This window comes from Reyranella sp. (assembly GCF_036558665.1).
Taxonomy (GTDB): Bacteria; Pseudomonadota; Alphaproteobacteria; order Reyranellales; family Reyranellaceae; genus Reyranella.
Genome location: NZ_DATBFE010000153.1, coordinates 56,754 through 112,344, shown reverse-complemented (window position 1 = coordinate 112,344; position 55,591 = coordinate 56,754). Strand labels below are relative to the sequence as shown.

Sequence of the window (55,591 nt, the reverse complement as noted above, 5' to 3'; positions counted from 1 at the left end):
GGCGCGTTCGGCCGGGTCGGGACAGGGCATCGGATCGTTGAAGAACACCATCAGGCCGTCGCCGACGAAGCGGTCGAGCGTGCCCTCGAACGACTGCACCAGCGGCACCAGCGTCGCGTGGTAGTCGTGCAGCAGTTCGCTCACCTCCTCCGGCTCGGCGCTCTCGGAGAAGGCGGTGAAGCCGCGCAGGTCGCAGAACAGCACGGCGATGTCGCGGCGGTGGCGCCTCAGGATGCTGTCGTCGCCCGACGACACGAGCAGCTCGGCGATCGAGGGCGCGAGGAAGCGCTTCAGCCGGTTCACCCGCTCGAGCTCGGCGACCTGCGCCGCCACCCGCTCCTCGAGCGTCCGGTTCCAGCGCGCGAGCTCGTCGCGCGAGGCTTCGAGCTCGCGCTGGGTCGCCAGCAGCGCGGCGTTGGCCGTCTCGAGCTGCCGGTTGAGGGCCGCCTCGCGCTCCTGCAACAGCGTCATGTCGTAGGCTTTCTGCTGAAGGCGCCGCGCCATGTCGCGCTCGGTCGTGACCTCGACGAGCGCCACCCAGGTCGCGCCCCCGCCATCGGGTTCGTCCTGCCAGAAATGCAGGTCGGCGACGCGGCCCTTGGCGACCTCGACCGACGGCACGAGGTAGGGCTGCTCGACGGGCGGCAGCAGCCCCTCGAGAAGCGGCACCTGCTCGACCGCGGGCGCGCCGAGGCGGAGCGCGCCGAGCCCGTAGGCCTCGAGGTTCCCGCCGACGTCGACGAGCGCGAGCGAGTCGTCGATCCGGAGCCAGGCGACCGCGCGGTCGGCGAAGGTCAGCGCCTGCAACCGGGCGGCCAGCGGCGCCGGAATCTGCGCGGGCAGATCTTCCATGGCTCAGCGCACGACGCGGCTGGCGAGGTCCGTGAATGCGTCCTCGACGCCTTCGCCCGTTCTGGCGCTGCTCGACCGCACCCACCAGCCGTCGCGGCGCAGCCCCTCGATATCGTCGTCCGAGACCGCCCATTGATCGCTGAGATCGTTCTTGTTGATCAAGAGCGCAAAGGGCAGCGGCCCGTAATCCGCCTCGACGCGCTTGCGCAGCGCCAGCGCCGTCTCGAGCGTCGCCGGCCGCGTGCCGTCGGCCACCAGCACGTAGCCGGCCGAGCCGCGCATGTAGCTCAGCCGGAGCGACGACATGTCGTCCTCGCCCGCGAGATCCCACAGGATCAGGTGCACCGCCTTGTCGCCCATCGTCACGGTCTTCTTGTCGATCTTGACCCCGACCGTCGTCAGGTAGGTCTCGGAGAAGACGCTCTCGACATAGCGCTTGACCAGGCTCGTCTTGCCGACCGAGAAACCGCCGACCATGCAGATCTTCTTCTGAACGGTCGCCGTCATGGCTCTTCCTCGAGCCGGACCGCGACCGAGACGCGGCGGTTCATCGAGCGGGCATTGTCGGTGTTGCCGAGGTTGAGCGGATCGAGCTGCCCCGCGCCGCCGATCGTGATCAGGTCGGCGGCGACGCCGCGCTTCTTCAACAGCGCCAGGACGGCGCCCGCGCGCGCGATGCTGAGCGACAGGTTGTACGTGCCGGGGCCGGTGTCGTCGGAGTGACCGGTGAGCCTGATGCGCGCCATCATGTGCAGGCTCGCCGCGAGCCCTGTCAGCTCGTTGATCCCGGCGGCGAGCTGGTCGAGTTCCTCGTCCTGCCCGGGCGCCGGCAGCGACTCGTTGGTATTGAAGCGGATTTCGTGCGCCTGGATGGAGTCACGCAGCTTGCCCAGCAGCCCCTCGGCGATGTCCTCCACCCGGGAAATGTCGAGTTGCGGCCCCCCGGCCGGCATCGCGCGGGCCGCCCGGCGCGCGCGCCCGAGCCAGACCGGTGTCGCCGACCCCTGCGCGACGATGTGATCGCCGGAGATCGAGAGCTTCACGCTCGGCGGCGGCGCGAGCGAGGCCTCGAGCCGCTGCAGCACGAAGGCCGGCTCCAGCGCCTGGTAGGGCTGCCAGCGGCTGGTGACGCGCGCCGGATCGATGCCCGACTGGCGCAGGATCGCCATCGGATCGGCGGCCAGCGGATCACGCAGGCCGCCGACCACGAACTTGCCGTCGCGCTCGGCCGACTCGGTGACGACGATGCCGGGCTGGGCGCGCAGCTGGTCGACATAATCCGACCAGCGCCGCAGCTCGGCGGCGCGGCGCTCGGCCTCGGCGGCGCGGATGCGCGCCTGCTCCTCGGCGATCCGCGCCTGCTCCTGCGCCGCTTTCTGCGCGAGGTCCCAGCGCCACAGTCCGGCGCCGCCGGCAATTCCCACGATCAGGGCGGCGAGCAGGAAGACGTACCACGGGAAGCCGGCCCTGATGGCGCGCTTGCCCTCCTGCCTGAGCGCCGCGCATTGCGCGAGATGCGCCTCGATATCGGGCAGGCCGGAGCTGTCGCCGTCGAAGGTCTCGAGCGTGTGCCGGCGCTCCTCGTGGATGCGCGCCAGCACGTCGCGCAGCTTGCCGCGCAGCTCCTCGGGCGGGTTGCCGCGGATCACAGCGACCAGCATCGCGAACGTCCCGGCCTCGCACCACAGCCTCAGGTCGCCGAGCCGCAGGGTGTCGACCCCCTGCTGTCCGGCGCCCTGGAAGGAGTCTTTCACGAAATCCTGGATCGCCGTCAGCATCGAGGACACGAGCTGCGGATCCTGGCTCGCCGCGTCCTCGGCGGCGACGTGGGAGATCAGCAGGCCGGTGTGACTGTGGATGAGGAAGACGTGCTCGACCTGGTAAACGAGCGTGTGGTTCAGCACGACCTCGGCGAACGGCTTGCCGGTGCGCCAGGCCTCGAAGCGCCAGCGCAGGCCGCGCCACGACAGGCTCTGCCGCAGCGACTCGTTCAAGGACTGGAAGGTGTTGTCGATGGTCTCTCCGACCGACTTGCGGATCGCCGGGACGATCACCGGGTGGAGGATATCGACCAGCGCCCGCGGATCGTTGCGGATCGAGCTCGCCGTCGCCTTCTCGAGCGCCGGCGCCAGCACGTCGCCCAGCCGCTCGTCGCTCGACGCGACCGCCGTCGGCAGGACCCGACCCACCGCCGCGCCGAGCTGCTCGGGATCCTCGACCACCTCGCGCAGCCGGCGCAGCACCTCGATCTCGTGCCCGACCAGCAAACGGCGCAGCTCCTCGAGCCGCGGATCGAGCGGCGATACGCCGGCGGGCTGCGCATATTTCGGTTCGACGCTTCGGGCAAGCTCGACGAGCAGACCGGCCAGCGCCTTGCGATCGATTCCGCTGCCGGGCCCGCTGTTGGGCCCGCTATCGGGCGAGGCAGGATGGAACAGCCACTCGAGCGTCTCGGCGGCGGACGTGCTCATCGCGCAAATCGGTCAGCCGGCCGGCCAACCCCGCGACGCCTCGCCCGCCCCCTTGGCCGCGCTCTTCGCGCCATTGTCCTGGTTCAGGCACTTGGCCACTTCGACGAACAGGCCGGCCAGCAGGCTGCGGTCGGTTTTGACGTGCGACAGCTCCGCGAACATCTTCTCGATCGTGTGATGGATGTCCTCGTTGCGGCGCTTGATCTCATCGTGCAGCGCCTGCGCCTCGCGCGACACGCGATCGGCGAAGTCGCGCTCGAGCTGGCCGAGCTGGTCCGACATCGTGCGCAGCCGCTTCTCCAGCGCCTGGTTCTGCTCGCGCAGCGAGCGTTCGATCTCCTTGTCGGCGTCAGCGCGCAGGTCCTTCTCCTCGCGCAGCTGGCTGGCCAGCGAATCGACCTGCTTCTTCGAATTGGAATCGTGCGCGCTGAGATTGCGCGCCGTCTCCGATTCGATGTCCTTGAAGCGCTGCAGGAACCGCTCCTCGAGCTTGGAGAAACGGCGGTCATAGTCCTGCATCTGATTGCCGAACAGGAGGTCGCGGATCTTGTCCACGCCTACCACGTCGGGACCCGTCGTCTGGCCATTGCCGCCCGGCGCGACGATGATGCCGGCGGTTTCGGATGGTCCGACTTCCGATTTCTGCTTGTCTGCCATGCGCCCCTCCCTACCCAAGGCCGGGCAGTCTAGGCCCCCGAAACCGCCTTTGGCGAGTCGCCGTTGGCCATTCCGGCGGCCCTGCACGAGGACGTGACCGGGGCGCGCCGGGGTCCCCGCCGCGGCGGCGGCCCCCCGGGACCTTTTCGTGGCCGGGGCTCTTTTGCCTGCGATGGCGCGTTACACGCCGCAGGAGGCTGCCATGGAAGTGTATGCAGAGCCGCAACGAACGGCGGACGGCGCGGTCGGCGCCGAGCGCGCGCGATACATCATGGAACTGGCCGACACCTTCGAGGCACACGGCCGCGAGATCCTGAAGAAGGTCCGGGAGGACGAGCCCGAGAAGTTCTGGCTGTTCGTCTCGGGCGTGATGCGCTCGGACGAGGCGCTGCGGCTGGCGCTCGATCCGTCGGACGAGGACCTCGATATCGTCGTCGATCGCGTGGTCGCCGGCCTGCGCCGGGGAACGTCGGACGAGGGCAAGGTCGCTTCGCACGCCACCTTGTGAACTGGCTGCAGGGGCGCTGAAGGGCGTGTTCGCGATTGTCCGCGCCTGCAAGCGAAGGTAGCATCGCGCCGACCCAACTCGCGATGGGGGATCGCATGGCGGGGGAATCAGCAAACGACGTCGTCATCGTCGGTGGCGGGATTGCCGGCAGTGCGCTCGCCATCGTGCTGGCGCGTGCCGGGCGTGCGGTCACGGTGCTAGAGCGTGATCGCGAACCGGTCGACCGGGTGCGCGGCGAGTTCATGGCGCCGTGGGGCGTCGTCGAGCTCAGGCGGCTCGGCCTGCTCGATCTGCTGGTCGGCGCAGGCGGCGTCTTCGCCCGGCTCAACATCCCCTACGACGAGAACATGCCCGGCGAGAAGGCCCTGCCCTTCACGTTCGACCTGTCGAAGGTGATTCCGGACATCGATGGCGCCTTCTGCATGGGCCATCCGGCGATGTGCCGGACGCTGGCCGCCGAGGCCGGGCGGCTCGGGGTCGCATTCCGGCGCGGCGTCGAGCAGGTCCAGGTCACGGCCGGCGCGCCGCCCATGGTCGGCTTCACGCACGACGGCGTCCGCACCGAATGGCGGCCGCGGTTGGTCGTCGGCGCCGACGGACGCAATTCGGCAGTGCGCCACCAGCTCGCGATGAAGACCCTGGCCGATCCGCCGCACAACCTGCTGGGCGGCATGCTGGTCGAGGGCGTGCCGGACTGGCCGCAGGATATCGAGGTTATCGGCACGGAGGATCGGACGCATTTCCTGGTCTTCCCGCAGGGCGGCGACCGCGTCCGGCTCTACCTCTGCTACGACTTCGCCGACAAGGCGCTCTACGCCGGCGCCGACCGCCGGCAGAAGCTGATCGACACCTTCGCCGGCCTGCGCTGCCTGCCGCAGGCCGGCATGATCGCCGCGAGCCGGCCGATCGGGCCGTTCAATTCCTACTCCAACGAGGATCACTGGGTAGAGGACCCGACCGCGCCGGGCGTGGTGCTGATCGGCGATGCGGCCGGCCACAACGATCCGATCACCGGCCAGGGCCTCTCCATCGCGTTGCGCGACGTGCGGCTGGTGAGCGAGATCATCCTTGCCGGGAAGTACGACCGTTCCTCCTTCCGCCCCTATGTCGAGGAGCGGCTGGAGAGGATGCGCCGCCTGCGCATCACCGCCCGCTACGTCGCGACGCTGCGCGCGGAATTCGGCGAGGAGGCACGGCGGCGGCGGGGGCGCGCCCTGCGCCGGGTCTTCGTCGACAAGATGCCCTCGCCCATGCCGGCCGCCTTGATCGGACCCGAGAAGCTTCCGGCCGCCTGTTTCGAGCCGTCGACGGTCGAGGCGCTTCTCGCGCCCTAAGGGCTATGGCGCGATCCGTGCTGATGGATTCATTATGACCCCGCCGTCGGCGTAAGATGCCGACACCTCCCCTTCGCTTCGCGACGAGGAGGAAGTGCTTCAGTCAGTCCGGATATCAGCTAGACCCTCTCGACCCGCGGCTGACCGAACAGGCCGTACGGACGCAGCATGAGCGTCGCCAGCAGGACCAGAAACGGGGCGATGCCGCCGAACCCGCTCCCGAGCGGCCCGTCCAAGTATCCGGCGGCCAGATACTCGAGTATTCCGATGGCAATCGCGGCAACGATCGTGCCGGCGATACTGTCGAGGCCACCCAGTATGACGATGGGAAAGACCTTCAGCCCGATCAGGGCGACGCCAAATCCTCCGCCGGTGATGAAGGTCCACAATATGCCGGCCACGACCGAAGTCACGCCGGTCATTGCCCATACGATCAGCAGGTGACGGTCGACGTCGATGCCCGCCGACATTGCGGCCTGCGGATCGTCGGCAATGGCCCTCAAGGCGATGCCGGTCCGGCTGAAGCGGTAGAAGCCCGCGATGAGGGCCGTGCACAATGCAGCGACTCCCGCGGCGGCGAGCCTGTCGGCGGCAATCACGAGTCCTCCGACATCTATTGGATCGATGACCATCGAAGGCGGAAGGAGCCCTTGAGTTCCGGAAGACAGGAGCGGACCGCTGCCCGTCATCAGCATGCCGAGCCCCAGGGTCGCCATGGTGGCCGATAGTGCCGGTCGGGCGACCAGACGGCGCACCACAAGACGATAGAAGCCGGCGGCAAGGGCAATCATCGCCACGCCGGCGAAGACCATGGCTGCCACCGCTCCCAGATGCAGCACATGCAGCCCCGTCCCCGCGAGCAGGGCACCGAACTTGATCCATTCGCCGAGCGCGAAATTCATGATGGACGACGCCCGGTAGACCAGCACGAAGGCGAGTGCGATCAGCGCATAGATGGCTCCGGCCAATGCGCCATCGATCACCAGAGCGAGGAAATACGACATGGCCCAACAGTCGTGCCCATCCGGCGGCCTCCATCGACCGTCGCATACAACCAGTTGTCTCCGCTGAAAACACTTCGACCGGCCGACGGTCGACGCGCTTCCCGCGCCCTGGTCCGATCGGGCACCCGTGATCGGACAATACGTCACATCTGACGGTTGAGTGTTTGCAATCGCAGCCTGTCTGCGATTTATATGCAGCGCGACTGCAAGAGGCTGGCGCGCGCGGGAAAGCGCGAGACCAATGAAGCAAGTGCGGGAGGCCCCCCAATGTCCGAAGATCCGCCGCGTTCCACGGCCGACCCGCCGCGTGGGACGGAGTCGACCCGGGGCACCGGAAAGAAGCCCTACAGCGCGCCTGTCCTGATGGAGTGGGGCAGCCTCCAGGAGCTGACGCAAGCCGCCGGCAATCATGGCAACCGTGACGGCGGACGCCGCCCCTTCAACAAGACGCGCTGACCAGCCCGAGTCACGATCGCCGGCCGCGCCGTGACCGGCGTGGAACAAATGCGTCCCATCGGCAGTTGAGTCTTTACAATTGCAGCATATCTGCGATTCGTAGCCAGCGCGATTGCAGGGGCGGGAGTTCCATGTCCAGTGACGAGTCGAGTTCGAGAGAGCCTTCGGCTGAGGCCAAGCCGTCCCCGGTCAGTAACGAGAAGAAGCCGTACAGCCCTCCTGTCCTGACCGATTGGGGCAGCCTCGGGGAACTGACGCAGAAGGTCGGCTTCTTCGGCAAGACCGACGGCGGACATCTGCCCTTCAACCGCACGCGCTGAGCATGTCCGCGCGCGTCACGATCGCCGGCCGTGCCCTGTTCGGCGAGGAAAGGCTGAGGATCCTGAGCGCCTTCGACGCCTATGCGCGGGCGGCGCGCGCACAGGGCGTCGAACCGTCGGTGACGCAGTTCCATTCCCTGAAGGGGGCCGAGCTCGGCTTCTCCGCCCGGTCGCTGCGCCGATGGGTGGCGCTGCGCCGGCAGTACACCGACAGCAACGGAACCGGCCCGCGCTTCGGCTGAGGCAGAGTTCATCGAAGTCGACATTGCCGTGCCTTCCCATCGCGGAGCCCGCGATGGGAAGGTGCGCAACTCCCCTCGCCGTCCGCTCGTTGCCTAGGAATCCTTCCCTCGGAGAAAGGAGCGGCTCATGACATCAAGGTTCCTCGTCGTCACCACGCTCACCGCCTCGCTGGCGGCCTTCCCGATGCTGGCCTCGGCCGATACGGGCGGACCCGCGCCGGCCAGGACTCCCTCGGTCGTCTCCGGCATGCTGGCCCAGGCGGGCAGCAGCAGCGGAGCCACCGCGGGCACGAGCGCAACGACCGGCGCCGGCGCGCCGTCGACTTCCACCGGCAGCGGCACCGCCGGGACGGCGGGCATGGGCTCGGGCACCGGCTCCGGCGCATCGTCGGGCAGCACCGGCACGGCGCCCTACCAACGCACGATGCCGAACCAGGCGCAGATGCCCTATCACGGCCAGATGCAGGGCCATCAGATGCAAGGCCAGATGGGCAACTTCGACCCGCACCACTATCGCAGCACCACCGACTGCCTGAACGCCGCCGCCGCCGCGGGCATGGCGCTCAGCGCCTGCGGCAACACGCACGGCCGCTGAGCTCGGCTCACGCGATTCCGATCCGCCCGCCGGCAACGCGGGCGGGTCGGGACGCCTGCGTCGTCGTGCGAGGCCGTTGTTGGCCGCGGTCTCCGCGCCGGCCGGCGCCTATCGCAGCCGGTCGTCCGCGCTCGGGTCCTCGAGGCGGGCGGCGATGCGGACAAACGTCGTCAGCCTCTTGCCAACCTCGGGTTGGCCCAACAAGGTCGCTCCCTCCAGCCTGCTCCTGAAGAACGCCAGTCCTGAAGAACGCCAGCGCGAGCCTCTGTCCCGCCACGAACACCGCGCGCGCCCTGGTGGTCTCGTTCGCGCCCACCAGCCAGTACGTGAGCACTGTGGTGCGCCGAGGAGGAAAGGATTCAAGCGGAGTGGATTGCACTCTAGGATCGCTGGTCGCGTAACGAGGAGAAGCGGGCATGAAGAAGAGCGGGTCGCAGGAGGGCAAGTCGCCTTCCCGGCTGATCGACGAAAGAATCGAGGAGCTGGGTGACTGGCGGGGTGAGATGCTCGGCCGGCTGCGTGCCCTGGTCAGGGAAGCCGATCCCGACGTCGTCGAGGAGTGGAAGTGGAGAGGCGTTCCGGTGTGGTCGCACGACGGCCTGATCTGCACCGGCGAGACCTACAAGAACGTCGTCAAGATGACCTTCGCCAAGGGGGCGGCGCTGGCCGATCCTGCGCGCCTCTTCAACGCCAGTCTCGAGGGCAACACGCGGCGCGCCATCGATTTCCATGAGGGCGCGAAGATAGACGCCAAGGCGTTGAAGGCGCTCGTTCACGCCGCCGTGGCCCTGAACAAGTCCAAAGCCCGACGCTGATTCCCCGACGCTGATCCGTCGCCTCGCGCGCGTTTGTGACCGCGCCCGGCGCCGTCACAGCTTTGTCCGGCCTTGTGGCCGGCTGATCACTGGCCGCGCGCGCTGCGTTCACCGATGGTGCGGCAGGCTGCCGATGCCACCATGCGCTCCACTTCTGCAGCCCCGCCGGCGACGCCTCTTGGAGGTGTCGCCGGCGTCCCATGCCGGCGCGGTTTGCTGTAGAGTCGCTGCGGAACAGGGAGAGGCAATCATGGCGGCGCCGATCAAGATCTCGCACATCGTGCTGCAGACCAACAACCCGAAGCCGCTGCAGGAGTGGTATTGCGCCGTGCTCGACGGCGAGATGGTGCACGACGCGGGCTTCATCTCCTTCATGAGCTACGACGACGAGCATCATCGCGTGGCCTTCATCACGCCCGGCGCGCTCGAGGTCCGCCGGCCGGGCGACGGGCCGGCCGACCTGCGCGCCGGCAACGAGACCGGGCTGCACCACATCGCCTTCGCGCTCGCCGGGCTCGGCGACCTGCTCGAGACCTACGCGCGGCTTCGGGACCAGGGCATCCGGCCGTTCTGGTGCATCAACCACGGCGTCACGACATCGATGTATTTCCGCGACCCCGACAACAACCAGGTTGAGCTCCTGATCGACAACTTCGCGTCGGCGCGCGAGGGCCTGGCGTTCATGAAGTCCGACGCCTTCGCCAAGAACCCGATCGGCGTCGAGTACGACCCCGACGACCTCCTCGCACGCCATCGCGCCGGCGCGAGCGCGAAGGAGCTGCTGGGCGTCGGCTGAGGTTCCAGTCCCGCGTCCGCCGGGCTACCTCACGACGGCAAAGCGGCCATCGTCGAGCGCCCGGACATGGCCGAGCGCGGCGAGCGTGGCGAGCGTCGACTCGACGCGGGCTTTGGGTGCGCGTTGGTAGCGCCTGGCGACATCGGTCACTTCGAGCGGACGGCCTTCCGCCGCAAGCACGCGGCGAACCGACAGAACCTGTTCGGCGAGTTCAGCCGGCCAAGTTGTGCGCTGCTGCGCCGCCTTTGGTGCGGCAAGATCGAGCGTTGCCGTCTTGGCCTTCCGCACGAGAGTGGCCTGGAACTCCGGCCGCAGCCAATGGACCTCACCGCGCGCCTCGGCGGCGGACCGGTCGCGATTGAGCGCCGTCAATCGCGCGAGCACGTCTTCCGTCGGCAGGTCGGCCGGCCAGCCATAGGCTTCCGCAACCGCGGCGTCGAGATCGTCGTGCAGTGCCCGCAGGATGGCGACTTCTCCTTCATGAATCGCCCGCGCATCGGCGTCCAGCGGTGCGCCCGCCCGCTCCATCTCCAGCACATTGTAGAGTCCGGTCAATGTCAGCTTGTGATTGGCTGCCAGCCGCGCCTTGCGGTGCTGGTCCAATTCCTGTGCGAGCTGCCTGATGCGGGCTTGAGCTGAGGGAGAAGCAATGGGAAAGGGAAACGGATCGAAGCAGACGGTCTTGTTGTAACGAGGATCGTTGCCGACACCGAGCCGACCACCAGCTCGCAACGCCCAGCTCACATGGATGCGGCTCGACAGCACGCCGAGGAAGAATGCGTCGTCGAGAGCGATACAGACAAGCATGTTGTCCGGCAGGGTCCCGGCATCGAGAAACTGGAAGGTCCTGTGTTTAGCTGTCTCGACCGTGGCGATATAGCGGGATAGTCCTTCCAACGCTTTCCGCAATTCCTTGCGCGGCTCACCGTAAAGCCACCAGTAACGTCGATAGGACTCGCGACTGTTTTGCTCTCTCTCAGGCCTGACGCGGTCCAGCACATGCTGATAGACCGCCGGGAAGCGATGGCGCGCGTCATTTTCGTCCAGGCCGAAGAGATCGATGACCAGAACGTCGCGTGGGCGCCCGGTCAGATCGCGGCCGTTTCGGTAGGGCTTGATGACGGCCTCAAGTCCCGGCGTCTTTCCTAAGCCGAGCGCTTCAGCTTGCGAAGGCGCAACGATGAAACCTGATCCGTGAAGCTTTACGCCCGGACTGCACAGCCCCTCGTTCGACAGGAGAGGTGTTGCGCTCGCCACATCCGCACCGATCCGAAGATTCGCCAGTATGGTGCCGCGCTGCTCCGAAAGGGTGACAATGGCCTCGCCGTCAGGTCCCGGCTCTTCCTTGACCACGGTCAGCAGGCGTCCCTCGTGCGTGCCAGCGTCGGCCACCGTCATGGCGATGCGCACGGCGGCGTTGCCCGCGCCGTCGACCCAGGGGTGATCGGGGATCGCGAACACGATCGACACCGGATTTCTCGCGCTCAAGGCGGCCTGCACCACGCGGCGCGCGAACACCTGGTGCATAGAGTTGGTGGTGATAAAGCCGAAACGCCACGCCTTGCGGCGCGCCACGAGGTCCGCCGCCTTATGCCACCAGTACATGACGATGTCGGCCGACTGCGGCATGTCGGGATACGCCTTCCAGAGCGCCTCGGCGCGGCCGCTGCCGAACTCCGCCCGGAAGTCCTTGCCGGCGACGAACGGCGGATTGCCGACGATGAAGTCGGCCTCCGGCCACGTTGCCGCCGTCGGCGAAAGGAAGCGCGTGACCTCGGTGCGCGCGTGCTCGTCGGGCACCGCCTCGCCGGTGACCGGGTGGATCTTGACCGTCTTGCCGTCCCACACGGTGCGCGGACGGCCGTGCGCATCGCGGACCACCTCTTCGCCGCTGTGCACTAGCAGGGCGTCGCGGCATTCGATGTTGCGGAAGTTGCGCAGGATGGGCTCGGCGGGTGCGGTCTTGCCGTACGTCCTGTAGTGCCATTGCAGATAGCCGATCCACAGCACGAGCTCGGCGACGACCTGCGCCCGCGGATTGAGCTCGAGGCCGAGGAACTGGTGCGGATCGACCGAGAAACCTGCTCCGCCCAAGCTCTCCTGTTTCTCGCCGAGGCCGCGCAGCAGATCAATGACCTCGCCCTCCAGGCGCTTCATGTGGTCCAGAGTGACGTAGAGGAAATTGCCGGAGCCGCAGGCGGGGTCGAGGACGCGGTACTCGCAGAGCTTCTTGTGGAAGGCGCGGACTTCGGCCCGCGCCGCCTCCATATCGTTTGCCATCGCCTTCTGCATCGCCGCCGCCTTGGTGGCTTCCCACAGTTCGCGCAGCGGCTCCATGATGGTCGGCAGCACGAGTCGCTCAACGTAGGAACGAGGCGTGAAGTGCGCCCCGAGGCGGCCACGCTCGTCACGGTCGAGCGCTCTTTCAAGCAGCGTACCGAAGATGGCCGGCTCGACCTGCGACCAGTCGTGACCGGCGGCGTCGATCAGCAGCTCAAGTTGCTGCCCATCCACGGGAAGGGCTTCCACGCCTCCCCCCCCCCCCGCTATCGGCCGCGAAGAGACCGCCGTTGAAGCGCCTGAGATCGCCGCGCAAGGCGGGCGAGAATGCGCCGCGATCCATCGCGCGCCACAGGTCCTCGGCCATCGGCTTGAAGCGGTCCGGCGTGCCGCGCATGTCCTTCAGCAGATCGGAAAACGCGGTCTTGCCGGGCAGCAAGCCGACGCTCTGCGCGAACATCGTGAACAGGCAACGGGTCAGGAAGCGGCTGACGCTGGCGGGTGCATGGTCGATCTCCAACGATCTCGCCAACTGCGCGAGATAGGCGGCGACATCGCGTGTCACTTTCGCCGTCGTGTGCGCCGGATCGAGTGAGTGCGGATCGTTCCAGACGCGGCGCAACCGGTCACGAATTTCGGGCTCGGCCAGCGCGTCGATCTGGATACGAAAGCCGTTGGCGTCGGGAAACTGGACGTAGTGCTTGCCCGTGCCCGAGAAGTCCGCGAACAGCTCCAGGCAATGCCCTACGTCGCAGACGATCAGGAAAGGCGGCCAGCCTTCTTCCGTGGGCAGTGCCTTGGCATAGGCTTCGGCCTGGCCACGCGCCCGGAGCATGAGATCACTCCATCGCTTCGTGCCGCGTACGGTGGCGGATCTTCTCTTCGAAGCCGCCGCGGGAAGAGCGAGATCGACGATCGGAGGCGCCTTCGCCTCGACCGCCTGTTTGGCTTCGAGAACGAACGCATTGCGCTTGTAAAGATCGATCCTGCCCGTAGAGGTCGTGCCGTCCGGGTGATGGAAGGTCACCGCGCGTTCGAAAACGTATTCGTCCCGCTCAGGGTCGTTCGCGCTGGGACGCGGCGGTTCGAGGCCGAGGACCGCGCACAGCTCGGTGAGGAAGGACGTATAGTTGGCCCGTTCCGCCCCGCCGCTAGCCTTCCAGCGGCTGACAAAGGCGCGAACGGCCTTGTCCTCCCTTGCTGCGTCGGCCTTCGCCATCTGCTCCCCTGCGGGAAGCCTGCACAAAACTCGCGGCTTGGGAAGGTCCCTGCGTCCATATGAAACAAATCGAACAGAGGGATGAAGGCCCGATGCCACGGCACGGGTCGGTCAGGGCTTGCGGCGGCCGAGATAGCCGGCGTCGAAGCCGCGCCGCCAGGCGGCGTAGAAGGGCCGCCCCGGGCCGCGCCGCATCGGCAGGCTGACTTCTATGATCTGCCGCTTGTCGATCAGTTGCGCTGCAAGGGCGCCGGTCCGGCGAAGTTTCTTGCCTTCGGCAAAGCCGAGGGCGAGCGCCTGGGCGTCGGACGTGAGAAACGGATAGGCGATGTCCTCGGTCCGCATCGTGAAGGTTCCCCGTCTTCACTGAACTCGCCGGCACGCAGACGCCATGCAACGCGGAGCGGTGCGGACGCTCGTTGCGTGGCGTCCGTCTTCGAGCGGCCTTGTGCATCAATTGCCCGACCGGCGCAAATCACGAGTCGATCGGCCCCGATTGCCAAAGCGCAATCCAACTTGCTTGCATCATTTTCGTCCCGTCGCGCCGCGATGGGGAGGCACGGGAATGTCAACTTCGGCGGAGGTTGCTCAAGTCGCGGCGCAGCGTTTCGAGGGTGGGCCGCAAGCGGAGGGCCCGTTCGCGGCCGGGTCCGCGCAATGCCGCCATGTCGGCGGTCCGCGAGATCCATCCCCGCGCGGCGGCGAATGCGAGTGCTTCGTCCAGCTGAAGCATTCCCGCCTTCAACCGCTTCCGCAGCACCTCGCAGTGCACGTTGGAGTCGGTCTCTGCCGTCAGCGCCAGCAACTCCAGGCAAAGGCGCGTCGCCAGAGCCTTTGCATCCGTTGCCGCGAATTCCTCGGAGAGGCCGAAGCTGGACATGGCAGGGCGCAGACCTCGATGGAGGTCGGCGGCCACCGTCATTGCGGGGTAATTGCACAGCGGCCGCCGACGGCGCTGCCATGTCGGCAACGCCAGCACCTCAACGCTTTCGGAAGTCGCGCAGGATGGAGCGCGCCGCCAACTGTGCGCTTGCGCACGCGAAGATGGAGCCCGTCCTGTTGATCGGTACGGTTGCGGGCATACGCGCTGGTCGACGCAAAGCCGCTTTGGCCCCGGGCAAACCCTGCGCTAGTCTTTTCGCACGTGTGGGAGCATCGGCATGTCGTCAATGAACGGCGATGAGATGAACGTGCAGTTCATCAACCGGATAGATGCAATGGTGAGCGCCCGCAGCGACGAAGCGGTCAAGGCGATAGCAGCCGAATATCTGACCGTCGTTCAGGCGCGGCTGCACTCCGGCATGTGGCAGTCGCACTACGCCGACATCACGCGGCGAAAGCTGATCGTGGCCCTCGACGGGCGGGCCCGCGACTTCAGGCGCCAGCGTCACGCCCACCGCGCCTACCGCGAAACCATGCTCCTGCTCGCAGGGCGATGACGCCTCGCCCCATGTCGTCGCCATCGACGGAACAGCGCAAGACCGGATCCGCTCCGGTGCCGAATGAGCCACGAAAACGAGGCAAGGACATGCTGCCGTCGGTCTGGAACCGGTGGCATGTCTCTTCCGGACTGCGCTCGGTCGCCTTGGTCGCCATCGACCGGAGCATTGCCATCAATCGTGCCGACTTCGGCTGCCTGTGGCTGATGGACTGGGACAGGCGCGAACTCTCGCTGCTGGCCCATCGAGGCTTCCAGCGATCGTTTCTGGCAACCGTCGAGCGTGTCCCGTTCGCCGCCGGCACGCCCTCCGCCCTGGCGGCCTATCGAAGGCGCCCGGTGTTCGTCGGCGACGCTTGCGATGAAGAGCTGTTCGGGACTTTTGCCCCGGCGGCGCGTCGTGCCGGCTTCAGGTCGGTCCTGTCGTTGCCGATGACAACCGCCCGCGGGGCGCTGGTCGGCATCCTCTCCGTGTACTTCGCCGCTCCGCGGACGCGCAGCGACAGGGACATCCAGGCCTCGACGGACATCGCCGAAAAGGCCGCCGATCAATTGCTGCGGCTGATGGCGAGCGGACGCGGCGCATGATTTCCTCCATCGCGCTCGCCTCGAAGGCTCAGGCGAGGAACTTGTCGGCCGTGATCGGCAGGTCGCGGACGCGAATCCCGGTGGCATGCCAGGCGGCGTTGGCGATGGCCGCCGCGGCGCCGACGATGCCGATCTCGCCGATGCCGCGCGAACCCATGGGGTTGGCGTGCGGGTCGTGCTCGTCGAGCCAGATCGCCTCGATGTCCATCACGTCGGCGTGCGCCGCGATGTGATAGCCGGCGAAGTCGTGGTTCACGACATGGCCGAAGCGCGGATCCACGACGCTCTCCTCGTGCAGTGCCATGGAAAGGCCCATCGTCATGCCCCCGATCAACTGCGAGCGGGCGGTGCGGGCATTGACGATGCGACCGACCGAGAACACGCCGAGCATGCGCGGCACGCGGATCTCGCCGGTGTCGGCATGCACGCGCACCTCGGCGAACTGGGCGCCGAAGGAGTGCATGGCGAAGCGTTCGACGTCGGAGTTCTCCGGCATCTCGGCGCCGATCTCCGCACCCGCCTCGGGATCGGCGCCGTGCCGGTCGCGGAACGCGCGCGCCGCCGCGACGATCGCCGAGCCCCAGCTGCTGATGCCCGACGATCCGCCCTCGACGGTGGCCATCGGCAGGTCGGTGTCCCCGACCTCGAGATGGATCGCCTCGACCGGACACCCCAGCGCGTCGGCGGCGATCTGCGTCAGCGCGGTCCAGGTGCCGGTGCCGATGTCGGCGGCGCCGATGCGCACGTGGTAGCGTTGGTCGGGCCCGTACCGGATCGTCGCCGCCGAGCCCGGCATTTGATAGTAGGGATAGGTCGAGGCGGCGACGCCCGTCCCGACCAGCCAGCCGTCCTGCTTCTGCGCCGTGGGCGCCGGGTCGCGCCGCTCCCAGCCGAACTGTTGCGCGCCGCGGCGCAGGCAGTCGATCAGGTGGCGACCGGACCACGGGTGTTTCGACTCGGGATCGACCTCGGGCTCGTTGCGGACCCTGAGCTCGATCGGATCGAGGCCGCAGGCGACGGCGAGCTCGTCCATCGCCACCTCGCCCGCGAACATGCCCGGCGTTTCGCCCGGGGCGCGCATCCACGACGGCACCGGCACGTCGAGCGCCGCCAGCCGATGGCTGGTGCGGCGGTTGCGCGATGCATACATGATGCGCGTCGGCACCGCCGTCTGCTCGGCGAACTCCTTGAACCTCGATGTCTGCTCGACGACGTCGTGCACGATCGCGCTCAGGTGGCCCTCGCGGTCGGCGCCGAGCTGGATGTGCTGGATGGTCGGGGTACGATAGCCGGCGAGGCAGAACATCTGCTGGCGGCTGAGCGTCAGCTTCACCGGCCGGCCCTCGACCGCCCGCGCGGCGAGACCGGCGAGCACGTTGTGGGCGTGCGGCGTTCCCTTCGATCCGAAGCCGCCGCCGACATAGGGCGCGACGACCCTGATGCGGCCGGGATCGAGCCCGAACACCGGCGCCAGCGTCTTGCGCACCGAATGCACGCCCTGGGTCGAATCGTAGAAGGTGAACGCGCCCTCCGACCACAGCGCGACCGTGGTATGCGTCTCCATCGGATTGTTGTGCTCGAGCGGCGTCGTGTAGGTCTGGTCGACGGTCACCGCCGCCGAGGCCAGGGCCGCGTCGACATCGCCCTCGTCGGTGTCGGTCGGGAAATCCGGGTTGACCACCTCCGGTGCATAAAGATCGTCGCGCCCGGCCCGCAGCGCGACGTCGTGCGGCTGCCCGGCGTAGGCGACGCGGACCAGATCGGCGGCCTGGTGGGCGATCTCGGCGGTCTCGGCGATCACGGCGCCGACGAACTGGCCGCGGAAATGCACTTCGTCCGACTGCAGCACCCAGAGCTCCTTGTCCTCCTGCGAGGCGAGCCGCGGCGCGTTCTCGTGGGTGATGACTGCGACTACGCCCTCGAGCGCCCGCGCCGCGGCGATGTCGATCGCCGTCACGCGGCCGCGCGCGACGGTGGCCTGCACCGGATGCAGATAGAGAGGATCGGCCACCGGATGGTCGAAAGCGTATGGCGCCGTTCCGGTGATCTTGGCGCGCCCGTCGAGCCGTTCGAGCGGCTGGCCGATCGCGCGCGGCTCCAGCAACCGGGTCATCGGGCCCTGTCCTTCGCATTCTTGTCCCTGATGAGCTCGTGCAACACCGAGACCAGCGTGTTGCAGGCCATCGGTATCTTGAAGGCATTGCCGCGCAGCGGCCGCGCGTCGGCGAGCTCGGCTTCCGCCGCCTGGCGGAAGCTCCCCGCCGTGGCCGGGGTGCCGCGCAGCGCCGCCTCGGCCTTGCTCGCCCGCCATGGCTTGTGCGCCACGCCACCGAGCGCGATGCGCACGTCGCGGACGGTGGCGTCCTCGACGTCGAGCGCCGCGGCCACCGACACCAGCGCGAAGGCGTAGGACGCCCGGTCGCGCACCTTGCGGTAGGACGAATGGTCGGCGAAGGGAAGCTCGGGGAGTTCGACGGCGGTGATCAGCTCGCCGTGCCGGAGCACCGTGTCATCCTGCGGCGCCTCGCCCGGCAGGCGATAGAAGTCGACCACGGCAATGCGGCGCTCGCCGTGCGCGCCCAGCACCACGACCTCGGCGTCGAGCGCCGCCATGGCGACGGCCATGTCCGAGGGATGGACGGCGACGCAATGCTCGGAGGCGCCGAGGATCGCGTGATAGCGGGTATAGCCCTCGACCGCCGGGCAGCCGGTTCCCGGCGCGCGCTTGTTGCAGGGCGTGGTGACGTCCTGGAAATAGACGCACCGCGTGCGCTGCAGCAGGTTCCCGCCGGTGGTGGCGAGATTGCGGAGCTGGCCCGATGCACCGGCGAGCAGGGCCTGGGCGAGCACCGGGTAGCGGGCGCGGATCGCCGGGTCGGCGGCGAGATCGCTGTTGCGCACCGCCGCGCCGATCCGCATCCCGCCGTCGGGCAACGGCTCGATCCGGTCGAAGGGAAGTCGCGTCACGTCGACCAGCAGGTCGGGGCTGGCAACGCCCAGCTTCATGTGATCGACGAGGTTGGTGCCGCCGCCGAGGAAAGCCGCGCCCGGGCGCCCGGTCACGGCGGCGACCGCGCCGGCGGCATCGCGCGCGCGTTCGTACTCGAACGGATTCATGGCGCAGCTCCCTTGCGCAGCGCATCGCGAATCGCCGCGACGATGTTCACGTAGGCGCCGCAGCGGCACAGGTTGCCGCTCATCCGCTCGCGGATCTCGCCGTCGTCGAGGTCGATGGCGGCGGTGAGGTCGCGGGTGACGTGGCTGGGTTGGCCGGCCCTGGCCTCGGCGAGCATGCCGACCGCCGAACAGATCTGGCCCGGCGTGCAGTAGCCGCACTGGAAGCCGTCATGGTCGAGGAATGCCTGCTGCACCGGATGCAGCGCGCTCGCCGCCGCGAGCCCCTGGGCGGTCGTGATCGCCGCCCCGTCGTGGACCACGGCGAAGGTGAGGCAGGTCGTGACCCGCCGCCCGTCGAGCAGCACCGTGCAGGCCCCGCACTGGCCATGGTCGCAGCCTTTCTTCGGCGACATCACGCCCAGCCGGTCGCGCAGCGCGTCGAGCAGCGTGGTCCGGGTGTCGACGGTCAGCGACCGCCGCACGCCGTCGACCTGCAAAGTGATCCGAGCGTCCATGGAGGCTCCCCTGTGCTGCCCGGGTGCCGGGCCGGTAATTGGATTCAACGCACCGGCGGGCGCCGGAGTTTCCGGGCTTTCGATCCACGGGTGATCCGCGAGCAGCCGATTTGCGGCGGCGACGCGCGGCGGGCGGTGCGCGATCGCACAGAGCGACCGGCTGCTGCAACCGAGGCGAAGAGATGTCGTTTCGACCACACCCACGGTAGCAGCACATCGCAGGCGAAGGATCGACGGCCATGAGGAGGAAACGCATCGCCACCATGGACGCCATCGCCCGCCGGATCTGCCGCACGATCGGCAGCGGGGTCCTGCCGCCCGATGCGGTCGGTGCCTTGCGGCTGGCGGAGGTCCGGGCCGGCATGTCGCTCGCGATCGAGCGCGGCTGGCTCAGGCGTCGCGGCCAGACCTACGAGCTGACCGAAGCCGGCCTCGAGCTGGCCCGCCGGTCGCGCGCCGGCGCGAACAGGAAGACGCGTCACATCTGCTGAGGCGCTGCCGCAGATGGCATGCAAGCGGCCCCGGGCCGCGAGCGGCGCATCGCGAGTTACGCAGCCATCGATATTGATCTAGAGTCCCGACGCGTCGTCCGGGGGGACCGGGGCATGAACACAGCGGACGCGGCTGGGGACGTCGTGACGACAGGCCCGTGCATATCGCCTGCGCCGACGATCGAGGCGCTGCGACTTGAGCTCGCGACTGCCCTCGCCGGGCGCGGCGAGGCGCCGACCCTCACGCCGCCGGCATAGGAGGGTGCGATGAGCGAGCCCGCCAAGATCCTCGCCGTCGACGACGAGCCCGACTTCGAGCTGCTGTTGCGCCAGCGCTTCCGCCAGCGCATCCGCAAGGGCGATCTCGCCTTCCGCTTCGCCCATCACGGCGAGGAGGCGCTGGCCGTGCTGGCCGAGGAACCGGACATCGGCCTGCTGCTGCTCGACATCAACATGCCGGTGATGGACGGGCTCACCCTGCTGGCCGAGCTGCGCGCCCGCAAGTCACCGGCCCGGGCGGTGATCGTCTCGGCCTACGGCGACATGGCGAATATCCGCACCGCCATGAATCGCGGCGCCATCGACTTCGTCACCAAGCCGGTCGACCTCAACGACCTCGAGGTCACGATCGACAAGACGCTGGGCGACATCGCCTATGTGCGCGGCCTCGACCGGCAGCGCGCCGCCGCCGAGCGGGCGCGGCTGAACCTCGCGCGTTACTTCTCCCCCGACCTGGTGGCGATGCTGGCCGAGCGCGACGAGCCGCTGGGCCCGGTGCGGCGCGAGACCGTGGCCGTGCTGTTCGTCGACATCGTGGGCTTCACGCGCATGGCCGAGGCCATGTCGCCCGAGTCGGTCGTCACCATGCTGCGCGAGTTCCACGAGCGCATGGCGGCGGAGATCTTCGCCTGCGGCGGCACGGTGGAGAAGTACATCGGCGACGCGATCTTCGCCGTCTTCGGGCTGCTGAAGCCGGGCGCCGAGGACGCCGCCAACGCACTGCGCTGCGCCGACCGGATGCTGCAGGCGCTGGCGGCGTGGAACGGACAGCGGACGGCACGCGGCGAGCCGGCCCTCTCGATCGGCATCGGGCTCAACTGCGGCCCGGCCGTGGTCGGCGACGTCGGCAGCGACCAGGGGCTTTCCTTCACGGTGATCGGCGACACCGTCAATATCGCGAGCCGCCTGCAGGGCCTGACGCGTGATCTCGACACGCCCCTGGTGGTCGCCGATGCGATCGTCGCCACCGTGAACGGCGCATCCTCTCCGGAGGCGCGGACGCTGCTCGCGCGGCTGCACGATCGCGGCGAGCGCACGCTCAAGGGCCGCAGCGCCGCCGTCCGGATCTGGACCCATGGCGACGAGGTGATCGGATGACGGCCGCGGCCGTGCTCGCGGTTCGCACGGTCAGAGGAAGGGCTTGCCGCCCGTGACGGCGATGGTGGCGCCCGAGACATAGCTCGACAGCGGATCGGCCAGCATCACATAGGCGGTGGCGAGCTCGGCCGGCTGGGCGGCCCGCTTCATGGGCACGCTACTGCCGAACTTCTCGACCGCCTCGGGCGGCATGGTCGAGGGAATGAGCGGCGTCCACACCGGACCGGGAGCGACGGCGTTGACGCGGATTCCCCTGGCCGCGAGGAGCTGCGCGAGACCGCCGGTGAAGTTGTGGATCGCCCCCTTGGTCGTGGCGTAGGCAAGCAGCGTCGGGTTGGGCAGGTCGGAATTGATCGAGGCGGTGTTGACGATGGTGCCGCCCTCCTTCATGTGCGGCACCGCCGCCTTCACCAGGTAGAACATGGCGTGGATGTTGACGCGGAAGGTGTTCTCCCACTCCTCGTCGCTGATCTCGCCGACCTCGCCGAAGGTCGCCTGATGCGCCGCATTGTTGACAAGGATGTCGAGCGCGCCGAGCTCGGCCATGGCCGTCTCGACGATCCGCCGGCAGTGCGCCGCGTCGCCGACGTCGCCGGCAACGAGGATCGCCCGCCGGCCCGCCTGCTCGACCATCCGCTGCGTCTCGCGCGCGTCCTCGTGCTCGTCGAGATAGGCGATCAGAAGATCGGCGCCTTCGCGCGCATAGGCGATGGCGACCGCCCGTCCGATGCCGCTGTCGCCGCCGGTGATGACCGCCTTGCGGCCGGCGAGCCGCCCGCTGCCCGTGTACGAGGTCTCGCCGTGGTCCGGCTTCGGCTGCATGGCGCCGGTCCGGCCCGGCATGGCCTGTTGCTGCCGCGGCTGGGGCGGCTTCGGGTGGTCGTTCATGATCTCCGTCAAACGACCGCCGCAAGGGCGAGGTTCCGCAGCGGGAGCCTTCGCGACACGCATGCGGACCGGCATCCGCCATCACGGCTTTGTGCAGCGCTGTGGCCGGTTGGTCACTGGCCGCGCGCGCACCGCCGCCGCAATGCTGCGAACGGCTGCTGATTTGTTTTCTGTGCGCCCCAAAATCCGTAGCCGCGCCGGCGATGCTTCTCCAGCGTCGCCGGCGCTCCTGCGACGCCCCGGATATCGATAAGGAATATCTTATTGTGCTGCGCCGATTTGATAAGGAATAGCTTGTCGACCCCGGGGTCTTCCCGCCGCGGCGCGCTATCTTTCGACGATCTTCCAGAACGAATCCTTCCTGATCACCTTGCCGTCGCGGAAGGTATAGAAATCGCAGCCGCGCACCTCGATCGGCGGACCCGAAGCGGGCGTGCCCCTGAGCGTCCACTGCGAGATGCCCATGTCGCCGTCAACATAGTGGCGATCGTCGCCGTAGTGGACGTCGGGCAGGCCGTCGAGCCGCCCGCGCAGGGCCTCGCGAACCGCCGCCGCGCCGATGAAGCGGCTGCCCCACGGCTCGGGACCGCGCGGCATCTCGAGCACGGCGTCGTCGGCGAAGAAGCTCATGATGCGGTCGAGGTCGTGATCGTTGAAGGCCTCGACCAGCGCCTTCAGTGTCGCGTGGCTTGCGGACATGTTTCCTTCTCCCCCGGGCGGTGCCGCACGAGGCTGCCCGGGCGACCGGACGCCGGCAAGCGCCACAACAGCCGCCACCGGGTCGTCACGCCTTTGCAACGTGAAGATCACTGGTCACGCGCGGCGCGGACGCCGACTCTCGGGGCGTCCGGAAGCAGCCCCCGCCGGAGTGAAGGATGCCCTATTCGCCACCCCTGATCGGCCCGCACGAGAGCGGCGGGCTCTACGAGCTAAGCCAGGCGCTGGACGCGCTCGGCCGCGCCGGGCTCGGCGTCGCGCCGGCCGACGTCGTCGAGGTGGAAGCCTTCTGGCAGGGCGGCCAGTGGGGCTCGTGCGCGGGCGGCTTCGTGCTGCGCCTGCAGGACGCCAGGCGCGCCTATCTCGACGTCTGGATCGAGGAAAGCGAAGACGGCAAGATACCGCCCAAAGTCGATATCGAGTTCGCGCCGCTCGCCGCCGGCCAGGCGCGTCCGTGCTTTCCCAGCGCGGCCGACCCGATCGGCGGATGGAGCACGGAGGTGGCGCCGCTCAACGCCTTCCTGCAAGAGGCCCGGCAGGCCTGACCGCGCCGGGCCGCGGACCCGGGAGCATGTCGCCATGTTGATCAGCAGAAGCGGCTTTGGATTCGGCCTCGGCCTCGGCGCCCTGCTGCTGCTCGCCGTCTTGCCGTGGATCGTGCCCGGGCTGCGCGCGCTTCCCTATTTCCTCGGGCACGACATCTGGCTCAGCGGCAGCGCGACGCTCGGCCTCGAGATCGCGCTGGTCGGCCTGGTCGCCGGCTGGTTCGCCCACGACGCCACCCGCCGCGTCGGCCGACAGCTCGCGCGCATCGCCTGGATGACGCTGCTCGCCGTCGCGCTCACGACGCTGATCGCCTTCCTGCTTTCGGCGCTCGACCCTCCGTTCGCGCGGCGCATCCTGCGCTTCTACCTGCTGGCCCTGCCGCTGCCCTGCCTCGTCGTCACGCCGCCCTGGGCCGCCTTCTACCTGCGGCGCTCGGGCCCGGCGCAACGGACGGCGACGGAAGAGCGCGACTCGCAATGAGGATCAGAGCGGCTCGTCGTCGCTCCGGATGCCGACGCGGTATCGATAGACCATGCCCCAGCCCTTCCAGCCGGTGAACAGGAGGATGCCGACCACGATCAGCGAGATGATGAGGCCGGTCGGCAGGATCGCCGAGGCGCCCGCCGTGTAGCGGCTGTAGAAGTTGTAGAGCTCGAGCAGGACGACCAGCACGTTGCCGCCGGCATGGAGCCAGACATCGCCGAGAACGCGGATGCGCTGGTCGCCCAGCACGTCGGTCAGGCCGGCCAGGGCGGCGAACGCCGCCATCACCAGGCCGGCGCCCAGCAGCCACTGGGTCGCCGCCGCCCAACCCGGAAGGGCCGTGCCCCAGAACACCAGGTCGCAAACGAAGGTGGCGACGAAGAAGGCGATGGGAAATCCGACCAGCATGGGATGGATGGGATGGCCGCCGATGCGGGCGGTCGTACGCGGATTGCTTGACGCCATGAGGTGTCCTCCGCAGATCGTTCCCTCATGAAACGCACAGGTCGAGGACACGTTGCTTTGCGCGAGCGAGGGACATCGATCGCTCCATTGTCTCGCCCGCGTGCGGCCCCTACCCTCCGGCTCGGGGAGGAGGACTTTGCCATGAACAATGTCTCGTTGAATGTGCTGCTGGGCTTCGTCGCCTGGACGCTCATCCTGCTGATCGTGATGGAAGGGCTGCGGGTGCGGCTGGTGATGACCGGATCGGTCGCGGCCAACGCCTTCACGCCGGACAACGCCAACCTCTCGCCCTTCATGCAGCGGCTGGCGCGAGCGCACGCCAACTGCGTCGAAACCCTGCCCGTCGTCGCCACGCTGCTGATCGCGGCACTGATCGGCGGCCGCACCGCCGTCACCGATCCGCTGGCGCCGTGGCTGCTCGTCGCGCGCCTGGTCCAGTCCGGCGCGCACCTTGCCTCGCTCAGTGTCGTCGCCGTGAACTTGCGCTTCGCGGCGTTCGTCGTCCAGATCGCGATCGTGGTCTGGTGGACCATCGCCCTGTTGCGCGGCTAGGCCTCACCGCGATGCCGGCGCAGCAACCCGGGCAGCGGCGGCTGGCGGCCATCGTCGTGGCCGACGTCGAAGGCTACTCGCGGCTGATGGGCCGTGACGAGGCCGGCACGCTCGCCGCCCTGCGCACGGTGCGCCGCGACGTGGTCGATCCGCGCGTCGCCGCGTTCGGCGGCCGCCTCGTCAAGACGACCGGTGACGGGCTGCTGCTGGAGTTCGCGAGCGCAGTCGATGCGGTGCGCGCCGTCGTCGACCTGCAGACGGCGATGGCCGCGCACAATGCGCATCTGTCGCAGGAGCGCCGCATCGTCTTCCGCATTGGCGTCAATCTCGGCGACATCCTGATCGAGGGCGACGACGTCTTCGGCGACGGCGTGAACGTCGCCGCGCGCCTGGAGGCGATCGCGCCGGCGGGCGGCCTCTGCCTCGCGGGCCGCGTGCACGACGAGGTGCGCGACCGGCTCGACCTCGCATTCGAGGACGGCGGCGCACAGAACCTGAAGAACATCGCCCGCCCGGTCCATGTCTGGCGATGGTCGCCGCAAGGCGCGATCGCGGCGCCGGCGCGGCCGGCGGCGGTGGAGCCGTCCGAGATGGCGCGCGCCATCGCCGGCAAGCCGTCGGCCGCGGTGCTGCCGTTCCGCAACCTGAGCGGCGATGCCGGCCAGGACTATTTTGCCGACGGCGTCACCGAGGAGATCATTACCGCGCTCGCACGCTTCCACGAGCTGCGGGTCGCCGCGCGCAGCTCGAGCTTTGCCTTCAAGGAGAGCGCGCTCGACATCCGCGAGATCGCCCGCCAGCTCGGCGTGCAGTACGTGCTCGCCGGCAGCATCCGCCGCGCCGCCAACCGCATCCGTGTCACCGCCGAACTCACCAATGCCGAGAACGGCCTGCAGGTCTGGACCGACCGCTACGACCGCGACCTCGCCGACATCTTCGACCTGCAGGACGATATCGGCCGCACCGTCGCCGCGGTCGTCGAGCCCGCCGTGCGCGGCGCCGAGATCGAGCGCGCGCGCCGCAAGCCGACCGGAAGCCTGTCGGCCTACGACCTCTACCTGCGCGCCCTGCCGCACATGTGGGCCGCCACGCGCGAGGAGATCCCGCGCGCCACCGCGCTCCTGCGGCAGTCGCTGGCGCACGACCCCGAGAGCGCGCCGACGCTGGCCGCACTTGCCTGGTGCCTGTTCATGGCGCCAGTCGCCGGCGTCGGGCCGCTGCGCGAGTCGTGGACCGAGGCGCTCGAGCTGGCGCGCCGCGCGGTCGAGAGGGACGGCGCCGATGCCTTCGCGCAGGCGATCTACGCCCAGGTGATGTCGGGGCTCGCCGACCAGCACGACCAGGCCCGCCTGCACGCCGAGGAAGCGGTACGCCTCAATCCCAGCCTGCCCTTCGCCTGGGGTGCGCTGGGCTATGCCGACAACCGGTCCGGCGACTTCGCGCGGGGCGTCGAAAGCCTCGAACTCGCCGTCCGCCTCGGCCCGTCCGATGGCTTCCTCTATTTCTGGCTGACCGGACTCGCCGCCGCGCACTTCGCGCTCGGCCGGCACGACGAGGGCATCGGCTGGGCGCGCAAGGCGGTGCAGCGGCATCCGGGCTTCGGCACGGCGCATCGCCTGCTCGCCGCCAATCTCGTCCTCGCCGGGCGCCTCGACGAGGCGCGCGAGGTCACGCGGCGGCGCGACGCCGTGCAGCGCACGACGCTCAGCGAGCTGCGCGCGCTGCGCCTCTTCCATCCGGACGAGGTCATGAAGCGCTACCTCGCCGCCCAGCGAGCCTGCGGCCTCGAGGAGTAGCCCTTCCGGTCGCGCATCTTCGGGGATCTCGACGTGACGGCGCGGAGACTACTCTGCGCGACTCGCTTCATGAGCACGAGCGAGCCGGAAGCTCGCGATCCGCGTGAGCATGGGCGCTTTCCTGGCCGTGGACGAGCTCGACGGGGACGCCTCGCCTGAGCGAGTTGGCGACGGCCGAGATCTCGCGCGCGCGCTCGACGAGGCGGGCGACGTCCGCCGCGCCGTCGAGCGCCGTCACCGCGACGCGCATGGTGGCGCCGGTGGCGATCAGCGGATCGCCGTCGAAGCTCACCGTGACGTCGACCCGCATCGACTCAAGGGCGACGCCCATGTCGTGGGCGACGTACTGCAGGTCGTTGCAGAAGCAGCCGCCGATCGCGAAGCCGAGCAGCTCGCCGCCGTTGAAGCCCAGCCCCATGCCGCCCGCCGTGCCCTCGGGCCGATCGACGACGATGGTGTGCGGGCCGGCGCGGCCGAGAACCGCTGCGGTGTCGGGAATGCTGCTGAGCCGAACCGTCATCGTCGCCATCGTTCCTCCCTTCGCCCGGGCGCCGCAGTCTAGCGCGTCGATCGCCGATTGGCCGGTCGGACGGCGGATCGCGAAACAGGCGAAACACGACGGCGCGCCGGCAACATCGCATGTGAGCGCGATCACAACCTTTCCGTGTCCGAGGGCGGATCGGGGATGACAATGACGATGTCGGGAGGCAGGATCGGTGCGTTCGGCAAGTTCAGCGTGGTCCAGCACCGGATTTGAACTGTCACGCGTCGGTGCCGCCGGTCGCACCACCATTTCCGTTTTCGTTCAACGATCATTGCGGGGGATGCCATGGCCATCATTGCGCGCGGCCACAAGCAGGTTCGCGACTACGAACGGGCGTTGGGGGGCGAGCCTCCCCGCGGCGGCGTGAGGAAAAGCCAGGCCGAGCTGACGCGCCATCTGACGCAGCGCCTGAGGAAGACCAATGCGGATCGCCGGGAAATCGCCGCCCTCACCGCGCAGAAGCAGAACCTTTTGCTGCGCAACGTTTCCCGACGCGATCCCCGGCTGAAGGAGGCCAACGCCGGGCTCGAGCGCATCTACGCGCAGCGCGCCAAGCGGAGGCTGATACGGCCGAAGCTCCGCAAGTTCGAGCCGCACGTCATCTCGGGGTCGAATTTCACCGTCCACGTGCCGCCTTACGACGCCCCCTGGACCTTCAATCCGAGCGGCAACGCCGCCGACGCGAACGCGGCGGCCGGCACCTACGATCTCGCCTGCCAGTCGTTCGGCGACGGCACGCAGGAAGTGGCGGCGGGCGTCATGAGCTGGTTCTTCTGCACGACCGCCGATCTGCAGCAGCGCTTCGCCGCCGTGATCGACTTCTCCGACGACTGGTGGGACAGCGCCTCCGGCTACGTCGCCCACAACGATCTCAGGACCCGGATGTGGGTGTTCGGCCAGTCCGAGAACGCCTGGGTTCTCCAGACCGACGTGCAGCCGGGCTGGAGCGACGGCGTCGGCTGGACCGAGAGCCACGGCAGCTCCGACGGCGGCCGCCTGTCGGCGGAGGCGTTCTTTCCGGCGCGGCAGAACAGCTGGTACCAGGCGTGGGTGTGGAGCGACGCTCAGGCCTACGCCGACGGCGGCTTCTTCGGCATCGCCGCCTCGTCGATCCATTTCAGCGCCTCGGTGCCGCTCATGGTCTTCGGCAGCCTGTTCTGAAGGGCAATCCTCTTCGCTCGAAACACTCCCCGGCGGAGCCGGGGAGGCACGGCAACCTGACTTCGGCGGACTTTACTCCAAAGCGCTGGCCGCTTGCCGCGCGACTCAAGATGACACGGCCGAATGTTGTGTCCTCCCGAGCGACGCGACGGATCTTTGGTCGCCCGGCTCGAACACGATGCCCTCGTAGCCGCTCATCGCCACCTGGCTGAGGATGGCGGTGTATTTGGGCTGGCCGCCGTTGTAGACGACGTAGCGGATGCGGCCTTCCTCGTGACCGGGCACGTTGGAATTGTAGCCCGTGAACCAGCCCTTGGCCTTGCGCAGCAGCAACATGGCGTACATGTCCTGGACGTGCTTGGACCAGCGCGCCTGGGCGGCCCGCGTCGCCTCGCAGCGCGCCTGGCCGTGCTCGCGCATATGGATCAGCAGATCCGTGCACCAGTTGACCCCGAGTTCGATGCCGCGCGGAAAGTTGACCGACGCCGAGCCGCTTTGCGGCCCCGTCGGCATCAGCATGTTGGGGAAGCCCGCCACCAGCAGGCCGAGGAAGGTCGAGGGACCGTCCTTCCAGGTCTCGGCCAGCCGCTCGCCATCGACGCCGCGAATGTCGATATGGTCGTAGGCGCCGGTGATGGCATCGAAGCCGGTGGCATAAACGATGACGTCAAACTCGTAGTCGCGCTCGGCGGTGCGCAGGCCGGTCTCGGTGACGCGCACGATCGGCGTCGCGCTGACATCGACGAGGTGCACGTTGTCACGGTTGAAGGCCTCGTAGTAGTAGGTCTCGAGCGGCACGCGCTGCACGCCGAAGCCGTGATCGCGCGGGATCAGCTTCTCGGCCGTGGCCGGATCCTTCACGCGCTGGCGGATGCGCCCGGCGATATAGTCGGAGAACTCAGCGTTGGCCTTCTCGTCGGTGAAGATCTCGCGGAAGTTCCTGAGCCAGATGCCGAAGCCCGGCTCGCCGTACAGCCGGTCCCAGAGCGCCAGCCGCTCCTCGCGCGAGACCTCCCAGAAGCCGCGCCGGTCGGGCTCGTGCTCGAAGCCACCGGGCGTGCGCGCGCAGGTGGCGAAGATCTCGTCATAACGGCGGCGGATGTCGGCCATCTCCTCGTCCGAGATCGGGCCGTTGTTCAGGGGTGCCGCCCAGTTGGGCCGGCGCTGGAAGACGGTGAGTTCGGCCGCCGTGTCCGCGATCACCGGGATCGCCTGGATGGCGGTGGCGCCGGTGCCGATCACCGCCACCTTCTTGCCGGCGAGCGACACGCCCTCGTGCGGCCAGTCGAAGGTGTGGAACGACCGGCCCTTGAACGACTCCATGCCCGGATAGCGCGGCCGGGCGGGAATGGAGAGCAGCCCCAGCGTCATGATCACGAAGCGCGTGGTGAGCGTGCGGCCGTCGGAGACCTCAAGTCGCCAGAGACTCTGCGCCTCGTCCCAGTGCGCCGCCTCGACGCGGCAGTTGAACTGCATGTGCCGACGCAGGTCGAACTTGTCGGCGACGTGGTTGAGGTAGCGCAGGTTCTCGGGCTGGCCGGAGAAGCGCTCCTTCCAGTGCCACTCGTCCAGGAGCTCCCGCGAGAACGAGTAGCCGTAGGTGTAGCTCTCCGAATCGAAGCGCGCGCCGGGATAGCGGTTGCCGTACCACGTGCCGCCGAGCCCGCCCGCCGCCTCGAGCACGGTGGCGCGGACGCCGAGATCGACCAGCCGCTTGATCTGGTAGATCCCCGCGACGCCCGCCCCGATCACGATGGCTTCGTAGTCGAGCATGGGTCCACTCCTGTCCGGTGCCGGATGATGTTAACGCCGCAGAGCGTGCCGTACAGGGTGCTCACTCCATGGCTTTTCGAGGGACGAAAGGCGGTTCGGACGCCACGCTACTGTGGCCATGCGGACGATGGGGCTCGATACGAGCCCACTGCTTGTCCTTCACCCCGTGCGTGCCAACGCGAATGCCCGGAACGGGTGACGACCGTTCTCGACCGTTCATGCGCGGTCGCCGAGCGCTGTCTGCGTCCGGCCACATTGTCTGTGTCCGGCGTCGCTGTCTGTGTCTGGCCCCGCGGTCGGTGCCCTCCCGCACTGTCTGCTGTCTGCCACACTGTCTGTATCTGGCCACGCTGTCTGTGTGTCTGGCCGCACGGTTGCGTCCGTCGCACCGTCTGTGTCTGCCTGCTGTCAGTGTCTGGCGCACTGTCAGTGTCTGCTCCCTGTCTATGCCCAGCCACACCGCCTACGCATGGCTCACTGGCTGCGGCGCTGTCTGGCTCCGCACGCAATTGCCACGCGACGGCTCCAAACAGCGAAAGCCGGACAGCCGCAGCGAGCACTGGTACCCTCGACGATCGACACATTATGCGGTCCTGCCGTGCGTTGGATTGAGGCGTGTCAGACACGCCTGCAGTGCTTGACCGGAGGCCCACGCTCTCCGTCTCCACGGAGAACGTTCCAGCGTTGGTATCGAAGAAGGGGCGAGTCTCTCCACAGCCAAAGTCGGCTCTACGTCCACATGCCAGCGCCAGATCTTTCGCCATCCATTTGCCTGAAGCCCCAGGCCGGTACGTGGCTGCTAGGCCCTTGCCACTGCGGGACGTATGGCGTGACGGGTAATCCGCGGCGATCTTCACGGTTGTTGGCGCCGCGGTCATGGGTCGCATAGCGACCATCCCAGCCTGGAATTTGTTTGCAGGACTCGCAGTTGGAGCAGCCCGTCACGTTGGCGATCGCGAACAGGGCAAAGACGACGGAAGTGCGCTTCATGCCACCGGCTGAATCGAAGATTGCCAGCACCGGTTTGGCCTGCCGGCGTCTATGTTGGCAATCAAATCTAGGTGACTTCCGCTTGATCTCCGGGCATTCGAGGGCCTGGGAGCGACGCTGCTTGGTGCTTTCGACTGCGCTCGGAAGTCGGCAACCATCCCGAACTCTCCGGCCATGTTATCGTCCGGCCGACAGCGTTTTCAGCAAAGGCCGGACAGGGCCAGCGCGTCGGAAGGGGCAAGTTGGCAATGGCTCTCGATCTCATCCTGCGTAACGTTCGGCTTGCCGACGCCGGGCCCGGCCAGCCCGCCGCCACCGACATCGGCGTGAAGGACGGGCGCATCGTGGCGTTGGCGCCCGGCCTCCAGGGCGACGCCGGAGAAGAAGTGCAGGGTCACGGCCGGCTCGTCTGCGCCGGCTTCGTCGAGACGCATATCCATCTCGACAAGTCCTGCATCCTTGGTCGCTGCGCCCACGAGAAAACGCGCTTTCCTCACCTCGCCATGGAGCGGGTGTCGGCAGTCAAGCCGAGCTTCACCGTCGAGGACGTGACCGGGCGCGCGGCGGGCACCCTCGAGAAATGCATCTCACACGGCTGCACGAGGATGCGCACCCATGTCGAGGTCGATCCGAAGGTCGGGCTGCGCGGCCTGCAGGGCGTGAAGGCGCTGATCGATCGCTACAAATGGGCGATCGATCTCGAGATTTGCGTCATGCCGCAGGAGGGCCTCACCAACAATCCCGGCACCGACGAGCTCATGGTCGCGGCGCTGAAAAGCGGCGCGACGGTCGTCGGGGCGGCGCCCAACTACGACACCGACCGGCCGGCGCAGATCCGCCGCATCTTCGAGATGGCCCGCGACTTCGATGTCGATATCGACATGCACCTCGACAGCGGCGCCTCGGCCGACGAACTCGACACGCTTCTGGTCTGCGAGCTCACGGAAAAGCACGGCTGGGGCGGCCGCGTCGCCATCGGGCACGTCTCCAAGCTGGCCTCGATGCCGCAGCCTGCCATGGACAAGGTCGCCCGGCGGATGGCGGATGCCGGAGTGGCCCTCACGGTCCTGACGGCGACGGATCTCTACCTTGGCGGCCGGCACACCGACCACAGCGTGCCGCGCAACGTCGTCGACGCAAACCGTCTGGCCGAGCTGGGCGTGGTCTGCTCCGTCGCATCGAACAACATCCTCAATCCCTTCACCCCCTTCGGCGACGGTCAGCTGCTGCGCCAGGCCAACATGCAGGCGATCGTCAGTCAAAGGGGCTCCGACCCCGAGGTGCGCTCGATCTGGGACATGACCACGAATGCCGCCGCACGCCTCATGCGGCACCCGGACTACGGCATCGCCGTGGGCGCTCCCGCCGACCTCGTGGTCCTGGACGCGCCCGACGCCCTGACGGCGCTCAGGACCGTGGCGCCGGTCCTCGCCGCCTACAAGCGCGGGCGGCGAACCGTGACGCGCGAGCCGGTGCGTCTTCACGCGCCATGACCCTGCGCCCTCCGAGCGCTCGTCAGCCTCCGGCCACGCGACGGGTGTGGCCGGCCCAGAACGGCTCGCGCAGTTCCTTGCGCTTGATCTTGCCGACCGGCGTCTTGGGCAGCGGGTCGCCCTGCAGCACGATTTTGCCCGGCCGCTTGTAGTTGCCGAGCCGCTCCTCGCAGAGCCGGATCAACTCGGCCTCGGTGACGGCAGCGTCCGGCTTCACGGTGCAGACGGCACACGGCGTCTCGCCCCAGCGCTCGTGCGGGATGCCAAAGACCGCGACCTCGATCACGTCGGAGTGGCCCGCGATAACGTTCTCGAGCTCGGCCGGATAGATGTTGAAGCCGCCCGACACGATCATGTCGCCCAACCGGTCGACCATGTAGAGGTAGCCGTTGGCATCGAGGTAGCCGATGTCGCCGGTCTTCACCCAGCCGTCGACGATGCGCTCGGCCGTCGCTTGCGGATCGTTCCAGAAGGCAGTCATCTGGCCGTCGGTCCTGGCCACGATCTCACCCGGCGTGCCGGGCGGCACGGGCCTGTTGTCCTCGTCCCAGATCTCGAGCTGCGCGAACGGCAGCGGCAGGCCGCAGGCGCGCAGCGGCGTCGAGCCGGCCACGTCCTTCGCGAACCACTGCGCCGGGCCCATCATCGCCACCGGCAGTACCTCGGTCTGGCCGTAGCCCTGGTACAGGGCGTCGCCGAAGATCTCGTAGGCCTTGAGCGCGGTGTCGTCGGCGATCGGCGCGGCGGCGACCAGCATGCACTTCAGGTGGGGAAACCGGCGTTCCTTGATGCCGGGGACGCGCGTGATGGCGTTCAGCATGGTCGGCACCACGAACAGGTAGCCGATGCGCTCGCGCTCGAAGGCGTCGAGCACGGCGACCGGATCGAACCGGTCCATCATGACGTTGCAGCCGCCGCCCAGCCACATCGGCACGAACAGGTAGCCGGCGCCGTGGCTGATGGGGCCGACATGCAGGCAGGCGTCGCCCGGCGCCACCGGCGGATAGAGGTAGAACCAGTCCCGGCCGGCGGCGAGCCAGGCCCGGTGCGAATAGGCGACGCCCTTGCTGCGGCCTGTGGTGCCGCCGGTATGGCGGATGATGAAATTGTCCTCGGGCGCGATCGCCCGATCGGGATCGACGGCGGACTGCCGGGCGAGCCACGCGTCGTAGCCCGCGTCGCGCACGATCACGTGCCGGAGTTCGGGCAACGCCGCCTGCAGGCCTTCGATCTCGGGCAGGTGTTTCTCGTCGACGATCAGCGCGCGGCAGCCGGTATGGCCCATCATGTGGAGGTGGCTGTCGCGAGCGTTGCGCGGATAGAGCGGCACGCGCACGAGATTGCCAATGGCGGCGCCAAGGAAGATGTCGGCCGATTCCAGCCGGTTGTCCTCCAGCACGGCGATCCGGTCCTGAGGCCGCAGGCCCAGCGCCAGCAGTCCGTTGGCGAGACGCACGCCGCGCTCCCAGGCCTCGGCGAAGGTGACCCGCCGGCCGCCGGCGACGATCGCCTCGCGCTCCGCGTAGTAGGCGGCGGCGCTGCGCATCTGCGTGCGGACGTCCATGGTGTGCCTCCTGTCCGGACGCCATTCTGCACGCAGGTGGGCTGGTCGCCAAAGCGATCGATTGGCAAGAGGCTGCCGGCCCAACCCGACTTTGCATGTCTCCGACGCATCCGATAACGGGCCAAGGCAAGGCCAAGTCGCCTGCTGTCGGCGCGCACTGCAATCAACCGTTAATTGCGACGGTACGCTTTCCGCTAGCAAAAAGAGTGTCTACCGTTTGGCTTGGTCGGCGCAGGAAGAAGCAAGAATGCAATCGACCGGGGGGCCAGCGAAGCAAATGGGGGCATCATGACGCTTAGAACATTGTTCGTGATAAATGCCGTTCTCGCGATCGGCCACGGTCTGGGCTTCATATTCTTGCCTAGCACTCTGCTCATGCTCTATCAGGTCCCCGTCTCGGCCGGAGCCGCACTGATGGGTCAGTTGTTCGGCACGGAGTTGCTCGTGGTCGCCCTCATCACCTGGTATGGCAGCAAGCTTACCGACGCGCCCGCGCTCAGCGCCATCGTGATTGCGAGCCTGGTGGCAGCGGCAGTCGGAACGGTGATTACAGCGAAAGCCCTGGCGGACGGAATCTTCGGTCCGATGGGTTGGCTTGCGCTGGCGATCTACGGGCTGCTCGCGCTGGGTTACCTGTACTTCCAGCTTCAGCCCGCCAAGCGCGTGCCATGACTTGAATCGCGGGCGAAGCGAGCAGCCGATCCACCGATCGCGAACGCTGCCACGGCTGGGAATGTTGCGACTGACGGCTCGCCGTCCCGTGGCTCGCCGTCCGGGTCTCTCATTGCTTCCCGATATTCGGATCGATGTTCCTGGCCGCGGCGATGTCTGAGTCAGCGCCCGCCCTGTCACCCATCTGTTGCTTGGCGACGCCCCGATTGTACAGGGCGGCGGCGAACTTCGGATTGACCTTCACTGCCTGGTCGTAGTCTCGAAGGGCCTCGGCCCATTGCCTCTTGCCGGCATAGGCCACGCCGCGATTGTAGAGCGTCGTGGCATCGTTCGGATCGACCGCCAGCGCCCGGTCGTAATCCTGAAGGGCATGGTCGAGGTCGCCCTTGCGCTGCCAGATCGCGCCGCGCAGGGCGAAGGCGGCCGCATCGTTGGGGTCGAGCTCGACCGCCCGACCGAAATCCCGTGCGGCGAGATCGGCCTGGCCCATCCTTTGATGCGCAAGCCCGCGATTGTGGAAGGCGGAAGCATCGTTCGGATCGAGTTCGATCGCCCGATCGAAATCCGCGACGGCCGCGTCCCACTGTTCCTTTCGGCTACGGGCGACGCCGCGATTGTGGAAGGTCGCGGCGTCGTGCGGATCGATCTCTATCGCGCGGCTGTAATCCCGAATGGCCTGATCCCATTCCCCTTTCGTGCCATGGACGGCGCCGCGATAGGCGAAGGCGACGGCGAGGCCAGGATCGAGCTCGATCGCCCGATCGAGATCGTGGAGGGCGCGGTCGAGCGCGCCTTTGCGCTGCCAGGCGACGCCGCGATAGGCGAAAGCGGAGGCATCGCGGGGATCAAGCTCGATCGCCCGATCGAGGTCCTGAAGGGCGGGATCCCACTGCTTTTTGGCAGTCCAGGCCAGGGCCCGGTTATAGAAGCTGGTGGCATCGCGACCGTTGATCCTGATGGCCCGGCCGAAATCCTCGATGGCGCGGTCGAGCTCGCCCTTGCGCTGCCAGGCGGAACCGCGGGAGGCGAAGGCCGCGGCATCGTCGGGCTCGAGCGTGATCGCCCGATCGAAGTCCTGTATGGCGCGGTCGAGCTCGCCCTGTTTCTCCAACGCGAAGCCGCGATTGTAGAAGGCCGCCTCGAGCTTCGGATCGAGCTTGATGGCTTCGTCGTAGTCCTCGACGGCGCGGTCCCATTGCCCCTTGCCGCTGTGGGCCAGGCCGCGATTGTAGAAGTTCGCCGCGCTGGCCGGGCCGAGCCGCACCGCCTGGTCGTAGTCGTTGATGGCATGGTCGAACTCATCCTTGCGTAGGTAGAGGCCGGCGCGCCAGGCGAACGCCATCGCGTCCTTCGGATCGAGCTTGACCGCCTGATCGAAGTCCTGAATCGCCCGATCGAATTGCTTTTTTTCCTGGTAGGCGAGGCCGCGGCTGCGGAAGGCGGCCGCGTCGTCCGGATGATGCTTGATCGCCTGATCGTAGTCCTGGATGGCGCGATCCCATTCTCCTTTCCCGCCATAGGCGACGCCGCGATTGTAGTAGGCGGTGGCATCGCCCGGATCGAGCTTGATCGCCTGGTCGTAGTCCTGGATGGCGCGATCGGGTTCGCCTTTGCCCTGCCAGGCGGTCGCGCGGATGACGAGAACCGTGGCGAGATCGTGCCCGGCATACTTGCCCGACTGGACCAGGGCGGTGCAGCCGGCGATCACGGTCTCCGGCGGCACATTGCTCCTGCCCTGGCAGGCATCCACCTGCTGCCGGGTCTGGGCGTGCACGGAGCCGCCCAAACATGAGGCGGCCATCACCGCGGCCGCGGCCGCACGCATCGTCGATCCCATTCCTGCCTCCAAGCTCGGCCCGTTCGCTCTCCATCCAGCGCAGCGACCGTTCAGCCCTCAGCCTGAACTCCAAACCAGCATGGAAATGGGGCGACAAGCGTACCGAATTGGGAGCCCCGGATCATAACATCGGCCGGCGCGGCCCCAACTTTGCTACCACTCTCTCACAACTGGGCGGCTCGAGGGCGCGCTATGCATGGCGCCGGGCGCCTTCCTTCCCACCGGACCGGGTTGGCAGTGGACGAAGTCGTAGACCTTATGGCCCGCCGTCTGGCGCAGATCACCGAAGAACGGACGGCGCGGCTCCATACGGCGCTCTGCAGGGCGGCGTCCACGACCTATGCCCGAAACCTGAGCCGGGACGAGCGGTTCCGCCTCCTTCTCGAGGCGGTCCAGGCGGGACTTGGCCCGGACTGGTCGATCGTCCGCATGCCAAGGGCCTAGTCGCCAGGGCGGCAAGCCACGGAATACCGTCACGCCGCATTGGCCTCAGTTCGCGACAACGTCGATCAACCCGAAACCTTCCTTCCGCTGGCTGGGTTCGATCTCGTGCCGGCCGCTGACCCGCACTCGACCTCCGATCCCCACCACACAGCACGTCGGGGTCGCGCCTCGCATGGGCCTGCAATCGCCGTGTCGTGGGCGCAGCGGCCAGCAGCGGCATGATTGCCGAGGCGTCCCAGAATATCACCGCCCTTCCCGCCGCTCCTCGATGAGCGCAGCGACCGCGGAGGCTCCCGTCTTGGCGCGCGGCGGCCGATCGTTGAGGAGCGCCAGCGATGGGTCGCTGCGGCGCGGCCGTACGCCGTCGCGGAGAAGGCGCGACAGCCTTCCCTCTTGCCCGCTCTTTTCGTGACCGATGACCTGTTCCAGCCGGGTGACGAGACGCCCCCTATCGACGATCAGCAGCGGCGAGCCGCCCTTGAGGGCGCCGATCAACGCGCTCGGCCGGTTCTTGGCCTGGGTTATGCTGACTTTTTTCATTGGGCTAATAGCTCTGACGAACGTGCTACTAAGGCGGCAATGGGGCTACGGCAGGCCCGTGCCCAAGCCGCCAGGTGTCGCGCCGGCGCCGTGTCTCATGACGACCGTCGCCGCTTCCGGACATAGACGAATACGCCGACAACGATCGCGAGGGCGACAAGCCACAGGATTTCGGTCGAGCCGTCGCCGTTGTCGGGCGAGAGGCCGAAGAGCCGTTCGATGAAGTCCATGGTTGCCACCCTCGTTGATCAGACACCCGTCACATGACGCACGCGCGCCCTGGCCAGCGCGGCATTGAATTGGGCGACCTCGCGCGCAACGACCGCCTCGAACTTGGCCACCTCGCTGTCGACCTTCGCCATGACCTCGCGCGACACTTCCGTAGTCTGGCTGGTCGGCGGCCGGTCGGCGGTCGTCGCCATGGCGATCATGTCGAACAGCGTGTCGTTGAGGCCGGCGGGGTTGCGCAGGACGTCACGCACCGACTTGCGCTCGGGATCGACCATCACCCGCTCGATGGCCGCGAGCTTCTTGCCGATCGCCGCCGCCTGCGCCTTCAGCCCGCGCTCGCCCTTGCCGAGATGCCGTGCGGTTTCGTCGAGCTGGCGCTTCATGGTGCGCAGGCGATTGACCGCTCCCTTGAGCTTCGACAACGCCGCCACCAGCTCCCTGTGCAGGGCGAACTGCGTGGCGTATTCGGCGTCGGTGGTGGGCAGCCGCGGGTCCTTGACCACGGTGAAACTGGCGGCATGGCTCCCGGCTTTGGGCTTGCCGCCGACGCTCAGCTCCACGCGATAGATGCCGGGGACGACCGTCGGGCCGGGCGGGTTGTCAGGATCGGGAATCAATGGCTTGGGCCGCGGCGGCGCCAGCGCGTAGTCGAGCCTGGTGGGTCCCGGATACTTCATGTCCCACACGAAGCGGTTCAGCCCCTTCCTGGTGCCAGGCCGCCGCGGCGGCGGAAGCGACTCGTCGTCGCTTGCGCAGGCGACGATCTTGCGCCCCCGTGAATCGCGGAAGGTGAGCGTCACCGGTCCCGAGGCGTTCTCGGCCAGCCAGTAGTAGACGATCGCGCCGTTGGGTGGGTTCTCGCCGACATCGAGGTGTTCGCGCATCCGCGTGCCGTCGGGCCTTTCGACCATCACGGTGCTGCCGTCGATGCCGAAGGCGGGACCGTAGGCAATGCCGGTGCGCACGTTGGCGCCCGCGCTCCAGTGCAGCTTGGTGCGGATCGCCGTGCGCGGCGCGAAGAGCCGCGTCGACCGCTTGCCGTCGGCAAGCCCGCGCAGCGCCGTCACGTCGTCGAGGATCCAGAACGAGCGGCCGTGCGTCGCAGCGACGAGGTCCGTGTCCTTGAGCTTGAGGTCGTAGACCGGCACGACCGGCAGGCCGCTCATGCGCGTCCAGTGCGCGCCGTCGTCGAGGCTGAAGAAGATGCCCGTTTCGGTGCCGACATAGAGCAGGCCCCGGGCGACGGGGTCGGCGCGCACGACGCGCGTGATCTCACCGGGCGGCAGATCGCCCGCGATCGACTTCCAGCTTCGCCCGCCATCGCTGCTCTTGAACAGATAGGGCCTGTAGTCGGCGAGCTTGTAGCGCGTGGCGGCGAGGTAGACGGTGTCGGCGTCCTGCGCCGAGGGTTCGACCGTACCGACATAGGCGAGCTCCGGCATGGCCCTGGGCGTCACGTTCCTCCACGTCTTGCCGGCGTCGCGCGTGACATGGACCAGGCCATCGTCGGTCGAGGCCCAGATCTCGCCGCGGCGGTGGGGCGACTCGACCACGCAGGCACAGGTCGCATGGACCTCGGCGCCGGCGCTTTCGCGGGTGATCGGCCCGCCGGAAGCCCCCTGACGCTTGCGCTCGTTCAGGCTGAGGTCGGGCGAGATGCGCTGCCAGCTCATGCCCCCGTCGCGGGTCCGGAAAACGCAATTGCCGCCGACATAGAGCGTGCCGGGATCGTGCGGCGAGAAGACGATCGGAAAGGTCCAGGCGAAGCGATACTTGAGGTCCTCCGGCGCGATGCCGGTCGATTCCTCCGGCCATACATTGACAAGCTGGATCTGGCGCGTGCGGTGATCGTAGCGCTGCAGCGCGCCGGCGCCGCCCGGGCTCGAGCCGATGGCGCCGACATAGACGACGTTGTGGTCGCGCGGATCGACAGCGATGAAGCCGCTCTCGCCGGTGCCGGGATAGGAGCAGTCGGCCAGCGTGATGACGCCCCATTCCGAGGCGCTTGGCACGGAGATCGAGGTGTTGTCCTGCTGAGTGCCGTAGACGCGGTAGGGATACTGGTTGTCGATGTCGAGGCGGTAGAACTGCGCGGTCTTCTGGTTATAGATCGTCGACCACGAGCCACCGCCGTTGAACGACACGTGGGCACCGCCGTCATTGCCCTCGATCATCCGCTGCGGATCGCTGGGGTCGATCCAGAGGTCGTGGTTGTCGCCGTGACGGGTCGACACTTCGCTGAAGGTCGTGCCGCCGTCGGTCGATTTCCACATCTGCAGATTGGTGACATAGACGGTGTCGGCATGGCCGGGGTCGGCGAAGACGTGCGTGTAGTACCAGGGGCGATGCATCAGGTCGCGATTGGGCGACACCATGGACCAGCGCATGCCGTAGTCGTCGGAGCGGTAGAGCCCGGTCTTGTCGCCCTCGGCCTCGATCAGCGCCCAGACGCGGCCGGAGCGGACGGGAGAGATCGCGACGCCGATCTTGCCCAGCAGCCCGTCGGGCAGGCCGGGTTTGCGCGAGATCTCCTCCCACGTATCGCCGCCATCGGTGCTGCGGAAGAGCCCGCTGCCCGGCCCGCCGCTCGATATGTTCCAGAAGTTGCGCCGCGCCTCCCACATCGAGGCGAACAGGAGGCGCGGGTTGGCCGGATCCATGGTGAGGTCGATCGCGCCCGCGACATCGCTGCGATACAGGATCTTCTCCCAGGTCGAGCCGCAATCGCGGGAGCGATAGACGCCGCGCTCGGTGTTAGGGCCGAACACGTCGCCCAGCACCGCGGCATAGACGAGGTCGGAGTTCTGCGGATGGATGCAGAGGCGGCCGACGAATTTGCTGTTCCCGAGACCGACATGGCGCCAGGTGCGGCCGGCGTCGCTCGACTTGTAGATGCCGTCGCCGTATGAGACGTCGAGACGGATCGCGGTCTCGCCGGTACCGGCGTAGATCACGTTGCCGTCCGAGGGCGCCACCGCGATCGACCCGACCGCCGAGCTGCCCATGAAGCCGTCGGAGACGCAGCGCCAGAACACGCCGCCGTCCTCCGTCTTCCAGATGCCGCCCGCGCAGGCACCGAAGTAGAAGACCATCCTGTTCAGCGGGTCGCCCGAGACGGCGACGACCCGGCCGCCGCGCGGCGGCCCGATGCAACGCCATGTCAGGGCGTCGTAGTCCGGCGTGGCGGTTCGACGGGATTGCCGCGGCACGGGCGAGGGGGTCGATCTTTTCACGGGCGTATCGACGGCGACGGTAGGGCAAATGCGTACGCGAATGCAATCGCGACCGGCCTCTGTCAGGCCGCGGTCGCCTCGATCATCCAGGCCACCGCGCCGTCCAGCAACGCGGCCAGGACCTCCTCGTCGGTGCGTCCGCTCCTGGCAGGCACATGGAAGGCATGATCGGCGTCGGGGGCGAGAAGAAGTTGCGCCCGAGCGCCGAGTGCGCCGACCGTCCGCTCCAGCAACGCCAGCTCGGCCAGCGCATCCCGGGTACCCTGCAGGAACAGCATCGGGATTGCGACCCTGGCGAGGTGCTCGGCCCGGCCCACCGAGGGCGCGCCGGCGGGATGGAGCGGAAAGGCGAAGAACACGAGCCCGCGCACGCCCGCGAGCGGCGCGGCGGCTTCGGCCTGCGAGGTCATGCGCCCGCCGAACGACCTGCCTCCGGCAAAGAGCGGAAGTTCGCCCGCGAGCGCGGCCGCCCGGGTGCAGGCCGCGCGCACCGCGGCATGGGCGATTGTCGGCGGATCCGGACGCCTCGAGCCGCGCTCCATGTAGGGGAACTGGTAGCGCAGCGTGGCGACTTCGCGCTCGGCCAGTCCGTCCGCCAGTGCGGTCATCGATTCGTGCGCCATGCCGGCGCCGGCGCCATGGGCGAGCACCAGGCATGCGCGCGCCTTCGGCGGCCGCAGCCAAAGGCCGGAGACCTTCGCTCCGCTTTCGAGGTCGATGGCCACGTTCCTCGGTTTCATCGATCCCCCCGGAGTCGTCCCCGTCGCCGGCCATGTGCTAGGCTGACTGCAAAGCCCTGATCGAGGAGTGACATGCGATGAACGATACCACGACCCTGTCGCAGCGCGCCGACGCGCTGGAAGCCAGGATGGCGCGGGAGCTCGACTACATCGTCATCAAGTCGCGGCTTCACGCGCTGGCCGAGGGCGATATCGGCCCGGCGCCCAACGCAGGCCTGCTGCTGAAGGCCAACCCGAACGCGCACCTTCTGATGGGCGACGACCCGCGCCTGCCGGCGATGCCCGAGAGGCCGACCCTGATCGACTTCTTCAGGCACCGCTTCGGCCCCAGCATGCACCTCCTGCAGAGCGCGCGGCATGCGGTGACGGCGGGTCTGCCGGAGAAGATGGTGCTTGCCTGCCTGCTGCATGACATCGCGGTCATCGGCTTCATTCGCGGCGATCACGGCTACTGGGGCGCCCAGCTCGTCGAGCCCTATGTCGAGGAAGAAGTGAGCTGGGCGATCCGCGCCCATCAGGTTCTGCGGTTCTACCCCGACGAGTCGGTCGGCTATGAATATCCGCAGTCCTACGTCGCCATGTTCGGCGCCGATTATCGGCCCGACCCGTATGTCGAGGAGGACTACAGGCGGATGCGCAAGCACAAATGGTACATGTCCGGCCGGATGATCACCGTGCACGACATCTATTCGTTCGACCCCGACCTGCATGTCGAGCTCGACGAATTCACCGACGTGATTGGCCGCAACTTCCGCCAGCCCGCCGAGGGCCTCGGCTTCGACAACAGCCCGGTCGCGCATATGTGGCGGGCGATCATCCGCCCCGCGAAGTACCTGTAGCGAACCGCCTCGACGACTCCGCTGACCGCCGGCCCTGCTCTCGATCATCTTGCAGGCAAGGCAAAAGGGGCACCATCGGCCCCTTCGTCGTTCGGACCGCGAGCCTCCGGCTCGCTCATCCGGCGCATTCACATGCGTTTTGGCGAGCGAGGCGCGCGCGGTCCCTATGAATATGAGCGTCACCGGCACATTCCGGTGACATCCGTGGAACCAAGTTCTCTACATCCCCGCCTTCGCCAGGCCCTCGCGCAGGTGCTCGAGATCGGCCACGTCCGCATAGTGCATGGTGGCGAGGAACTTCTCCGCATCCAGCTCGGGCTCGAGCTCGCGAACCCTCGCGAGATGTGCCGCCGCGGCGGTGCGATCGCCCAGCCAGCCATAGCAGGCCGCGACGAAGGCGTGCTGCTGGACGTCCATGGTCGACAGATGCATGAACGATTCGATCGCCTGCGCGTACTGCCGGCCGACGAAATGCGCCTTGCCGAGATGGCTCCAGAATCGGGCCGGGTGATGCGGGTTCAATTTCATCGCCTTGCGGATCCACTCGATCCCCTCGTCCGCCCTGCCGAGCCAGGTGAACAGCTCACCCATCTGCACCACGACCAGATCGTAGTTCGGATTCAGCGCCAGCGCCCGGTCCTGGTGGTAGCGCGCGCGATTGAGGTCGCCCTGGACGACGGCGATGGCGGCGAGAATACGATGGACGTCGGCGTCGTTGTCGTCGAGCGCCAGCGCCTTGCTGAGCTCGAAGGCGACCTCGTTCATGGTCGCCTCCTTGTCCTTGCACCAGCCGTAGGTGAAGGCCTGGCCGAGGATGCAGCCACGCCAGGCATGGCCATGCGCGTAGTCGGGATCGAGCTGCAACGCCCGGTCGATGAGCTTCTGCGCCTCGGCGTTGTCCTCGCGCGTGCTGCGATGGTGGAGGACCTTGGCCGCGAGCACGCATTCGTAGGCGGCCATGTTCGAAGGCTTGAGCCGCGCCAGTTGATCGTGCTGCGCGGCCTCGAGCCGGCCCGGCAGGGTGGCGACGATGGCCGCCGTGATCTCGTCCTGGATCGCAAAGATGTCGTCGAGCTTGCGGTCGTAGCGCTCGGCCCAGATATGCGCATCGCTCGCCGTATCGATCAACTGCACCGTGACGCGCAGCCGGTCGCCCGCCTTGCGCACACTGCCTTCCACGAGATAGCGCGCGCCAAGCTTCTGCGCCACCTCGCGAAGGTTCGCTGCCTGCCCCTTGTAGACGAAGGTCGAGGTGCGCGAGATCACGAACAGCTCGCGGCGGCGGCTGAGTTCCGTCAGGATGTCCTCGGTCAGCCCGTCGACGAAGAACTCCTGCTCCGGGTCGCCGCTCATGTTGGCGAACGGCAATACCGCGACCGTGGGCTTCACCACCGCCGCCTTGGCTGCGGCCTGGCCGCCAGCGGCCGCCGGCGTAGTCTCCGGCGCGCCGGCGACGACACGATAGATCCGCACCGGGCGGCTGATGTTCTTCAGGAGCTTCTCGCCGAGATCCTCGAAGGCGATGTCGAGGCGGCCATCGACCTGATCATGCACCGCGGCGGTGACGCAGATGCCGCCCACCTCGGCGAGCTGCTCGACCCTTGCGGCGACGTTCACACCATCGCCGTAGATGTCGCCCTCGTCGAAGATGATGTCGCCGAGGTTGATGCCGATGCGAAAATCGATGCGGCGCTCATCGGCCACGTCCGAGTTCCGCCGGCGCATCCGATCCTGGATCTCGACCGCGCATCTCACCGCGTCGGCGACGCTCTGGAATTCGACCAGCATGCCGTCGCCGGTGGTCTTGATGATATGGCCCTGGTTCTTGGCGATGGCGGGGTCGATCAGCTCGATGCGATGGGTGCGCAGCCGCGCCAGCGTGCCGCGCTCGTCCACCTCCATCAGCCGGCTGTAACCGACCATGTCGGCCGCCAGAACCGCCGCCAGTTTGTGTTCCATCGGTTCGATCTTCCTCGAAAGCGCCGGCTCCGGTTGGGCCGCCGTTCAGGCGGCCTCGCGCCGGCACAGGCACGACGCCCTGACGGGCACCTCCGTACGGGCGAGCGCGAGATCCAGCCGTGATTTGATCAGGGGCGCCTCGACGGTGTCGCCGCGGCGCGTCAGGCACTCATGGAGGCCATGCAGGCTCCAGACGTTCTCGAAGTGCTGGCACGCCCGGCTCAGCTTGCCGTCGAAGCCGAGATCGGAACGATAGACCGCCTCCGCCTCCTCGACATGGCCCTGCTCCAGCAGCAGCGCGCCCAGCGCGTGACGCGCCGGCTGCATCCAGCCCCAGGGCTCGTCGTAAGGCAGCGCGTCGTCGAGCTCGACCGACCGGCGCAGGTGCCTGAAGGCGGCATCGAAGTTGCCGCGGCGATATTCGAGCTCGCCGTTCAGCATTTCCTCGGCAATCCCCAGCAGATCGCGCACGAGGTTGTTGTGGACGCGCCGGCTGTCGGGCACCCGCGCCTTGGCTGCGAGGAACGCCGCCCGCACCTTCTCCGCTTCGGCGATCTCGCCCAGCGTCGAATGCGCCACTCCCTTGGCGTAGAGCATCATCGCCGTGGTCGAACAGTAGAGGTCGCGATCCTTCGGCAGCTCCTGGGCGATGATCTCGCGCCACTTGCCGAAACGCACCAGCACGTGCTGCTTCATCGGAATATAGCCCTCGATGAAGTCGGCCATCGGCGGCGAGGGGATGCGCAGCAATTCCTCGGGCGTGGTGTCGATCAGCTCCTGCGCCGCCTGCATCGCGGGCGTGTACTGGCCCATGAACATCGCGCCGTAGATCGCGAAGTGATGGTTGTGGGTGCGGTAAAGCGCATAGACGTTCATCGCCCCTTCGCGCTCGAGGAACTTGCGATCGGCGACGATCGCCTTCTGGTTATAGACCACCACGTCGCGATAGTGGCCGCACAGCACGTCGATGTGGGTCGGCATGTGGATCAGGTGCCCGGCATCGGGAACCAGGTCGCGCAGCCGGTCGCCCGCCCTGAGTGCGCGCTGCGGGAACGGCGACATCTCCATCAGGTGAACGTAGAGATGCAGCAGGCCGGGATGATCCCACGACTTCGGCATATCCCTGAAAGCGGCCTCGAGCACCTCGACCGCCTCGAGCGTGCCGGCGCCTTCGGCGGGACCGCCGGTGGAAAGGTCCCACATCTGCCACGGCGTCTCGTTCATGATGGCTTCCGCGAATACCGTGCGTACGTCGAGATCGTCGCGGTACTTGTCGAACACCGCGCGCATGGCTTTGGTGTAGGCCTTGTCCCAGCCCGACTGGTCCTCGATCGGCTCGCGTTGCGGATAGCGCGCCGGCAAGGCATGGATCAGGGCCTGCTCTACCGGCGTCGCGAGATGAGCGCAGGCCAGCGCCCCTTTCATCGCGTCGTAGGCCGCCGCGAGCGCCTTGGCCTTTCCCGCCGGATCGTAGAGATGCCAGGGCAGGTTGTAGTTCGGGCCGGCGGCATAGGCGATGCCCCAGTGCGCCATCGCGCAGCCGGGATCGCGCTCGAGCGCCCTGGCGAAGCATTTGATCGCTTCCTCGTGGTTGAAGGCGAAGACCCAGTTCAGGCCGCGATCGAACCAGACTTGGGCCTCTGGGGACTTGGTCGTGATCGAACGGGTGTAGGCACCGAGATCGTAGTAGGTCATGTCTTCCCCCAGGGAACGGTGGCAGCAGGACCACACGACTTGCCGCGTGCAACACCTGACGCATGACCCGCGGTTCACACCAAGCCGCGCTACTCTGCCGTATCGAACTCTAGCGGGCGGCATCGGCGGCCACCAGCCAAGAATGACGCCGTCGGCCTACCTCAGCTTCTCGACCACGCGACCCAGCCGCTCCAGCGTACGCAGCGTCGTCTTCTGGCCGAGGCCCGGCCATTGCACGCGCAGCAGCATATGGTCGGTTCCCGTGCGGTCGCCGTAGCGGCCGATCTGATCCACCACCTCGCTCTCCGAACCGATGATGAAGCGGCTTCTGGCGAACTTGTCGAAGTCGCCACGGATGCCGTCGGCCGGAACGAAGCCCGAGTCGCCACTCCAACTCGCATAGGCCTCGTACTTGAACGACAGCGGCTCACGCACCTCGTCGAGGGCATTGCCTGAGCTGCCGACATGGCATTCGCGGATGACCGGGAACTCGGCGGCCGGCGGCAAGCCCGCCTCGGCGCGCGTCGCGCGGAACAGCGCGCCCAGTCGTCGCACCTCATCCTCCGTCACCATCGGCGAAGGCATCCAGGCATCGGCGAGCTTTGCCGCGCGCTTGACCGCGGCCTCGACATCGCCCGCCATCCAGATCGGCGGGCCGTCTGCGCGCTTGGGCTTGAGGCTGGCGCGCACGCCGCTCACCGTGTGGAAGCGGCCGCGATGCTCGACGACATCGTCGCGCCACAGCTTGCGGATCACCTCGACACCCTCGACGAAGCGCGGCACGCGTTCCCTGAAGGGCACGCCGATCGAGTCGAACTCCTCCTTTCGATAGCCGAGACCCAGCCCGATGATGGCATTGCCGCCAGTCAGCCAGTCGAGCGTCGCCGTTTCCTCGGCCACGACGACCGGATTGAGGAGCGGCAGGAGCAGCAGGCCGGGCCCAAGCCTCATGCCCCCGGCTTCGGCGGCGAGCCGGGCCAGGAGCGGCATGGCCTGGAACATCTGCAGCGGACTCGACAGGAAATGCTGACCGACCATGAGCGACGCGAGGCCGCTGGCCTTGGCGACGCGCGTCTGTTCGACGAGGTTCGCGAGCTCCGGTCCGAGATCGGCGCCCTCGCGCCACTGCGTCGCCATGTAAAGACCGAGCTTCATGCGTACGTCCTCCCGTCGGCAGGCCTTATCGCCCTTCCATGTATCGGACCGGATTGTCCGGATCGGCCTTGAAGATGCGCTCGATTTCGCCGAAGAGCGTCGATGCGGCTCCGGCTTCCAGATCGTCGAACTGGCAGAAACTGAAATTGTTGCCGCCACTCCGCTTCTCTCCCAGCCTGCCTGCATAGGCAGGCACGATCGGCGTATCGTCCTTCGTGACTGAAACATAGACGCTGATGTAGTTCTTCTGCAGCGCGACGCCGATCACGGGCCAGGACGTCGTCTTGCCGGACTTGATCGCGTAGCTGAACTTGCCATAGCCGATCATCTTCATGCGCATGCCCGCCTGACCTGCCGGCGTTCCCACGTGGAAATGACGCCTCAGCCCAGGCGCCGCCTTGCGGATCAGAGCATCGAGTTTCTCGAGATCGGCTTTCCGCCGCGGATCGAAGTCGAGATAGGCCTGCAGGCTGTCGGCAGTGACCGCAAACATCACGCCCCCCTCTAGACCCCGCGATAGGGCTCACCCCAGCGGTCCTGATAGACGATCTCGGCCAATGCGCCTCGCTTCACGGGTCCGAATTTGCCCATCGGGTAGCCGATCGGAAGGATCGCGTAGGAGTGCACGCCGCGCGGCAGGCCGAGCGCCATCTCGGCTTCCTTCTCGTAGAGCAGGTGCCGCGTGGTCAGCGTGGTGCCGAGGTCGAGCGCGCGCGCCGCCAGCACCATGTTCTGGATCGCAGGATAGATGGAAGCGCCGGCCGCCCGGCCGGGATTGGCGCCGTCCTCCAGGCAGGCGACGATCCACACCGGCGCCTCGTGGAAGTGGTCCGTCAGATATGACACCGCAGCATGCTGGCGCAGATAGCGCTCCCTGGTGACGCCGGGCGGCGGCTCGCTGGCGAGATAACGCGGGCCGATCGTCTCGTCGAAGGCGCGCTTGTAGAGGACCTGTACGGCCTCCTTGATCTTCCGGTCCTTGATCACCAGGAAGCGCCAGCGCTGGCTGTTGCCGCCGTTCGGTGCGCAGATACCGGCCTGCAGGATCTTCGAGATCAGCTCGTCGGGCACCGGATCGGGCTTCAGCCGCCGCATGGAGCGCGTCGTCTCGATGATCTCGAACAGGTCGGGCATTGCATCCTCCGCTAGTCGGCAAGCCAGCCACGCGGTCGAAAGAGGATGTCGCCCATGGCGCCTTACGAGCTCAGGACCTACACGCTCTATGTCGGGCAGTGGCCGAGGCCGTCAAACTCTACCAGCAGTTCGGCTTTCCGGCCCCGCAAAAGGGCGGCCACGACAAGAACCTCGTCCGCGACTTCCAGCGCGACACCGGAACGATCAACCAGATCGCGCCTCTCTGGAAATTCGAGGATGACGCGGGGCCGCGCACCGGGCCTCTGTTTACGCCAACGTCGATTTCACCGACGGTTTCGCGACCAGGCTCCGGCCGCTGGCGATGACGCAGGAGGTGAAGCTGCTTCACGCCGCAGCCTGCGGTCCGCATCCGTAGGTTCGCCGGAAATCCCCGGGCGTTCTCCGACCCCTTCGCCCGCTATCGCGGGGCGGGAGGGGTCAAACCCCTAGCCCCGCAGAACCTTGCCTGCCCTGGCGTCGGTGAGCTTGCCCTGTTCCCAGGTGATGGCACCGTTGACGAGCGTGTATTCGACGCCCTTCGACGGCATCACGATGCGCTTGGCGCCGCCGGGAAGATCGTAGCGGCGCTCGCCGTGGTTGGTCGAGCCGATGCGGGCCGGATCGAAGATCGCCACGTCGGCCGGCGCGCCCTTGGCGAGGCGCCCACGGTCTTTCAAACCGAACAGATCGGCAGGATCGGAAGTGAGTTTGCGCACGCCCTCCTCCAGGGTGATCGCCTCCTTCTCGCGCACCCAGGTGCCGAGCAGGTAGGTCGGGTAGCCGGCATCGCACAGCATGTCGACATGGGCCCCGCCGTCGCCCAGCGCCATCAGGATCGCCTTGTTGTTCAAGAGCTCGCGCATGCGATCCTCGCGCGTGTTCCACGAGGCCATGGTGAGCTCGCAGTCGAGATTGTCGGCGAGCACCGTGTCGAGGAAGGCATCGACGCCGTCCTTGCCCTGTTCCTGGCCGATCTGGGCGACCGACTTGTCCTCGAGATGCTTCAGTGCCGGATTCTTGACCGTATGCACGACGACGCGGCCCCAGTTGCTGAAGCCGGTCGGATTCCTGAGATCGTCGCGGAACTGGTTGCGGAAGCCCGGATCGGCATAGACCGTCTTCTGCGCGGCCTTCGACGTGTCGGCGAACACCCGCTTCCACGACGGGAAGGAGGCGAAGGAGAAGGGGTTGTCCATGTTGATCTCGCGCGTGAGCGGCAGCGGCGACGTCTGCGGCCGCGCCCCCTTGGCGATCATGGGCGCCGCAAGGCGCAGCGTGTTGCGCACCGCTTCGGGGATGTCGTCGCGGTCGAACAGGGCGATGAAGGTCACCGGCCGGCCGCTTTCGTCGAGCAGGAAGTCCAGCAGCTCGCACTGGTCCTCCTCCAGCACGCCGACCTGGCGGGTGAGCGCGATCTCGATCGCGCCCTTGCCTCGCGCCTTCAGAACGTTGGCATAGGCCTTCAGCTCCTCGCGGCTGGCATTGCGACAGGCCAGCGGCTTGCCCTCGAAGCCCATGTGCTGGTTGAGCGTGGTCGAGGAGAAACCGAGCGCCCCCGAGTCGACCGCCTCGGCGATCAAGGCCGCGATCTTCGCCGTTTCCTCGGTACTGGCCGCCCGCTCCATCGAGGCTTCGCCCATCACGTAGTGGCGGAACGGCGTCAGCGGCGCGATGAAGGCGAGGTTGAGCGACGGTCGCCGGGCCGCTGCCGCGTCCATGAATTGCGGGAAGGTCTCCCAGTCCCAGGTGATGCCCTTGTTCAGGACGTCGAAGGGAATGCCCTCGACGCTCACCAGATCACGCATCGCAATCTCGCGCGCGGCGGGCTTGCAGGGCGCAATGCCGACGCCGCAATTGCCCATCACCACGCTGGTGACGCCATGCCACGACGAGGGTGTCACCGCGCCGTCCCAGCAGATTTGCGCATCATAGTGGGTGTGCGGATCGACGAAGCCCGGTGCCACGACCAGTCCGTCGGCATCGATGGTGCGCCTGGCGCCCTCGGTGACCCTGCCGATGTCGGCCACCTTGCCTCCGGCAATCGCGACATCGGCGCGATAGCGTTTGGCACCGGTGCCGTCGACCACGATGCCGTTCCTGATCACGAGGTCGTAACTCATCGATTCCTCCCGGAGTCACGTTCAACGGTACTCCGGTCCGGCCATCTCGAATATGCGAAATCCATCGACCGGCCGTGCCGGATCGACAGGCGAGACGAGCCCAGCCAGCCAGGCATCCACAGTCGGACCGGGCGACATGGCGACGCTAGCCGGGTCGTATCAATCGACCACGTCAGCTCATTCGCCACCCACGTGGGTGCCTTTCTCGGCGACGGAGCGCTTCATCAGCGGCACCGCGAACACGAGCGCAAGCGTCACTATGGCGAAAATCCAGAAGCAATCGAAATACGCAAGAGCGGAGGCCTGCTGCTGGCGCAGGTTTTCGAGTGCCCGCCAGCCCAGTTGCTGCAAGGCGGTCGGGTCAGCGGTCACGAACTGGCTCTGCACCTGCCCTATAAAGGACGTCACAGCCGAGTTGAGGGGGTCCAGATTCTCGCCCAGCCGCAGGGTGTGGAACTGATCGCGGCGCTCGTGCAGCGTCTGCGCCAGCGACGTGCCGACGCTGCCTCCCTCGTTGCGCAACAGGCTCAGCAAGCCGACGGCCGCTCCCCGCAATTCTAACGGCGTGTAGAGGTAGGCGGCCACGTTCGCCGGCGCGAAACACATGGACAGACCGAGCACGACCAGGATGCGAGGCCAGACGACCTGGTCCGGGCTGATGTCGAGGTTCATCTGCGACATCCAGTAGTTCCCGGCCGCCATCACCATCAGCCCGGTCGCAAGCAACCAACGGGCATCCGTCCCTCGGCCAAGCAGGAGGCCTATGGCGGGCATCGCCAGGAGAGAAAACAGCCCGGCCGGCGACATGACCAGTCCGGCTCTCAAGGCATCGTATCCGAACAGAGACTGGAGCAAGCCGGGCAGCGACGTGCTTGCGCCATACAGCACAGCAAAAGCAAAGAAGACGATGATGCAGCAGGTGGCGAAGTTGCGTTCGCCAAGGGGACGGAAATTGACTACGGGACTGCGATGGCGCAGTTCCCAAAGGATCAGCCCGATCAATCCCACGCCGAACAGAATCACCAGTGTCTGCACGCGCCAGAAGGGATCGCTCAGCCAGTCCCATTCCTGTCCCTTGCTGAGCATCACCTCCCAGCAAACCACGACGATCACCAGCAGCGACAGGCCGACCAGGTCGAAGCGGATCGGTCGCTTGCGCAACTCCATACGCGCAGTGACGAGATAGTCCGGATCCTGAAGTTTGGTATAGCAGGCAGCAAGTGCCAGCAGGCCAACCGGAACGTTGATCAGGAAGACCCAGCGCCAGGAATACTGGTCGGTGATCCAGCCTCCGAGGGTCGGGCCGACGACCGGCGCCGTCAGGGCCGCCAGGCCGAACAGCGTCATCGCCATGCCCTGCTTTTCACGTGGAAAGGTATCGAGCAGCACGCCCTGGCTACAAGGCTGAAGACCGCCTCCGGCCAAACCTTGGATCACGCGGAAGAAGATCAGCTGGTTGAGGCTGGTAGCTATTCCACACAGCCCCGAGGCGAGGGTGAAGACGCCGATCGACAACAGGAAATAAGTGCGGCGACCGAGATGGGCCGACAACCAGCCGGTGATCGGCAGGATGATGGCATTGGCGGCAAGATAGCTGGTGAGAACCCATTCACCGTCGTCGACTGTTGCCGACAGGCCGCCAGCGATATAGCGCAGCGCTACGACCGCGATGGTGGTATCGAGCACCTCCATGAAGGTGGGCACCACCACGATGGCCGCCACTACCCAAGGGTTCGTGGCGCCATGGGGCCTCGAAACTGCAAGGACTGTCATTTCGGGGCACCGGGCACACCCGCAACCGAACCGGCGGCCGAGGGTCGTGGCACGTAGGCCTGGAGGAACTTGCCGGCATCAGGGCCCGTCGCCGGTTCATTGATATGGACGACCGGGACGACCGAGGTGCCGATGAACAGCGGGTACTTCTCCGCGTCGTAGTCCAGGAGGTCGATCCGAACCGGAAGTCGCTGCACCACCTTGACGAAGTTGCCCGTGGCGTTCTGCGCCGGCAGCAGCGCCAGCGTCGATCCGGTGCCCATGGTAAAGCCGGCGATGCGTCCCTTGAATGTCCGCTTGCTGCCATACATGTCGACGTACAGGTCGACCGGCTGGCCGATACGCAGGTAGTGCAGCTGCGTCTCCTTGAAATTGGCGTCGATCCAGATGTCATCAAGCGAGCGGATTGCCATGACACTTTGCCCGACTTGGATGTTATTGCCCGGATTGACATTTCGACGCGTAATGACGCCATCGATCTGCGCGACGATGTCGCAATAGCGGAGTTCCAGTTCGGCCTGGGCAAGGTCGCGTTTTGCGGCCTCAAGCTTCGCCTTGGCCTGGTTGACCGCGGGCGCCTCCACCGCCAGCCGGGCGAACGTGCGGTCGATGTCACCTGAACCAGATTTCTCGAACTCCTCGAGCATCTCCTTCGGCGTCTGATTGTAGGAGTGAAGGACACCCAACTGAGCTGCGCTCTGGATCAGCTCTGCTTGCGCTTCACGAACGGAGGAAAATGTCTGATCAAGATCAGGCGGCACCTTGCCAAGGTCTCCGCTCTCCAAAGGCAATGCCTTCAACCCGAGCGAGACACGGATCTGGTTCACGTCGGTCAGTGCCTGGACCAGATCCGCGCGCGCGGTCACCAGTGTCGCCTGCCGTCGGTCGAACTCGGACCGCGGCATATTGTTTGTCGCCACCAACTGCTTTGCGCGGTTGAATTCGAGGTCGGCCAATGCCAGCGCCGCCTTGGCTTTGTCGACGCCGGCGACCCGAGTGCGTAGCTCGGCTTCCCGGTTGGCGACGTCCTCCATGGCGTGCTGCAATTTCCAGCGCCGGCTCCTGGCTTCCGCTTCAATGCCACGCACGGTGGCGGTCGCGGCCTGCAGGTCCGCCTTGGCCGTCTCGACCGCCGCCTTCTTGATGGCGACAGCGGTCCGATACGGCTCCTTGTCCAGTTCGACGAGAAGGTCACCCCGGCGCACCCGGTTGTTGTCATCTACGAGAACGCGGGCGACTTGGCCGCGTACCCGGGCGGCAACGAAGGTCACGTGGCCGTTCACGTACGCGTCGTCGGTCGAAACCGTGTTGAGAGCTTCCAGGAACCATGGAATGCCTACCACAAGAACGGCGACCAGGACGAAGGCGCCCGCTGCCCCAAGCAGTTTTCGCCGCCGCCCGGCCTTCTGCTTCTCTGGTGAGATGGCCCCCGAACCGGGAAGCGCCTGGGGACTTGGCGCTGAATCGGCGTTGCGGGGCGAAGTCGGTTCGTTCCCTTGGTCTGTTGTCTCACAGCTTTGCTCAGTCATGGCGGGAACCTTTCATTGAAAGGTTGATTGGCCTTCAGGACAAGGCCATCGCGGCAAGATCCTGCCGCGCGATCGAACTCACGTGTACAGGGTGGGCCGCTCGTTCATTCGGCCATTCCGGCCCGACGAAAGCCCTCGACGAATCGTTCAATATCCTCCGTTCGACGGAAGAAGGTCTTATTTCGGTAGCTTGACTGCGTCAGGCTCGGATCCAATCGGCACATCTGGCCGAGAATTCTCCGCGCTTCAGCCATATTGCCGGTGAGAGCATGGGCAGCGGTTGCGACTCGCATCGCTGGCAAGAAATTCGACTGCCGCGCTAGCGCCTTCGTCGCCCATTTCGAGGCTTCCGCGTACCTACCGAGACATAGGTGCGCGAACGCCAGGATGACCTCTGAACGATAGATTTCCGGATCGATCGGACTAAGGCGAAATACATGTGACACCTGTTCGATTGCGATGTCATGCTCGCCCAAAATCGTGCTGACGACTGCGCGATTTGCCCATCCTTGCGCGAGGTTTTGATTGATCGAAAGGGCTTGGTCGATCAAATCCGCACCCGTGTCGAACTCCCGGCACACATAAACCAGGGAAAATCCGGTCCAAGAAAGTGCGAGTGCGTCGTCACTGCCGATCGCCGCAACGTGAAATGCCAAGCGTCTGACTTCCGATTCGTCTGACGAACTGTCCACGACCCATCCTTGGGCCTTGCGGATCGTGTACAAAGCAGTTGCCAGTCCATAGGGCGTGGAGAAGTCGGGATCGATCTGAATCGCACGATACAGCAGGCGAGCAGCCTCTTCGTGGGTTTCCCTTGTCACGACATACGAATGGGCCAAGCCGCGCAAGAAACAATCATACGCATCGAACCGTTGTACCGATTTGCGTTTCACCCGTTGGATTTCGGCTTGATTGAGCTTGGGTGTGATCGCACCAACCACCTTGGTTGTAACTTGGTCCTGAAGCTCGAAGATATCCTCTAGTGCTCCGTCGAGTCGGTCAGCCCAGATGTGTGCGCCATTCTCGCAATCTATGAGCTGACTGGTAATGCGGACTTTGCTTGCGAATTTTCGTACGCTCCCCTCCAGGACGTAGCGTACACCGAGTTCGCGGCCGACCTGCCGGATATCCGGGGAGCGACCCTTATAGGCAAAGCTCGAATTGCGCGCGATCACGAGCAACGACTTGAAGTGCGATAGCGCGGTAATAATATCCTCGACCATGCCGTCGGCGAAGTACTCCTGGTCAGGGTCGACGCTCAGGTTTTGGAAGGGCAGAACGGCGATAGAGGGTTTGTCGGGTAAAGCGAACTGTTCGGCTGACGATGGCTTTCTTTTCTCGTACGAGCGTTCTGGGGCTAGGGATGACGGACATTGCCAGTCGGCCGGTTCCCACTTCACGCTAAACGCCTGAATTGGCCGTTCGATGTTCTTTAGCGAAAGACAGCCCAGATCGGCGAAAGTCGCCTTGAGCCGGCCTGTGACAGCCTCATGAACGGTGCGGGAAACCAAAATGCCTCCCGCCGGCGCTTGTGTTTCCAATCGCGCGGCTATGTTGACTCCATCGCCGTAGAGATCATCTCCCTCGATGATCATATCGCCGAGATGCAGGCCGATACGAAAGATGATCCGATCCGCTTCGGG

At 67.1% G+C, this 55,591-nt stretch carries 54 protein-coding genes (2 of these 54 only partly in view); 22 read left to right on the top strand and 32 right to left on the bottom strand.

Annotation, left to right across the window (positions count from 1 at the left end; all coding sequences use genetic code 11):
- The 4 genes in view from VH499_RS22495 to VH499_RS22480 are tightly spaced (at most 12 nt apart) and all read right to left on the bottom strand, a layout consistent with a single transcriptional unit that may run on beyond the window.
- A protein-coding gene (locus tag VH499_RS22495; protein ID WP_332054997.1) for an adenylate/guanylate cyclase domain-containing protein crosses the window boundary here: on the bottom strand, positions 1-852 show its 5' portion. 378 nt of this gene lie to the left of the window's left edge; 852 of the gene's 1,230 nt are visible here — the first part of the coding sequence; it begins with the start codon at positions 850-852; its stop codon lies off the left edge, out of view.
- 3 nt (positions 853-855) lie between these two features.
- Entirely contained in the window at positions 856-1,359 is a 504-nt protein-coding gene (locus VH499_RS22490; RefSeq protein WP_332054996.1) for a Rab family GTPase, read from the bottom strand.
- Complete coding sequence (locus VH499_RS22485; protein ID WP_332054995.1) at positions 1,356-3,323, bottom strand: OmpA family protein; 1,968 nt, start codon at positions 3,321-3,323, stop codon at positions 1,356-1,358. The genes VH499_RS22490 and VH499_RS22485 overlap by 4 nt, the downstream gene beginning before the upstream one ends.
- A gap of 12 nt (positions 3,324-3,335) precedes the next feature.
- Positions 3,336-3,980 carry a hypothetical protein gene (locus VH499_RS22480; RefSeq protein ID WP_332054994.1) on the bottom strand — a complete coding sequence of 215 codons (645 nt, stop codon included), beginning with the start codon at positions 3,978-3,980 and terminating at the stop codon, positions 3,336-3,338.
- A 202-nt stretch (positions 3,981-4,182) separates the two neighbouring features.
- On the opposite strand from VH499_RS22480, the gene VH499_RS22475 reads away from it, so the two are divergent.
- Both VH499_RS22475 and VH499_RS22470 read left to right on the top strand, forming a co-directional pair.
- On the top strand, positions 4,183-4,488 hold the full coding sequence (locus tag VH499_RS22475) for a hypothetical protein (RefSeq protein ID WP_332054993.1): 306 nt from the start codon (positions 4,183-4,185) through the stop codon (positions 4,486-4,488).
- Between the two features lie 95 nt (positions 4,489-4,583).
- Positions 4,584-5,822, top strand: coding sequence for an NAD(P)/FAD-dependent oxidoreductase (locus VH499_RS22470; RefSeq protein ID WP_332054992.1), 1,239 nt, complete (start codon positions 4,584-4,586; stop codon positions 5,820-5,822).
- A 119-nt stretch (positions 5,823-5,941) separates the two neighbouring features.
- Here the strand turns inward: VH499_RS22470 and VH499_RS22465 are convergent, their stop codons facing one another.
- A complete protein-coding gene (locus VH499_RS22465) occupies positions 5,942-6,826 on the bottom strand; it encodes a branched-chain amino acid ABC transporter permease (protein ID WP_332054991.1) in 885 nt (294 codons plus the stop codon).
- A 267-nt stretch (positions 6,827-7,093) separates the two neighbouring features.
- Between VH499_RS22465 and VH499_RS22460 the strand changes: the two genes are divergently transcribed.
- From VH499_RS22460 to VH499_RS22435, 6 genes are all read left to right on the top strand, one after another.
- Positions 7,094-7,282: a lasso RiPP family leader peptide-containing protein gene (locus VH499_RS22460; RefSeq protein ID WP_332054990.1), complete on the top strand. Its 189-nt coding sequence runs from the start codon at positions 7,094-7,096 to the stop codon at positions 7,280-7,282.
- Between the two features lie 131 nt (positions 7,283-7,413).
- On the top strand, positions 7,414-7,602 hold the full coding sequence (locus tag VH499_RS22455) for a lasso RiPP family leader peptide-containing protein (RefSeq protein WP_332054989.1): 189 nt from the start codon (positions 7,414-7,416) through the stop codon (positions 7,600-7,602).
- Between the two features lie 2 nt (positions 7,603-7,604).
- Positions 7,605-7,844: a hypothetical protein gene (locus VH499_RS22450; protein ID WP_332054988.1), complete on the top strand. Its 240-nt coding sequence runs from the start codon at positions 7,605-7,607 to the stop codon at positions 7,842-7,844.
- A gap of 127 nt (positions 7,845-7,971) precedes the next feature.
- Complete coding sequence (locus VH499_RS22445; RefSeq protein WP_332054987.1) at positions 7,972-8,439, top strand: hypothetical protein; 468 nt, start codon at positions 7,972-7,974, stop codon at positions 8,437-8,439.
- Between the two features lie 416 nt (positions 8,440-8,855).
- Complete coding sequence (locus VH499_RS22440) at positions 8,856-9,254, top strand: DUF1801 domain-containing protein (protein WP_332054986.1); 399 nt, start codon at positions 8,856-8,858, stop codon at positions 9,252-9,254.
- A gap of 250 nt (positions 9,255-9,504) precedes the next feature.
- Entirely contained in the window at positions 9,505-10,050 is a 546-nt protein-coding gene (locus tag VH499_RS22435; protein ID WP_332054985.1) for a VOC family protein, read from the top strand.
- A 24-nt stretch (positions 10,051-10,074) separates the two neighbouring features.
- Here the strand turns inward: VH499_RS22435 and VH499_RS22430 are convergent, their stop codons facing one another.
- The 4 genes from VH499_RS22430 to VH499_RS22415 form a co-directional block, all read right to left on the bottom strand.
- Positions 10,075-12,579: a class I SAM-dependent DNA methyltransferase gene (locus VH499_RS22430; RefSeq protein WP_332054984.1), complete on the bottom strand. Its 2,505-nt coding sequence runs from the start codon at positions 12,577-12,579 to the stop codon at positions 10,075-10,077.
- Positions 12,545-13,549 carry a type IIL restriction-modification enzyme MmeI gene (locus tag VH499_RS22425; RefSeq protein ID WP_332054983.1) on the bottom strand — a complete coding sequence of 335 codons (1,005 nt, stop codon included), beginning with the start codon at positions 13,547-13,549 and terminating at the stop codon, positions 12,545-12,547. Before VH499_RS22425 ends, VH499_RS22430 begins: the two co-directional genes overlap by 35 nt.
- Before the next feature lie 111 nt (positions 13,550-13,660).
- A complete protein-coding gene (locus VH499_RS22420; RefSeq protein WP_332054982.1) occupies positions 13,661-13,894 on the bottom strand; it encodes a hypothetical protein in 234 nt (77 codons plus the stop codon).
- A 223-nt stretch (positions 13,895-14,117) separates the two neighbouring features.
- The gene (locus VH499_RS22415; protein WP_332054981.1) at positions 14,118-14,471 is read right to left on the bottom strand and encodes a hypothetical protein; all 354 of its coding nucleotides are present in this window, start codon (positions 14,469-14,471) and stop codon (positions 14,118-14,120) included.
- A 238-nt stretch (positions 14,472-14,709) separates the two neighbouring features.
- Between VH499_RS22415 and VH499_RS22410 the strand changes: the two genes are divergently transcribed.
- Together VH499_RS22410 and VH499_RS22405 are read left to right on the top strand one after the other, a co-directional pair.
- Positions 14,710-14,988 (top strand): hypothetical protein, encoded by a 279-nt coding sequence (locus VH499_RS22410; RefSeq protein ID WP_332054980.1) that lies wholly within the window; start codon positions 14,710-14,712, stop codon positions 14,986-14,988.
- A gap of 89 nt (positions 14,989-15,077) precedes the next feature.
- Positions 15,078-15,575 carry a GAF domain-containing protein gene (locus tag VH499_RS22405; protein ID WP_332054979.1) on the top strand — a complete coding sequence of 166 codons (498 nt, stop codon included), beginning with the start codon at positions 15,078-15,080 and terminating at the stop codon, positions 15,573-15,575.
- Positions 15,576-15,603: 28 nt separating this feature from the next.
- Here VH499_RS22405 and VH499_RS22400 read toward each other — a convergent pair whose 3' ends face one another.
- From VH499_RS22400 to VH499_RS22390, 3 genes are read right to left on the bottom strand one after another with little or no spacing between them, the layout of a single operon-like run.
- Positions 15,604-17,688, bottom strand: coding sequence for a xanthine dehydrogenase family protein molybdopterin-binding subunit (locus tag VH499_RS22400; protein WP_332054978.1), 2,085 nt, complete (start codon positions 17,686-17,688; stop codon positions 15,604-15,606).
- Positions 17,685-18,692, bottom strand: coding sequence for a xanthine dehydrogenase family protein subunit M (locus tag VH499_RS22395; RefSeq protein WP_332054977.1), 1,008 nt, complete (start codon positions 18,690-18,692; stop codon positions 17,685-17,687). Before VH499_RS22395 ends, VH499_RS22400 begins: the two co-directional genes overlap by 4 nt.
- A complete protein-coding gene (locus VH499_RS22390; protein ID WP_332055006.1) occupies positions 18,689-19,255 on the bottom strand; it encodes a 2Fe-2S iron-sulfur cluster-binding protein in 567 nt (188 codons plus the stop codon). Before VH499_RS22390 ends, VH499_RS22395 begins: the two co-directional genes overlap by 4 nt.
- Before the next feature lie 191 nt (positions 19,256-19,446).
- Here VH499_RS22390 and VH499_RS22385 point away from each other — a divergent pair, with 191 nt between their 5' ends.
- A complete protein-coding gene (locus VH499_RS22385) occupies positions 19,447-19,698 on the top strand; it encodes a hypothetical protein (protein ID WP_332054976.1) in 252 nt (83 codons plus the stop codon).
- Between the two features lie 267 nt (positions 19,699-19,965).
- Positions 19,966-21,075: an adenylate/guanylate cyclase domain-containing protein gene (locus tag VH499_RS22380; RefSeq protein ID WP_332054975.1), complete on the top strand. Its 1,110-nt coding sequence runs from the start codon at positions 19,966-19,968 to the stop codon at positions 21,073-21,075.
- 30 nt (positions 21,076-21,105) lie between these two features.
- Here the strand turns inward: VH499_RS22380 and VH499_RS22375 are convergent, their stop codons facing one another.
- Positions 21,106-21,963: an SDR family oxidoreductase gene (locus VH499_RS22375; RefSeq protein WP_332054974.1), complete on the bottom strand. Its 858-nt coding sequence runs from the start codon at positions 21,961-21,963 to the stop codon at positions 21,106-21,108.
- A gap of 327 nt (positions 21,964-22,290) precedes the next feature.
- Complete coding sequence (locus VH499_RS22370; protein WP_332054973.1) at positions 22,291-22,662, bottom strand: nuclear transport factor 2 family protein; 372 nt, start codon at positions 22,660-22,662, stop codon at positions 22,291-22,293.
- A 176-nt stretch (positions 22,663-22,838) separates the two neighbouring features.
- Between VH499_RS22370 and VH499_RS22365 the strand changes: the two genes are divergently transcribed.
- Both VH499_RS22365 and VH499_RS22360 read left to right on the top strand, forming a co-directional pair.
- A complete protein-coding gene (locus tag VH499_RS22365) occupies positions 22,839-23,225 on the top strand; it encodes a hypothetical protein (protein ID WP_332054972.1) in 387 nt (128 codons plus the stop codon).
- 34 nt (positions 23,226-23,259) lie between these two features.
- Complete coding sequence (locus tag VH499_RS22360) at positions 23,260-23,706, top strand: hypothetical protein (RefSeq protein ID WP_332054971.1); 447 nt, start codon at positions 23,260-23,262, stop codon at positions 23,704-23,706.
- A gap of 3 nt (positions 23,707-23,709) precedes the next feature.
- Here VH499_RS22360 and VH499_RS22355 read toward each other — a convergent pair whose 3' ends face one another.
- On the bottom strand, positions 23,710-24,174 hold the full coding sequence (locus tag VH499_RS22355; RefSeq protein WP_332054970.1) for a DUF2231 domain-containing protein: 465 nt from the start codon (positions 24,172-24,174) through the stop codon (positions 23,710-23,712).
- Positions 24,175-24,315: 141 nt separating this feature from the next.
- Between VH499_RS22355 and VH499_RS22350 the strand changes: the two genes are divergently transcribed.
- On the top strand, positions 24,316-24,726 hold the full coding sequence (locus VH499_RS22350; RefSeq protein WP_332054969.1) for an MAPEG family protein: 411 nt from the start codon (positions 24,316-24,318) through the stop codon (positions 24,724-24,726).
- On the top strand, positions 24,699-26,522 hold the full coding sequence (locus VH499_RS22345) for an adenylate/guanylate cyclase domain-containing protein (protein ID WP_332054968.1): 1,824 nt from the start codon (positions 24,699-24,701) through the stop codon (positions 26,520-26,522). The genes VH499_RS22350 and VH499_RS22345 overlap by 28 nt, the downstream gene beginning before the upstream one ends.
- 67 nt (positions 26,523-26,589) lie before the next feature.
- Here VH499_RS22345 and VH499_RS22340 read toward each other — a convergent pair whose 3' ends face one another.
- Entirely contained in the window at positions 26,590-27,051 is a 462-nt protein-coding gene (locus VH499_RS22340; protein WP_332054967.1) for an OsmC family protein, read from the bottom strand.
- Between the two features lie 300 nt (positions 27,052-27,351).
- Between VH499_RS22340 and VH499_RS22335 the strand changes: the two genes are divergently transcribed.
- On the top strand, positions 27,352-28,227 hold the full coding sequence (locus tag VH499_RS22335; RefSeq protein ID WP_332054966.1) for a hypothetical protein: 876 nt from the start codon (positions 27,352-27,354) through the stop codon (positions 28,225-28,227).
- 105 nt (positions 28,228-28,332) lie between these two features.
- On the opposite strand, the gene VH499_RS22330 is transcribed toward VH499_RS22335, so the two are convergent.
- Positions 28,333-30,000 carry an NAD(P)/FAD-dependent oxidoreductase gene (locus VH499_RS22330; protein WP_332054965.1) on the bottom strand — a complete coding sequence of 556 codons (1,668 nt, stop codon included), beginning with the start codon at positions 29,998-30,000 and terminating at the stop codon, positions 28,333-28,335.
- A gap of 1,238 nt (positions 30,001-31,238) precedes the next feature.
- On the opposite strand from VH499_RS22330, the gene VH499_RS22325 reads away from it, so the two are divergent.
- On the top strand, positions 31,239-32,483 hold the full coding sequence (locus VH499_RS22325; protein WP_332054964.1) for an amidohydrolase family protein: 1,245 nt from the start codon (positions 31,239-31,241) through the stop codon (positions 32,481-32,483).
- A 22-nt stretch (positions 32,484-32,505) separates the two neighbouring features.
- On the opposite strand, the gene VH499_RS22320 is transcribed toward VH499_RS22325, so the two are convergent.
- Positions 32,506-34,047: a class I adenylate-forming enzyme family protein gene (locus VH499_RS22320; protein WP_332054963.1), complete on the bottom strand. Its 1,542-nt coding sequence runs from the start codon at positions 34,045-34,047 to the stop codon at positions 32,506-32,508.
- A 288-nt stretch (positions 34,048-34,335) separates the two neighbouring features.
- On the opposite strand from VH499_RS22320, the gene VH499_RS22315 reads away from it, so the two are divergent.
- The gene (locus VH499_RS22315) at positions 34,336-34,719 is read left to right on the top strand and encodes a hypothetical protein (protein WP_332054962.1); all 384 of its coding nucleotides are present in this window, start codon (positions 34,336-34,338) and stop codon (positions 34,717-34,719) included.
- A gap of 109 nt (positions 34,720-34,828) precedes the next feature.
- On the opposite strand, the gene VH499_RS22310 is transcribed toward VH499_RS22315, so the two are convergent.
- A complete protein-coding gene (locus VH499_RS22310; protein WP_332054961.1) occupies positions 34,829-36,556 on the bottom strand; it encodes a tetratricopeptide repeat protein in 1,728 nt (575 codons plus the stop codon).
- 258 nt (positions 36,557-36,814) lie between these two features.
- On the opposite strand from VH499_RS22310, the gene VH499_RS22305 reads away from it, so the two are divergent.
- The gene (locus tag VH499_RS22305) at positions 36,815-37,000 is read left to right on the top strand and encodes a hypothetical protein (protein WP_332054960.1); all 186 of its coding nucleotides are present in this window, start codon (positions 36,815-36,817) and stop codon (positions 36,998-37,000) included.
- Between the two features lie 243 nt (positions 37,001-37,243).
- On the opposite strand, the gene VH499_RS22300 is transcribed toward VH499_RS22305, so the two are convergent.
- From VH499_RS22300 to VH499_RS22285, 4 genes are all read right to left on the bottom strand, one after another.
- Positions 37,244-37,540: a hypothetical protein gene (locus VH499_RS22300; RefSeq protein WP_332054959.1), complete on the bottom strand. Its 297-nt coding sequence runs from the start codon at positions 37,538-37,540 to the stop codon at positions 37,244-37,246.
- A 95-nt stretch (positions 37,541-37,635) separates the two neighbouring features.
- Positions 37,636-37,770: a hypothetical protein gene (locus tag VH499_RS22295; protein ID WP_332054958.1), complete on the bottom strand. Its 135-nt coding sequence runs from the start codon at positions 37,768-37,770 to the stop codon at positions 37,636-37,638.
- A gap of 18 nt (positions 37,771-37,788) precedes the next feature.
- Positions 37,789-41,004: a WD40/YVTN/BNR-like repeat-containing protein gene (locus VH499_RS22290; RefSeq protein WP_332054957.1), complete on the bottom strand. Its 3,216-nt coding sequence runs from the start codon at positions 41,002-41,004 to the stop codon at positions 37,789-37,791.
- Between the two features lie 62 nt (positions 41,005-41,066).
- Entirely contained in the window at positions 41,067-41,744 is a 678-nt protein-coding gene (locus VH499_RS22285) for an alpha/beta family hydrolase (RefSeq protein WP_332054956.1), read from the bottom strand.
- A gap of 77 nt (positions 41,745-41,821) precedes the next feature.
- Here VH499_RS22285 and VH499_RS22280 point away from each other — a divergent pair, with 77 nt between their 5' ends.
- Positions 41,822-42,583, top strand: a complete 762-nt coding sequence (locus VH499_RS22280) for an HD domain-containing protein (RefSeq protein WP_332054955.1) — start codon at positions 41,822-41,824, stop codon at positions 42,581-42,583.
- 219 nt (positions 42,584-42,802) lie between these two features.
- On the opposite strand, the gene VH499_RS22275 is transcribed toward VH499_RS22280, so the two are convergent.
- From VH499_RS22275 to VH499_RS22255, 5 genes are all read right to left on the bottom strand, one after another.
- A complete protein-coding gene (locus VH499_RS22275) occupies positions 42,803-44,542 on the bottom strand; it encodes an adenylate/guanylate cyclase domain-containing protein (RefSeq protein WP_332054954.1) in 1,740 nt (579 codons plus the stop codon).
- A gap of 45 nt (positions 44,543-44,587) precedes the next feature.
- On the bottom strand, positions 44,588-46,237 hold the full coding sequence (locus VH499_RS22270) for a hypothetical protein (RefSeq protein ID WP_332054953.1): 1,650 nt from the start codon (positions 46,235-46,237) through the stop codon (positions 44,588-44,590).
- 156 nt (positions 46,238-46,393) lie between these two features.
- Positions 46,394-47,392, bottom strand: a complete 999-nt coding sequence (locus VH499_RS22265) for an LLM class flavin-dependent oxidoreductase (protein ID WP_332054952.1) — start codon at positions 47,390-47,392, stop codon at positions 46,394-46,396.
- Between the two features lie 25 nt (positions 47,393-47,417).
- Positions 47,418-47,885 carry a hypothetical protein gene (locus tag VH499_RS22260; protein ID WP_332054951.1) on the bottom strand — a complete coding sequence of 156 codons (468 nt, stop codon included), beginning with the start codon at positions 47,883-47,885 and terminating at the stop codon, positions 47,418-47,420.
- A gap of 11 nt (positions 47,886-47,896) precedes the next feature.
- Positions 47,897-48,526, bottom strand: coding sequence for a nitroreductase family protein (locus tag VH499_RS22255; protein WP_332054950.1), 630 nt, complete (start codon positions 48,524-48,526; stop codon positions 47,897-47,899).
- Between the two features lie 98 nt (positions 48,527-48,624).
- On the opposite strand from VH499_RS22255, the gene VH499_RS22250 reads away from it, so the two are divergent.
- Complete coding sequence (locus VH499_RS22250) at positions 48,625-48,852, top strand: hypothetical protein (protein WP_332054949.1); 228 nt, start codon at positions 48,625-48,627, stop codon at positions 48,850-48,852.
- A 120-nt stretch (positions 48,853-48,972) separates the two neighbouring features.
- Here VH499_RS22250 and VH499_RS22245 read toward each other — a convergent pair whose 3' ends face one another.
- The 4 genes from VH499_RS22245 to VH499_RS22230 all read right to left on the bottom strand — a co-directional run.
- Positions 48,973-50,646, bottom strand: a complete 1,674-nt coding sequence (locus tag VH499_RS22245) for an N-acyl-D-amino-acid deacylase family protein (protein WP_332054948.1) — start codon at positions 50,644-50,646, stop codon at positions 48,973-48,975.
- Positions 50,647-50,823: 177 nt separating this feature from the next.
- Entirely contained in the window at positions 50,824-52,419 is a 1,596-nt protein-coding gene (locus tag VH499_RS22240; RefSeq protein ID WP_332054947.1) for a DHA2 family efflux MFS transporter permease subunit, read from the bottom strand.
- Positions 52,416-53,948: an HlyD family secretion protein gene (locus VH499_RS22235; RefSeq protein ID WP_332054946.1), complete on the bottom strand. Its 1,533-nt coding sequence runs from the start codon at positions 53,946-53,948 to the stop codon at positions 52,416-52,418. Before VH499_RS22235 ends, VH499_RS22240 begins: the two co-directional genes overlap by 4 nt.
- Before the next feature lie 104 nt (positions 53,949-54,052).
- Positions 54,053-55,591, bottom strand: the 3' portion of a protein-coding gene (locus tag VH499_RS22230; protein ID WP_332054945.1) for an adenylate/guanylate cyclase domain-containing protein. 258 nt of this gene lie beyond the right edge of the window; the window shows 1,539 of its 1,797 coding nt (coding positions 259-1,797); the start codon falls outside the window, past its right edge — the gene reads right to left on this strand; its stop codon occupies positions 54,053-54,055.

Bases quoted from the DNA above. Each gene is read 5' to 3' on its own strand.
- VH499_RS22410 (WP_332054980.1), top strand. From the start codon at position 14,710: ATGTCGTCAATGAACGGCGATGAGATGAACGTGCAGTTCATCAACCGG.
- VH499_RS22320 (WP_332054963.1), bottom strand. From the start codon at position 34,047: ATGGACGTCCGCACGCAGATGCGCAGCGCCGCCGCCTACTACGCGGAG.
- VH499_RS22490 (WP_332054996.1), bottom strand. From the start codon at position 1,359: ATGACGGCGACCGTTCAGAAGAAGATCTGCATGGTCGGCGGTTTCTCG.
- VH499_RS22470 (WP_332054992.1), top strand. From the start codon at position 4,584: ATGGCGGGGGAATCAGCAAACGACGTCGTCATCGTCGGTGGCGGGATT.
- VH499_RS22315 (WP_332054962.1), top strand. From the start codon at position 34,336: ATGACGCTTAGAACATTGTTCGTGATAAATGCCGTTCTCGCGATCGGC.
- VH499_RS22310 (WP_332054961.1), bottom strand. From the start codon at position 36,556: ATGGGATCGACGATGCGTGCGGCCGCGGCCGCGGTGATGGCCGCCTCA.
- VH499_RS22480 (WP_332054994.1), bottom strand. From the start codon at position 3,980: ATGGCAGACAAGCAGAAATCGGAAGTCGGACCATCCGAAACCGCCGGC.
- VH499_RS22355 (WP_332054970.1), bottom strand. From the start codon at position 24,174: ATGGCGTCAAGCAATCCGCGTACGACCGCCCGCATCGGCGGCCATCCC.
- VH499_RS22445 (WP_332054987.1), top strand. From the start codon at position 7,972: ATGACATCAAGGTTCCTCGTCGTCACCACGCTCACCGCCTCGCTGGCG.
- VH499_RS22465 (WP_332054991.1), bottom strand. From the start codon at position 6,826: ATGTCGTATTTCCTCGCTCTGGTGATCGATGGCGCATTGGCCGGAGCC.
- VH499_RS22385 (WP_332054976.1), top strand. From the start codon at position 19,447: ATGAGGAGGAAACGCATCGCCACCATGGACGCCATCGCCCGCCGGATC.
- VH499_RS22255 (WP_332054950.1), bottom strand. From the start codon at position 48,526: ATGCCCGACCTGTTCGAGATCATCGAGACGACGCGCTCCATGCGGCGG.
- VH499_RS22380 (WP_332054975.1), top strand. From the start codon at position 19,966: ATGAGCGAGCCCGCCAAGATCCTCGCCGTCGACGACGAGCCCGACTTC.
- VH499_RS22245 (WP_332054948.1), bottom strand. From the start codon at position 50,646: ATGAGTTACGACCTCGTGATCAGGAACGGCATCGTGGTCGACGGCACC.
- VH499_RS22275 (WP_332054954.1), bottom strand. From the start codon at position 44,542: ATGGAACACAAACTGGCGGCGGTTCTGGCGGCCGACATGGTCGGTTAC.
- VH499_RS22455 (WP_332054989.1), top strand. From the start codon at position 7,414: ATGTCCAGTGACGAGTCGAGTTCGAGAGAGCCTTCGGCTGAGGCCAAG.
- VH499_RS22405 (WP_332054979.1), top strand. From the start codon at position 15,078: ATGCTGCCGTCGGTCTGGAACCGGTGGCATGTCTCTTCCGGACTGCGC.
- VH499_RS22280 (WP_332054955.1), top strand. From the start codon at position 41,822: ATGAACGATACCACGACCCTGTCGCAGCGCGCCGACGCGCTGGAAGCC.
- VH499_RS22440 (WP_332054986.1), top strand. From the start codon at position 8,856: ATGAAGAAGAGCGGGTCGCAGGAGGGCAAGTCGCCTTCCCGGCTGATC.
- VH499_RS22375 (WP_332054974.1), bottom strand. From the start codon at position 21,963: ATGAACGACCACCCGAAGCCGCCCCAGCCGCGGCAGCAACAGGCCATG.
- VH499_RS22350 (WP_332054969.1), top strand. From the start codon at position 24,316: ATGAACAATGTCTCGTTGAATGTGCTGCTGGGCTTCGTCGCCTGGACG.
- VH499_RS22450 (WP_332054988.1), top strand. From the start codon at position 7,605: ATGTCCGCGCGCGTCACGATCGCCGGCCGTGCCCTGTTCGGCGAGGAA.
- VH499_RS22305 (WP_332054960.1), top strand. From the start codon at position 36,815: ATGGCCCGCCGTCTGGCGCAGATCACCGAAGAACGGACGGCGCGGCTC.
- VH499_RS22235 (WP_332054946.1), bottom strand. From the start codon at position 53,948: ATGACTGAGCAAAGCTGTGAGACAACAGACCAAGGGAACGAACCGACT.
- VH499_RS22395 (WP_332054977.1), bottom strand. From the start codon at position 18,692: ATGAATCCGTTCGAGTACGAACGCGCGCGCGATGCCGCCGGCGCGGTC.
- VH499_RS22240 (WP_332054947.1), bottom strand. From the start codon at position 52,419: ATGACAGTCCTTGCAGTTTCGAGGCCCCATGGCGCCACGAACCCTTGG.
- VH499_RS22335 (WP_332054966.1), top strand. From the start codon at position 27,352: ATGGCCATCATTGCGCGCGGCCACAAGCAGGTTCGCGACTACGAACGG.
- VH499_RS22425 (WP_332054983.1), bottom strand. From the start codon at position 13,549: ATGGCGAAGGCCGACGCAGCAAGGGAGGACAAGGCCGTTCGCGCCTTT.
- VH499_RS22360 (WP_332054971.1), top strand. From the start codon at position 23,260: ATGTTGATCAGCAGAAGCGGCTTTGGATTCGGCCTCGGCCTCGGCGCC.
- VH499_RS22420 (WP_332054982.1), bottom strand. From the start codon at position 13,894: ATGCGGACCGAGGACATCGCCTATCCGTTTCTCACGTCCGACGCCCAG.
- VH499_RS22265 (WP_332054952.1), bottom strand. From the start codon at position 47,392: ATGAAGCTCGGTCTTTACATGGCGACGCAGTGGCGCGAGGGCGCCGAT.
- VH499_RS22260 (WP_332054951.1), bottom strand. From the start codon at position 47,885: ATGTTTGCGGTCACTGCCGACAGCCTGCAGGCCTATCTCGACTTCGAT.
- VH499_RS22415 (WP_332054981.1), bottom strand. From the start codon at position 14,471: ATGACGGTGGCCGCCGACCTCCATCGAGGTCTGCGCCCTGCCATGTCC.
- VH499_RS22485 (WP_332054995.1), bottom strand. From the start codon at position 3,323: ATGAGCACGTCCGCCGCCGAGACGCTCGAGTGGCTGTTCCATCCTGCC.
- VH499_RS22400 (WP_332054978.1), bottom strand. From the start codon at position 17,688: ATGACCCGGTTGCTGGAGCCGCGCGCGATCGGCCAGCCGCTCGAACGG.
- VH499_RS22475 (WP_332054993.1), top strand. From the start codon at position 4,183: ATGGAAGTGTATGCAGAGCCGCAACGAACGGCGGACGGCGCGGTCGGC.
- VH499_RS22300 (WP_332054959.1), bottom strand. From the start codon at position 37,540: ATGAAAAAAGTCAGCATAACCCAGGCCAAGAACCGGCCGAGCGCGTTG.
- VH499_RS22325 (WP_332054964.1), top strand. From the start codon at position 31,239: ATGGCTCTCGATCTCATCCTGCGTAACGTTCGGCTTGCCGACGCCGGG.
- VH499_RS22285 (WP_332054956.1), bottom strand. From the start codon at position 41,744: ATGAAACCGAGGAACGTGGCCATCGACCTCGAAAGCGGAGCGAAGGTC.
- VH499_RS22295 (WP_332054958.1), bottom strand. From the start codon at position 37,770: ATGGACTTCATCGAACGGCTCTTCGGCCTCTCGCCCGACAACGGCGAC.
- VH499_RS22435 (WP_332054985.1), top strand. From the start codon at position 9,505: ATGGCGGCGCCGATCAAGATCTCGCACATCGTGCTGCAGACCAACAAC.
- VH499_RS22460 (WP_332054990.1), top strand. From the start codon at position 7,094: ATGTCCGAAGATCCGCCGCGTTCCACGGCCGACCCGCCGCGTGGGACG.
- VH499_RS22365 (WP_332054972.1), top strand. From the start codon at position 22,839: ATGCCCTATTCGCCACCCCTGATCGGCCCGCACGAGAGCGGCGGGCTC.
- VH499_RS22370 (WP_332054973.1), bottom strand. From the start codon at position 22,662: ATGTCCGCAAGCCACGCGACACTGAAGGCGCTGGTCGAGGCCTTCAAC.
- VH499_RS22270 (WP_332054953.1), bottom strand. From the start codon at position 46,237: ATGACCTACTACGATCTCGGTGCCTACACCCGTTCGATCACGACCAAG.
- VH499_RS22330 (WP_332054965.1), bottom strand. From the start codon at position 30,000: ATGCTCGACTACGAAGCCATCGTGATCGGGGCGGGCGTCGCGGGGATC.
- VH499_RS22340 (WP_332054967.1), bottom strand. From the start codon at position 27,051: ATGGCGACGATGACGGTTCGGCTCAGCAGCATTCCCGACACCGCAGCG.